Source organism: Pseudomonas maumuensis (genome assembly GCF_019139675.1).
Classification (GTDB): domain Bacteria; phylum Pseudomonadota; class Gammaproteobacteria; order Pseudomonadales; family Pseudomonadaceae; genus Aquipseudomonas; species Aquipseudomonas maumuensis.
The window spans coordinates 2,661,265-2,717,432 of record NZ_CP077077.1; the positions used below are offsets into that span (position 1 = coordinate 2,661,265).

Here is a 56,168-nt window from a genome sequence, read left to right on the forward strand (position 1 = left end):
ATCCTGCGCTACGCGGGCGCGGCCTACCTGTTGTACCTGGCCTGGAAGATCGCCACCTCCGGACCGATGTCCGCTGATACCAATGGCAGCCGCAAGCCGCTGGGGTTCTGGGGTGCGGCCGCGTTCCAGTGGGTCAATCCCAAGGCCTGGGTGATGGCGATCGGGGCGATCACCACCTATACCCCGGCCCAGGGCTACGTGTTCAACGTGATCGTCATCGCCACGGTGTTCGCCCTGGTGAACCTGCCCAGCGTCGGCATCTGGGTGATGTTCGGCAGTGCCTTGCGCAACCTGCTGCGCAATCCGCGCGCGGTGGTGCTGTTCAATGTCCTGATGGCCGTGCTGCTGGTGATTTCACTGTATCCGCTGCTGTTTGTAGAATCGGCGTTTTCCTAGAGCCGATGAGTGCAGTCGATGGAGTTGATTCCCTGGTCCCATGAATGCGCCGAAGGCTTCACCCTGCGCGGATGGCGAACCCCCGCCAGCGGTAGGCCGCTGCTGCATTTTTTGCATGGCAACGGCTTCTGCAGCCTGGCCTATCAGCCCATGCTGATGCGCCTGGGCGAACATTTCGACCTGTGGCTGAGCGATGTCCAGGGCCATGGTGACAGCGACCATGGTGGCGTGTTCCTTGGCTGGAACCGCACCGCAGCATTGGCGGTGGAGGCCTTCGAGGCTGGGCGTGGCGAATACTGCGACGTGCCGCGCTTTGCCCTGGGCCACAGTTTCGGCGGCGTGCTTACCGGCTTGATCCTGGCCGCCGAGCCGCAGCTGTTCCAGCGTGCGGTGTTGCTCGATCCGGTCCTGTTCAGCCGGCGCATGATCGGCGTGATGGGCGCCGCTGCCATGGTCGGCCTGCACCGGCGTCATGCCTTGGCGCGCAAGGCGGCTACCCGGCGCAGCCATTGGCCCGACCGCGAAGCGGCCCAGGCCTCGCTGCAGGGGCGCGGCATCTTCAAGGGTTGGAGCGACGCGGCGTTGCAGGCCTATGTGGAGCATGCCATCGGCGATTGCGGGGAGGGGGTGGTGCTCAAGTGCCGGCCCAGCCGCGAGGTGGAAATCTTCAGCTCGTTCCCCGAACGCATGTGGCAGCAGCTGGGCCGTATCCAGACGCCGACGCGGATTCTGTACGGCGAGCAGACCTATCCGTTCGTGCCGCACTCGGTGCAGCGCCTGGTAGCGCTCAATGGCCGGGTGAGCGCGCAGCAAGTGGCAGGTGGGCACTGTTTCATGCAGGAGGATCCGATAACGGCTACCGAACAGGTCGTGGCGTATTTGCAGCACTGAAACGTGATTCCTCGCGGGACTTATTCGTTGTCCATTTCACGACGATTGGCTACCTATTCGCGAGCGAACGACAAGTCCGGATTCCGTACTCTGGCGCTCCCCCCACCGGATGGAGCCCAGCATGAACCAGGCGGTCAGCCCAGATTCCCAATACACCCTCGAGCAAATCCGCGCCCGGCGCCGCCAGCGTCTACTGCGTTTCGGCCTGGCCGGGGGGGTGGGATTGCTGGTGGCGGCCTATGCCGCTTACTGGTGGCTCGACGGCCGTTTTCTGGAGCAGACCGACGATGCCTACGTGCGCGCCGATTGGGCGCCGATCAGCGCGCGGGTCAGCGGCTATGTGGCCGAGGTGGCGGTGGCGGACAACGCCACGGTCAAGGCTGGCGACCTGTTGGTACGCCTGGACGGGCGGGACTTTCGTGACCGCCTGCGCAAGGCCGAGGCGCACCTGGCGGTGAGCGAGGCGGCGTTGCAGGTGCAGCGTATGCGCCTGCGCGCTTTCGTCGCCGAGCAAGATGAACAGACTCACGCTATCGCCCGCGCCGATGCCGAACGCGGCGGTAGCCGAGGCGAGGCGCAACGGGCCGAAGCCGACTGGCAGCGTTACCAGCACCTGGCGCAATGGCAAGCGGTCAGTGTGCAGCGGATGGAGCAGGCCCGCGCCACCCGCATCCAGTCTCAGGCGCTGCAGCGCGCCGCCGATGCCGAACTGGCCCGCCAGCATGCGCGCAAGGCGATGCTGGAGCAGCAGGGCAAGCAACTGGAAGCCGAACTGCTGCAGCGCCAGGCCGACCTCGACCAGGCCCGTGCCGACGCCGACCTGGCCCGCAGTGCCCTGGCCGACACCGAGATCCGCGCGCCCTTCGATGGCGTGGTCGGCCAGCGCAAGGTGCGCCAACAGCAGTACGTCACCCCCGGCCTGCCGTTGTTGGCGGTAGTGCCGGTGACGCAAGCGTATGTGGTCGCCAATTTCAAGGAAACCCAGCTCGCGCACATGCGTCCCGGCCAGGCGGTGACGCTGGAGGTTGACACTTTCGGCCAACACTGGCGCGGCACGGTGGACAGCGTCTCGCCAGGCTCCGGCGCCGTGTTCGCCTTGCTGCCGCCGGACAACGCCACCGGCAACTTCACCAAGATCGTTCAGCGTTTCCCGGTGCGTATCCAACTCGATCCGGAGGGCGAAGACAGCCCACGGCTGCTGCCCGGCATGTCGGTGATCGCCACCGTCGACACCCGGCAGGCCCGCCATGAGCGCTGAGGACAAAGTCTCCCTGCGCGCCTGGGTGGCGGTGATCGGCGGCTTGTTCGGCTGCTTCATGGCTGGCATGAACGTGCATGTCACCAGCGCTGCCCTGCCTGAGATCGAGGGCGCGCTGGGGGCCAGCTTCGAGGAGGGATCCTGGATTTCCACCGCCTACCTGGTGGCCGAGATCAGCATGATCCCGCTGACCGCCTGGCTGGTGCAGGTGTTCTCGCTGCGCCGGGTGATGCTGGTGGGTTCGGCGGTGTTCCTGGTCAGCTCGGTGAGCTGCGCCATGGCTGGCAGCCTGGAGGCGATGATCGCCTTGCGGGTGATCCAGGGCGCTTCGGGCGCGGTGCTGATCCCGTTGTCGATGCAACTGATCATTACCGAGTTGCCGGCCAGCCGCCTGGCGCTGGGGATGGCGCTGTTCAGCCTGTCCAACAGCGTGGCCCAGGCCGCCGGCCCGTCGATCGGCGGCTGGCTCACCGACATGTATTCCTGGCGCTGGATCTTCCTCCTGCAGTTGCCGCCGGGTGTGGCGCTGCTGGCAGCAGTGGCTTGGTCGATCAAAGGTCAGGCCGGTGATCGCGCTGCCCTGCGTCGGGCCGACTGGCTGGGCATCGCGGCCATGGCACTGGGGCTGGGGGCGTTGCAAGTGGTGCTGGAGGAGGGCGGGCGCAAGGACTGGTTCGAGTCCCGCTTCATCGTCGGTTTCAGCATCGTCGCGGTGATCGCCCTGGCCCTGTTCATCCAGCGCCAATTGTGGGGGGAACGGCCGTTCATCAACCTGCGGTTGCTGGGCAGCTACAACTTCGGCGTGTCGAGCCTGGCCATGGCGGTGTTCGGCGCGGCCACTTTCGGTCTGGTGTTCCTGGTACCCAACTACCTGTCGCTGGTCCAGGGCTACAGCGCCAGCGAGATCGGCAAGAGCCTGATCGCCTACGGCATGGTGCAACTGCTGCTGGCGCCGTTGCTGCCACGGCTGATGCGCTGGCTCAACGCCAAGCTGCTGGTGGCCAGCGGCTTCGCCATCATGGCCCTGGGCTGTTGGCTGGGATCGACGCTGACAGTGGACTCGGGCAGCAACGTTATCATTCCCTCGACCGTGGTGCGTGGCATCGGCCAGCCGTTGATCATGGTGGCGCTGTCGGTGCTGGCGGTGAAGGGCCTGGACAAGGCCCAGGCCGGCTCGGCCTCGGCGCTGATCTCGATGCTGCGCAACCTCGGTGGCGCGCTGGGCACGGCGCTGCTGACACAGCTGGTGTCGCAGCGCGAGCGTTTTCATTCGGTGCGGGTCGGCGAAGGGCTGACGCTGTTCGACGGCGCGCTGCAACAGCGCCTGCCGGGCGGCATGGTCGACCCGCAGTCGCCGCAGGTCATGCAGACGCTGGCGTTGATCGACCAGAGCGTGCGCGAGCAGGCGTACCTGATGGCCTATTCGGATGCGTTCTACCTGTCGTGCGTGGCGCTGCTGGCCTGCGCCGCGGCGTCGCTGCTGCTGCGCAGCCGATGAGTTTTACGGCTGGCGTTCGGCCACGGCGCGCAGGGTGCGCAGGGTGACCATCGGTGCATCCACCACGAAGCGGTTGGCCAGCCAGCCCGGCACATCACCGGCCGGGTCGGCACGCAGCTGGTAGGTGACCTCGGTCTCGCGCTCGCCCAAGGGGCGCATGATCCATTCGCCGCTGAGCCGGCGCACGCGGATCAGCCCGGGTTCGGCCGGCACCCGCCCGGGCTCGGCGCTCAGGTGGCGCACCAGCGAGTCGTCGTCCAGGCGCTCGGTACGCACCTTGAGCACCATGTCCCTGGGCTTGGCCGGCCAGGGCAGGGCGGTTGTCAGGTAGACCCAGGTGATATCGCCGTCCACTTCCAGCAGGCGCATGTCGGCGCAGGCGTACAGCCATTTGCAGGCCACGCGCAGGTTTTCCTGCAGGTCGCTCAGGGTACGGACGCTGGCCTTGATCCGGGTGACGCCGCGAAATTGCTGGTAGGCCGAACCGTCGACGCTGGCCAGGTAGACATCGATGCCGTCTTCCTGATGCGCGAGTTGCCAGTCGTCTGCCCACGGCAACGCGCCCGGCAGCAGGAGCAGCAGGACAAGTAGAAGGCGATGGAGGGGCATGGCGGGACGCCGGGAAAGGGCTGTCCGCTCAGTATGGCTCAAGACTGCAGGAGCGGCGGGCTGCCGCTCCTGCAAAATCATCAACGCTGCGGGTTGAGCGTCAGATGCACGTGACGGTTGACGTCCTTGTACAGCAGGTAGCTGAACGGGCCTGGGCCGCCGGAGTAGCAAGCTTGCGGGCAGAAGGCGCGCAGCCACATGAAGTCACCGGCTTCCACCTCGACCCAGTCCTGGTTCAGGCGGTACACCGCCTTGCCTTCCAGGACGTACAGGCCGTGTTCCATGACGTGGGTCTCGGCGAACGGGATCACGCCGCCCGGCTGGAAGGTCACGATGTTCACGTGCATGTCGTGGCGCATGTCGGCCATGTCGACGAAGCGAGTGGTCTTCCAAGCGCCTTCGGTGCCCGGCATCTCGATGACCGTGGCGTTGTCGCGGTGAGTGACGAACGACTCGGGAACCGGCAGGCCTTCGACCTTCTGGTAGTGCTTGCGCAGCCAGTGGAAGGTGACGTTGGCCTTGCTGTTGTTGCGCAGGCTCCAGTCGGCGCCGGGGGCGAGGAAGGCATAGCCGCCCGGCACGAGGGTGTGGTGCTTGCCTTCGACGGTGACGTCGATCTCGCCTTCGACCACGAACAGCACCGCTTCGGCGTTCGGGTCCAGTTCAGGGCGCTCGCTGCCGCCCTCTGGAGCGACTTCGACGATGTACTGCGAGAAGGTCTCGGCGAAACCGGTCAGCGGGCGGGCGATGACCCACATGCGCATCTTGTCCCAGAACGGCAGGTGGCTGGTGACGATGTCACGCATCACGCCCTTGGGGATCACGGCATAGGCTTCGGTGAACATGGCACGGTCAGTCAGCAGCTCGGTCTGAGCCGGGTGCCCACCGTGGGGGGCGAAGTAGGAAGGTTTCGACATGAACGGTCTCGACTTTGTTGTTCTCTCCCCATGCCTTGGACCACACCGGCCGGTGCGTGCAGGGGATGCCGGGACAGCATAGGGGGCAGGGCGTGGCATCCACAAATTAAATGTTGAAATACTCGGTATTCAATTATTGAATCCAGAAGCGTCTGCACAATCTTGCGCGAGTAGGAAAGTTCTCTGGCTTCTTGGTCATGACATATTTTTCACATCACCTTGCTAGCATCGCCGGCACTTTCTAGGAGCCGATTCGATGATCCATGTGCTGCGCAAACGCGGTTTCCGCCTCGCCCTGGCGACTACCGCGGGCCTGATGTCCTGCACCCTGGGCTTCTTCGCTTGGCAGACGTTCTATCCGGTGCAGGCCGCCGAAGGCTGGGGCGTACAGGTATTGCACAACTCGGTGACCCGGGCCGCCTCTCTGCTGCCCCAGGCCGACGGCAGCCTGCTGGTCAGCCGCGAGCTCAACGGCGGCAAAGGCAGCATCCTGCGCATTACCGCGGAGGGGGATCGGGTGGTGGTGCTCGAGGGCCTGTCCAAGCCGGACGGCATGGTTGCCGTCGACGGTGGCTGGGCGTTCAGCCAGGAGGTCGGTGGGGCGCCGGTCAGCGTGTCGCGCGATGGCCAGGTCAGCCAGCTGTTCGAAGGTAATAATGTGCAGGGGTTGTACAACGATGGCCAGCACCTCTACGCCATCGAGGATCGCAAGGGTGATGGCCGGTTGATGCGTTACGACTGGCAGAGTGGTGAGCTTGATGTGTTGCGCTCGGGCCTGACTGAAACCGAGGGCTTGGCTCGTTGCGCCGATGGGCGCCTGCTGTATACCGAGAAAGCCACTGGCAAGATCCGTGCGCTGGGCGATGACGGGGATGATCCGGTGGTGGTCGAAGGTTTGCGCAATCCGACCTTCCTGCTTTGCGACCAGCGTGGTTTGTGGATCAGTGAAGATTCGACCCACCGCGCGCGGCTGCTGCGTATCGATGGCGATGGTACGCGCCACACTGTTCTGAGCTACCTGAAGGCGCCTCAGGCCATCGTTCCGGACGGTAACGGCGGGTACTTGCTCGCTGAGGGGGGACGGGATCGGGTGTTGCGCCTGACGCCGCCGGTCGCGGCGAGTACTGCGCAGACTGAAGCGGCGCCACGGGTGCCGAAGGCTTGAGCCGAGCACACGAGGCAATGTGCATGCTTGCAGTGGGCCCTAAATCAACGCTCAAGATATAGCGGATTGGTAGTTTGTTTCACTTTGTTGTTGGGTGTTTTTGGACGTTAGTTGCGCACTCATTGACGATGCCGTCGTAATGTAGGCATCGTCTATGAATGCGCATACAAAGTAGTCAAGCAGTGCTCTCGCTCCCCGCATCCCGTCCCAAGACATTTCAGCTGGAAGGCATTTCCTGGTTGCCTCGCACTTCCCGGCCAACCTGCTGCTGAGCAGGTGAAGCATCGTCACCCTTGACAACCTGTTCAGCCTGCTGACGCTGCAGCGCCCACTGAGCGCTACGCTCCTTGAGACGATCGGCACCGCCTTCGGCAAACGCCGAGGTGGCCGAAATCGTTGCCAGCAGGGTGAGTACAACCGCTACGGTTTTCATCACTGGAGTCTCCATCGATTGACTTGAAAGCCGGCTGCTTGGCAGTCGGGTTGAGGCAAGGATGGCGTCCGGGAATTTTCTCAACGTTAAGGAGCCTGCACTCGCTACAGCGTCAACCTAGAACCTGTGAAGGTTGCATGCTCGTTGGGCTGTATGATTCGTTGCGGCAGTGGCATATTGATAGCAAGGTCAGGCTGCTGGTAGGTAAGTCACATGCTTCGGTTCCTCACCATATAAGTGATGATGCTGCCTATGAAAGCGGGAAAATAGAGTGCGAGAGATCACGTGAAAATATATTCCTTAGACAAGAAGTCATTGGTTTCAATTGCTGACTATCCATTCATTAATCTTGATTCCCAGCATTGGGATGACTACGGGCGCAAAACGCTGTTCACCATGTGGGTGCATGAATCAGCATCAAAAAGCGTCAGGCTCGGTAAGATAAAAGTCATATCGTCTAACCCTGAAGATTATGGTGGGGCGGGGTACATCAATGTGCCGTCAGGTGATCCCCAGTTACCAGATAATTTTGCATCGCTTGGCCAGGATCTAGATTTTTATCGCACTGTGGCGAGCTATTTCTCATCGGAGGACGCGGCCAATCTCCTTGAACGAATAAATGACTTGGCGACGAGTGTCGGCCTGAGGGAGCAGTTTGAACGGCTGGATGAGTATAAGGGCTCACTGATTCGCTTCAGTGAAGCCGAGCAGGCGCTTCATCGTGGAAGGAACGTTCTCGAAGGGGCTGAATATGAAGACGCTTTCGAGTTTACGTTCAGTTGCAAGGTTGGCAACGCGCCTGGTGAGCACGCAGCGAGTTTCAACTTTAAAGAACATTCGGGCTTGCCGAACCGCATCATTGCTGTGATTGGAGAGAATGGTGCGGGAAAAACACAGTATTTATCCAAGATGGCATTGGCGTTAAGTGGTGAAGAGTCGGATGGAGTGTTTTCTGGGTCGCGGCCTTTGTTCAGTAAAATTATCGCGATCTCCTACAGCGCGTTTGATAATTTTCGTCGGCCCAAGTCGAAAAAAACGTTCAGTTATAAGTACTGTGGGCTGAGGGATGAAAGTGGTTTTTTGACGCCGAAAAAAATGGACGCGATCTATGCTAGTGCGTGTGATCGGATTCAGAAGCAGAACAGGGTGGGCGAATGGTACAGCGCTTTAAAGCTTATCATGGCTCGGGATATAGTTGACGCTATTTATCTGGATTTGTTCGAGAATGAAGCATTTGGAAGGGTGTCGAGAAATAGTGATGGGCACCTAAGCTCGGGGCAAAGCGTATTGCTGTATGTGATTACGGAGATAGTGGCAAGTATTCAGAAAGATTCGCTGATACTGTTTGATGAGCCTGAGGTTCACTTGCACCCTCGAGCGATTTCGAACATGGTGACAATGTTTCGTTTTGTGCTCGAGAAATTTGGTTCCTATGCGATCATGGCGACCCATTCGCCAGTCATTCTTCAAGAAATCCCTTCGCGGTATGTGAACGTATTCGAGCGTGTCGGCTCCGTGCCAAACGTACGAAGTGTTGAGCTGGAAACGTTTGGGGAAAATATTTCAAATATTACGAAGAATGTTTTTTCTTTGGCTGGAGTGGAGAACGATTATAGAGGTGTACTGAAAAGATTATCGGAAAAACACAGCCTTGATGAAGTGCAGGGTTTATTCGATGGGCGTCTTAGCTTGAACGCTATGGTGTTCCTCAAAGGGTGCTATGAAAAATGAAGAACTTTCAAGCGCTGCAACGCCCTGGGTATGAGTATTTTAGGCAAATTGTCGATTCGAAAAACAATACCGTAAAAGGTCAGCCTAATACAAAGAAGGAGACGCTGGTCAGGTTGCAGGATCAAGTGAGATTGAAGTACTTACATTATCAAGGCTGTTTTGATCGGCAAGCACTTCACTCGATAGATAGCTCTAGCTTCGTAGGCGTGGAGAAGGAATCGTTGTTGTGGGCTTATAGTTCAGGCGGGAGCGTGCTTGACGGACTAAAGGCGGAAATAAAGAATTCACAGTCGCAAGACTGGCAAAACCTATGCCCCTATTGTGGTATTTCGGGGGTTGATGAGACGGACCACTATCTGCCCAAGGACGATTACGCGGAATATGCGGTTTTTAGCCTTAACCTAATTCCCTCCTGTGGGCGTTGCAATAAGAAAAAGGGTAATTACTGGAAGGTAGATGGTGAGCGAAAGATTTTAAATTTTTACTTGGATCAATTGCCGGATCGGCAATTTCTTCACTGCCGCTTTAGTTATGATAATAATTTGCCTGGCGTGGAGTATCGCCTGGAGCAGGATGGTGCTATTTCTGATGGCTTGTTCAGCGTGATTTCTGCTCATTATGAACGACTGGAGTTGCTTGGTCGCTACAAGGAGAATTCAAATGATTTCATCACCACAACGATCGACTCAATCCTCTCTTACTCCAAGGACTTAACCACCCAGCGGCTCAAAATCTCGATGCTTGAACAGTATGGCCGAATGGTGGAGCGCTATGGCGTAAACCATTGGCAATGCGTACTACTTAAAGAAATGGCGGGGGCAGAGCTTTTTGTCGAGCACATGGTGAGGTGTATCAAAGGCCATACGCTTCAGGACGAATTAGGCCTTTGAGATAGAAGCAACTTAAAGTGCGGCGCCCCTCAATCGATCGCCCATCCTATGCTGGTCATTACCATAACCCGGGTCTCATTCAGGGGTTTGCCGACGCTGGTGGCCACTTGGCCGAGCCCGACGATGTCGGACTGAACCGCGGCATCGCCCGCCCAGACTGGTAGCTCGGTGATCTGGTAACTGTAGGTCAGCTCGGATTGTCGGCGCCCATTGTGTTCGACTGGCGTGCTGAAGCTTTTGATAGCGGTGACCTGAGCCTTGCCGAAGCACAGCCCGCCAGTGCTCGCGCCGTTCGCCTTGCGCCCCGCATCGGCCTTGTAGTAGCGGCGGCCCTCGTCGGTCAGGTCGTAGGCGTAGTAGATGTCGGTGCGCGCCGGTTGCCAGAGACGCTCCGGCACTTCGGTGCGGGCAACTTCACGTTCGCTGACCACCCCGACCTGGGCCAGGGCGTGCAAGGCTTTATTGGTGCCTTCCACATCGAAGTCACGGGTGCGGGTGGGAAAGGCGCTGATCACGAAACAGCGTGGGTATTGAGTATCGAGGTAGGCTTGGGCGGTCTGGCGCAGCTCGGTTTCACTGGGCTGCTGGCCGTCCGAGCAGCCGACCAGTGCTGCCAGCAGAGCCAGTGGGATGATCTTCCTGTCCATCGTGAGACTTCCTTGAGTTGCCAATTGCAGGCCAGGATTAGAACCCGCGCGCCAGAGCGGCCGCAATCGTGGCAAGTCGACATATCGCCCGTGCTGTGCGCTGTTTGGCAAAGCCTGCTGCTGGCAACGACCGGCGGCCAACCGGCAAAGGGTGGGCGTTCAGCCATACTCCTCTGATTGCGCCCCGGCACTGTCGGGGCGACCTGAAGCGGGCAAAGAGGAGCAAGCGATGGCCAAGGGCAAGCGCAAGGTTGAGGGCGACGAGAAACTCGGACGCAAGACCTACGAGGCGGAACTCAGGCGGCTGCACGTGGAGCTGGTCAAGCTTCAGCAATGGGTGGTGGAGAAGGGCCTGAAAGTATGCATCGTCTTCGAAGGCCGGGATGGCGCGGGCAAGGGCGGCACCATCAAGGCCATCACCGAGCGCGTCAGCCCACGGGTGTTCCGCGTGGTGGCGCTGCCGGCGCCGACCGAGCGCGAGAAGACCCAGATGTACGCCCAGCGCTACCTGACCCACCTGCCGGCGGCGGGCGAGGTGGTGATCTTCGATCGCAGCTGGTACAACCGCGCCGGGGTGGAGCGGGTGATGGGCTTCTGCAGCGACGAGCAGGCCCACAAGTTCCTCAGCGTGGTGCCGATGTTCGAGCGGATGATGGTCGAGTCGGGGATCATCCTCATCAAGTATTGGCTCGAGGTCAGTGCCGAGGAGCAGACCCGTCGCCTGCAGGACCGCATCAGTGACGGGCGCAAGTTGTGGAAGCTGTCGCCGATGGACGTCAAGTCCTACAACCGCTGGGACGACTACACCCGCGCCCGCGACGACATGTTCGCCGCCTCCGACTCCTCCTGGGCACCCTGGTACATGGCGCGCTCGGAGGACAAACGCAAGGCGCGGCTGAACATCATCAGCCACCTGTTGCAGCAGATCCCGTACAAGAACCTCAGTCCAGAGCACAAGGTGTCGCTACCCAAGCGCGGCAAGATCGGCAAGTACAAGGCACAGCCTTATCCTTTCAAGATGGTGGCGCAGCGGTTCTGAACCCGCCGCCGTTTACTGCGCCTTGCGGGTATCGATGCTCACCACCACCGACATTCCTGGCCGCAGGTGCCTGGCTTCGGGCTGATCGCCATCGACGGTGATCCGCACCGGAATGCGCTGGGCGATCTTGACGAAGTTGCCAGTGGCGTTGTCGGCCTGCAGCAGGGCGAACTCAGAACCGGTGGCCGGAGAGATCTGCTGCACGTGGCCGTGCAGCTTCAGATGGTTGAGGGCATCGACGGTGAAGGTGGCGGGTTGGCCGATGCGCACGTTGGCCATCTGCGTTTCCTTCAGGTTGGCGATCACCCACAGGGTATCCGGCACCAGCGCCATCAACTGCGCGCCGGGGTTGACGTAGGCGCCCAGGCGGGTGCCGATCTGCCCCAGCTGGCCGTCGCGCGGGGCCTTGACCCGAGTGTTGTCCAGGTCGATGCGAGCCAGTTCCACCGCGGCCTTGGCGTTTTCTACCGAGGCCTCCAGCGCGGCGCGGTTGACGATCACCGTCTCGCGGTCCTGGCGGGCGATTTCCAGTGCGGCCCTGGCCTGGGCCAGGCTGGCGACGGCGGCGGCCTGGCTGGCGCGACTCAGGTCCAGTTCGCGGCGCGACACCGAGCCGTCGCTTACCAGCGCCTGGTTACGTTGCAGGTCGGCGCGGGCCTTGTCGGCCTGGGCGGCGGCGTCGGCGATCGCGGCCTGGCGCTGGGCAATGGTGGCCTCGGCGCTGTTGCGCTGCTGCAGGTTGTTGGCCAGCGCCGCCTGTTGCTGCTTGAGCTGGGCAACGGCCTGGGCAAGGCGCTGGGTGTAGATGCGGTCGTCCAGGCGCACCAGCAGGTCGCCCTGTTTGACGAACTGGAAGTCATGCACCGGCACCTCGACGATGTAGCCGCCCAGCTGAGGGCCGATGATCGTCACCTGGCCGCGCACCAGCGCGTTCTCGGTGCTTTCGATGGCGCTGCTGAACGGCGGCAGGCGCCAGGCGTAGAGCACCAGCAGGATGCCGGCCAGGGCCACGGCGGCGAAGCTCAGCGACGACAGCAGGCGTACCCGCCGGGTACGCGCCGGGCTGGTCGGCTCGCTCGGGGGCGCGCTGCCTTCCGGAGTTTCGGCGATGGCGGTGGTGGTGGTCGTTGGCGTTTCCTGGGTCATCGGTTGGAGGCACCGCTGGTGGAGTGGGTATAGCGCAGGTACAGGCTGCGGATGAAGATCCAGATCATGGTCAGGATAGCGATGGCGCCGATCAGCATGAACACATCGTTGTAGGCCAGCACATTGGCCTCGCGGGTCGCGGCGTTGGCCAGCAGGCGCATGCCGGCTTCGTTGCGCAGCGCAGGGTCGGCCAGCACCCCGGCATAACCGGCGCCGCCTCCCTGGACCCGGGCGCTGACCAGGGGGTCCAGGGCACCCAGGCGGTCCATCAGCTGGCTGGAGTGGAATTTCTCCCGCACCGTCTGGAAGGTGCCCAGCAGCGCCGAGCCGATCAGCCCGCCGAGGTTGTTGCAGATACCGAACAGCACCGAGAAGCTCACCAGGTTGCGCGGGTTGGCGCGCACATGGCTGATGCCCAGCGCCATCGACGGGCCGACGAAGAAGGTGCTGCCGAAGGCCAGCAGGAACTGGCTCAGGTACATCTGCGCGGGGCGGGTCAGGTTGCTCGAGCCACTGTCCATGAACGCGCCGGTGGCCATCGCGGCCAGGGAGATGAACAGCGGCAGTACCAGGTGCGTGGGGTTGATGGTCAACGCGCTGGTGGCAAGGCCAGTGATCGCGCCCAGCAGCATCACCGCGTACAGCGCGCGCATCTGCTCGTTGCCCATGTTCAGCGCCTGGAGGAAGCCCACCGCGCCGGTGGACTGCTCGGAAATCACCATGCGGATCAGGATCACGCACAGTGCCAGGCGAATGATCGCGCCGCTGCCCAGCCACCGGGTCATCAGCAAAGGGTTGCTGCGGTTGTGCTCGATGGCCAGGCCCGAGAGGATCAGGGCAATGGCGCCGGCCAGGGCGACGCCGATCCACGGCGCGTCCAGCCACCAGTCTATGCGCCCCAGCGACAGCGCCGCGCAGAGCAGGGCAGTGCCGCTGGCCATCAGGGTGAAGGTGAGGAAATCCAGTGGCTCGAAGGTTTTGAAACGGTCGCCGGGCGGTAGCTTGAGCAACAGCACGCAGCCCAGCGCGGTCAGGGCCAGGCCCAGCTCGAACAGATACAGCCCGCGCCATTCGGCGATCTGCAGCAGGTCTTCGGAAAACACCCGGGCCAAGGGTACGGCCAACTGCGAGGCGCCCAGTCCAAGGACCATCGCCTTGAGCCGCCATTGTGCGGGGAAAGCCTGGATCATGTAGTACAGGCCCAGAGAACTCAGCGCGGCGCCGACCATGCCATGGGCGGCGCGCACGGCGATGGCCGAGTTGAGGTCGTTGACGAACAGGTGGGCGAGGGTGACCAGCGCGTAGAGCACCAGGAACACTTCGGTGAAGGCGCGCAGGCCGAACTCCTGGCGAAACTTCACCAGCAGCAGGTTCATCGACACGTTGGTCATCACGTAGGCCGCCGGCAGCCAGGCCATCTCCGCGCTGGTGGCACCGAGGGCGCCCTGCAGAAATGGCAGGTTGGCCACCACCAGGGCGTTGCCCAGGCCGCCGGTGATTGCCACCAGCAGGCCGACTACGCCGAAGGCCAGGCGCTTGGCCGGGGCGTGCAGCGGCGTCGAGGGCGAACCGGGCAGGCTGGGCTTTTCGTGTGGCAGCCACTGGCGGGGGGCGTACTTGTCCATCAGGTTGTCCGTTACCGCGGGTGTTCAGACTCTACGTGAATGGCCGGGGGGATGAAAATACGGCTCAGGCGTCGATCGGCAGGCGCATGGCGCAACGGTGCTCCAGGCCGTGGGCCAGCTCGCTGGCGAGGATAGCGCGCAGGCGGGCGTCCAAGCGTGCCGCAGGGATGGGCTTGAAGCCGTAGCGCGCATAGAACGGGGCATTCCAGGGGACATCGTCGAAGGTGGTCAGGGTCAGCCAGGCCAGGCCCTTGAGGCGAGCGGTATCCCGTGCCTGGTCCAGCAGGCCCCGGCCCAGGCCGTGGCCCTGGGCCTCTTGCCGCACGGACAGCTCATGGATATGCAAGGCGTCGTCGGCGATGCTGGCGCAGAGAAAACCCAGTGCCTGGTCCTGGTCATCCACGGCGACCCAGCTGCAACCTTCGCTCACGAATGCCAGGTGTTCGGCTTCATTCATCACCTCGCTGTCGGCCAGCCAGGCGAGGTGCGGCAATTGCCGGAAAGCCTGGGCGGCGGAGCGTTCCAGGGCCGGGAGCAAGGGGGCATCCTCGATGCGGGTGGGGCGGACAAGCATGGTGGAGACAAGACCTGTGGGCGGGGCGTCGTTGCGCAAGAAGACGGAGTTTGCCAGATCGACACGGGAAGTTGTTGCAATGTAATTGTTATAACGTAACATTTGCATTCTTCCTCCCAGGCAGGACCCTCACCGTGATCCGCAGAAACCCCTCCGGCCATCTCCCGCAAATCGCCGAATCGGCCTATATCGACCACACCGCCATCATCTGCGGCAAGGTGATCATCCACGACAACGTGTTCGTCGGCCCTTATGCGGTAATCCGCGCCGACGAGGTGGACGCCAGCGGCGACATGCAGCCAATCGTCATCGGCGCCAATTCCAATATCCAGGATGGCGTGGTGATCCATTCCAAATCCGGCGCGGCGGTGCGCATCGGCCAGTACAGCTCGATCGCCCATCGCTCCATCGTCCATGGCCCGTGCGAAGTCGGCGACCGGGTGTTCATCGGCTTCAACAGCGTGCTGTTCAATTGCAAGGTCGGTGATGGCAGCGTGGTGCGGCACAACTCGGTGGTCGACGGTCGCGACTTGCCGCCGCGCTTCTACGTGCCGCCTACCGAGCACATCGGCCCGCATACCGACCTGGAGCGCTACCCGCCGGTCAGCGTGTCGGCCTCGGAGTTCTCCGAGGACGTGGCGCGCACCAATATCGACCTGGTCCAGGGCTACAAGGCCTTGCAGAACGAGTTCTGAGCATGGACACGCTATTGGTGCGCAATGCGCGGCTGGTCAACGAGGGGCGTGAATTCGAAGCCGACCTGCTGGTGCGCCATGGGCGCATCGAACGGATAGCCGGCAGCCTAGACAACGCCCGCGCGGCACTGGAGATCGATGCCAAGGGCGCCTGGCTGCTGCCGGGGATGATCGACGACCAAGTGCATTTTCGCGAGCCGGGGGCGCCGCACAAGGGCAGCATTGCCAGCGAGTCGCGGGCGGCGGTGGCCGGGGGCATCACCAGCTACATGGACATGCCCAACACCAACCCGCCGACGTTGACCCTGGAGGCGCTGGCCGACAAGAAGCGCCGGGCGGCGGCGGGTTCACGGGCCAACTATGGCTTTCACTTCGGCGTTAGCCGCGACAACCTCGACACCATTGCCGCCCTGGACCCTCGCGAAGTGGCCGGGATCAAGGTGTTCATGGGCGCGTCCACCGGCGACATGCTGGTGGACGATCCGCAGGTGCTGGAAAAGCTCTTCGTCTATGCGCCGACCATCGTCCTGGCCCATTGCGAGCACACCCCGAGCATCCTCGAGAACGAGGGCTGGTGGCGGGCGCGCCACGGCGAGTTCATCCCCCCGGCCGCGCACCCGCTGATCCGCGATGCCGATGCCTGCTACCGCTCCTCGAGCCTGGCGGTGCAGTTGGCCCGGCGCTTCGGCACGCGCTTGCATGTGCTGCACCTGACCACGGTGCGCGAGCTGGCGTTGTTCACGCCTGGCCCGGTGAGCGGCAAGCACATCACCGCCGAGGTGTGCCTGCACCACTTGCTGTTCGACGACAGCGATTACGCCAGCCTCGGTCATCTGATCAAGTGCAACCCGGCGATCAAGACCGGCACCGACCGCGACGCCTTGCGCAATGCCCTGGCCCGCGACCGTATCGATGTGATCGGCACCGACCATGCGCCGCACACCCTGGAGGAGAAGCGCCGCGTGTATACCCGTGCGCCGTCTGGCCTGCCGCTGGTGCAGCATGCCTTGCCGGCGGCGCTGGAACTGGTCAGCGAAGGGGTGCTGAGCATGGCCCAGGTGGTGACCAAGACCAGCCACGCGGTGGCCGAGCTGTTCGCCATCCGCGAGCGCGGTTTCCTGCGCGAGGGGTACTGGGCGGACTTCGCCATCGTCGAGCGCTTGGCCAGGCCACGGGCGGTGGCGGACGACCCGATCCTGGCGCGCTGCGGCTGGACGCCGTTCCAGCAGCGCGCCTTCCACCATGTGGTGCGTAGCACCGTGGTCTCGGGGCAACTGGCCTGGCACCAGGGCCAGGTGCGCGACCCGTGCCAGGGGTTGCCGCTGATGTTCGACCGTTGATTCGAGCCAGGGGCCGCTGCGCAGCCCCTGTGGGAGCTGGCTTGCCAGCGAAAGGGGCGCGGCGCGCCCCCAGCATTTCGGAACTTTGCCATGACTGAAGAGCAATTGTTGCAACAACCTGCCGCCGCCTACATGAACGAACCCCAGCGGCAATTCTTCCGCAACCTGCTGCTGGCCCAGCGCGGCGAGCTGCAAACGCGGATCGAGCAGGAGTTTCGCGCCCTGCGCGAGCAGGAGATACACAGCGACCCCGCCGACATCGGCAGCGCCGAGGAGGAACGTCACTGGCAACTGCGCTCGCTGGAGCGGGAAAAGAAGCTGCTGGACAAGATCGACCAGGCGCTGGAACGCCTGGCCCGGGGCGACTACGGCTGGTGCGAGGAAACCGGCGAGCCGATCGGCCTGCGCCGCCTGCTGCTGCGGCCCACCGCTACCCTGTGCGTCGAGGCCAAGGAGCGCCAGGAACTGCGCGAGCGGCATGTGCGCGACAGCGTCTAGTCGATGTTCAGGCCCTGAGCCTGCAACTGCCAGCGCACCGAGCTGACGCCTTTCTCCAGGCTCACGCGGCCGACCAGGCGCTCGAGCTGGGTCGGTGCCTGGGGCGTGCCGAGCAGTTCGGCGCGTACCTCCAGGCGTGCCGGGTCGGCCAGGTCCTCGCTGTGCAGCGACTGCAGGCGCAGGCCCGGATCGCTGAGGCTGTGCAACATCAGGCTGCGCACCTGGATCTCGTCCTCGGCGCGGCAGACGATGCGTACTTCGTAGCGCTGCTCGACCTCGCTGGCCGGGACCATGTCCTGGCGGTCCAGGCGTTGGGCGAGGTCACGCAGCAGGATATTGGCGCATAACACCACCAGGCTGCCCAGCGACGCCTCCAGCAGCAGCCCAAGGCTGCACAGCACGCCGACCGCGGCGGTGCACCAGAGGGTGGCAGCGGTGTTCAGGCCACGCACGTTGAAGCCGTCGCGCATTATCACGCCACCGCCGAGAAAACCGATGCCCGACACTACGTAGGCGGCGATGCGCGAGGCATCGGTGGGCGCCATGCCCGGCACGGCCTGGGTCATCAGCACGAACAGGCAGGCGCCGGTGCTGACCAGGGCGTTGGTGCGCAGGCCCGTCAGGCGCTGGCGCAGTTGGCGCTCGGCACCGATCAAGGCGCCGAGCAGCAGGGCCACGCTGACGCGCAGCAGAAAGATTTTCCAATCCATAGCGAACTCCGTTCCGCGGGCGATGGCCCGCATGGGCGCCGACTTGAGACGGCGCGATTGCAAACAAGGAATGCGCAGGACCACGCCCATGCCGGATGGCAGGGCTGGGAAGCAAGGAGGAATGTTCAGCCAGGGAGGGCCGAAGGAAACCACCGTCTACCGAGTACGGCGAGACAGTGGCAGGAACGCTGCCCGGACTAGCTCGCCGTGTGGGCCTGTCGCAATCGACTGGGGCTACTGTCCAATGCAGGGTCTCCTGGGTGAGGGATGCTTTAGTGCGCGGCGGACCATACGCCTCGACCCGCGCAGGGTCAAGGCGTGGATCATGACAATTGTGTTACGCCAAGCACTGGCAGATGCTGGCCTGGGTACATCCTTCATGGAAAATCCCTCCGAATGACCTGACGGCAATGGTACCCTTGCGCCTTTCGTTGCCACCCCCCCCGGACCGATCCATGTTGTTCAATCTCGCCGTGCTGTTCGGCACCCTGGTGGCCATGGAGGGCGTCGGCACGCTGGCCCATAAGTACGTCATGCACGGCTGGGGCTGGTGGCTGCACCGCTCGCACCACGAGCCGCAATTGGGCATGCTGGAAACCAATGACCTCTACCTGCTGGCGCTCGGGCTGATCGCCGCTGCCCTGGTGATGCTGGGCAAGGCCGGGCATGCGCCGCTGCAGTGGGTCGGCGGCGGGGTGGCGGGGTATGGGCTGGCCTACGTGCTGGCCCACGACGGCTTGTTCCACCGTCACTGGCCGCGTGCGCCGAAGCCGGTCAACCGCTACCTCAAGCGCCTGTACCGGGCGCACCGCCTGCACCATGCGGTGAAGGGACGCCAAGGCAGCGTGTCGTTCGGGTTCTTCTACGCACCGCCGTTGCGGGTGTTGAAGCAACAGCTGAAGCGCCGGCGGGGTTGAGATGTTGCCGGGGGCGCGATGCGCCCCTATCGCCGGCTCAGTTCGCGACTTTGCGCTCGATGGTGTTTTCAACCGTTTGCCCGCGGCTCACCCACCAGCCGAACCCCGCCGCGGTGAAGAACATGATCAGGCTGTAGATCGCCGCCGGCACCGCCATGGTCGCGTTGTTCAGCAGCGACGGGCTCAGGGCCAGGGCGATGGCCAGGGTGCCGTTGTGGATGCCGATTTCCATGCCGATGGCGATCGCCTGGCGCTTGGGGATGCTCAGCAGACGTGGCACCCAGTAGCCCACCGCAAGGCTGAGCAGGTTGAACAGCAGTGCGGCGCCGCCAACGATCGGCGCGTACTCGACCACGGTCTGCCAATCCTTGGCCAGGGCCAGGACGATGGTGAAGGCCAGGAACAGCGCCGCGACGATCTTCATCGGTTTTTCCATGCGCGCGGCGAAGCGCGGCGCCCAGTGACGGATCAGCATGCCCAGCGCCACCGGCAGCAGGACGATGGCGAACACCTGCATGACCTTGGCGAATTGCAGCGGGATGGCCTGGTCCGATTCCATGAACCAGGCCAACGACAGATTCACCAGCAGCGGCATGGTGAGTATCGCGATCAGCGAGTTGACCGCGGTCAGGGTGATGTTCAGCGCCACGTCGCCGTGGGCCAGGTGGCTGAACAGGTTGGCGGTGGTGCCACCCGGGGAGGCCGCCAGCAGCATCAGGCCTACCGCCAGCGCCGCCTCCAGGCCGAAACCGTTGGCGATCAGGAAGCACACCAGCGGTAGCAGCAGAATCTGACAGGTCAGGCCGATCACCACGGGCTTGGGGTACTTCACCACGCGGGCGAAGTCGGCCAGGGTCAGTGACAGGCCCAGGCCGAGCATGATGATGCCCAGGGCCAGCGGCAGGAGGGCGGTGAGCAAGGGGGAGGCGGTCATGGTGGTCTCTCGGGCGAAGGATCCCGAGGAGTGTAGAAGGGGGCGCAATGATAGCTAATCGTGTCTGGGCGATCTTGGTAACCGTTTGTTACTGGCCTGGCGACCCCATGTCGCGTTGCGATGCCGCGCCCGGGGCAGTAGCATTCGCGCTTTTGCCGAGGATTCGCCCGTCATGCCGTTCCAGCAAGGTCTGCTTGCCACCCCGGTGCCGGCCCATGCCCGCCACCTGTTCTTCGCCCTCGATTCCCTGGAGGCGCTGCCGGCCGTACTCGACCAGTTGTTGCCACAGGTCGATGGACAAAACCTGATCCTGGGCGTCGGCGCGCCGTTGGCCAAGGCCCTGGGTCGCCAGGTGCCGGGCCTGCGCAGTTTCCCGCAACTGGACGCGGTGGTGGAGAATCCGGCGACCCAGCACGCCCTGTGGCTGTGGCTGCGCGGTGCCGAGCGCGGCGAGCTGTTCCTGCGCGCCCAGGCCTTGCAGCAGGCGCTGGCGCCGGCCCTGCGCCTGGTCGACAGCGTCGACGGCTTCCTGCACCGCGGCGGCCATGACCTGACCGGCTACGAAGACGGCACCGAGAACCCGGTGGACGCAGACGCCGTTGCCGCCGCCATCGTGCCGGGCGACATCCCCGGCCTGTCGGGTTCGAGCTTTGCCGCCTTCCAGCTGTGGAAGCACGACCTGGGCTACTTCAAGTCGCTGCCCCAGGCCGAGCAGGACAACATCATCGGTCGCCGCCTGAGCGACAACGAAGAGCTCGACGACGCGCCCGAGTCGGCCCACGTCAAGCGCACTGCCCAGGAGAGCTTCGCGCCCGAGGCGTTCGTGGTGCGGCGCTCGGTGGCCTGGACCGATGAGCGCGGCGCGGGCCTGGCGTTCGTCGCCCTGGGCTTCTCGCTGGACGCCTTCGAGGTGCAGCTGCGGCGCATGAGCGGGCTGGAGGATGGCGTGGTCGATGGCCTGTACCGCTTCAGCCGGCCGTTGAGCGGCGGCTATTACTGGTGCCCGCCGCTGGGTGAGCAGGGCGCCGACCTGAGCCTGTTGCTGGGCTGATGGATCCTGGGGTGCGACCAGGTGTCCACCGCAAACCCTGCAGCGCCTATGCGACCGAGCGCCGCCCGTGCGGCGCATCGCGGATGAATCCGCTCCTACATCTGTTGCAACGTGGCCATGCCTGATAGGCCATGGTTGTCAGCCTTGTGCGCTCGACGCGATTTTTCGGCGGGCATTGCAGCCGCCCCACCTGCCTCAAGCCCTGCGCCAAGGCAGGCAACCATGGCCTGACAGGTTCGGTACGTTGCAACGAATGTAGGAGCGGATTCATCCGCGATGCGCCGCGCGGGCGGCGCTGGATCTGATAGGCGCTGCAACACCAACGTTGTACACCTCGAAAGGGCTGCCCTTCAGAACGGCACCGCCACCGTCAGCTGGCTGTAAACGTTGGTCCCGCTGCCCACCTGGTTGCCGCCATTGCTTGCATCCTTGCGCGGCTTGAACAGCCCCAGCAGCGGGGTGACGATCAGGTGCTCGCTGACCGCCCATTCCACATACAGGTCCAGCTCCTGCGCATCGAGGTTCAATGTGTCGCGGCTACGCACCGTGTCGAAGTCGAAGAACAGCGCGCCGAGGGTCAGATTGTCCCGTGGCGTGGCCTTCAGGCCGACATGGTGGATGCCGCTATTGGTGTTGAACGGCCCAGCGTAGTTACCGGCGACCTCGCCCTGGATCCAGGTGCCGTAGCCGCTGGAAAGCCCCGTGAACAGCAGGTCCCAGCCTGCGGAGTAGCGGGTGTAGCGGTAGCTCAGCTGCGGCGCCCAAGGGGTGTCGGCGAAGGTGTAGGCCGCTTCGCCGTACCAGGCGGTCTCATGCCCGCCGCGCTTGTCCTGCCAGGCGTATTCGAAGGCCAGGCGGGTGTTTGCCAGGCCCGCACTGCCTTCGCCCCGCACGCTGTAGACATCCATGCCTTCGCGGGCCTTCTGGAATTCGCTGGCCCACTGGTCGGTCACGTCGATGCCGTGGATATAGGTCAGGCCCAGGGTACCCAGGTCATGGGTGTAGTCCAGGGTGCCGGCCGCCAGCTCGGTTTCGGCCTGGGCACGGTTGTCGGACTTGAGCCACAGCACACTGCCATGCAGCCCCTCCTTGCCGCCCAGGCGCAGCACCGCAGTGCGGTCGAAGGCGTGGCGCGCGCCTAGGTAGAAACCGCCGCCACGGTTGAGCTGGCCGTCGGCCGGGCCCTTGCCCAGGTTGGGGCCGTCGTCGTTGATCAGGAAGCCGTTGCCCAGGCGGATCACCTGGCGGCCGCCGGACAGGTCGACGCCATCCTTGCCCAGCAACGGGAACAGGTCGCCCGAGCGCCAGCCCAGGTAGGCGTCCTCGATCTTGGTGGTGCGTTCCGAGCCGTCCTGGTTGCCACCAGCGTCGCCGTCGCCCCAGGCGCCTGAGCTGACCCAGTTGAGGGCGCCGTACAAGCTGCCGTTGCCGCCCAGACCCTGGTCGCCGCTGAGGCCGTACTTGATGAAACCCTCGCGCCAGGTCGAGCCACCGGGGGTGCCATCGTAGTTGTGGCGGCTGTTGAACATGCCCCAGACCGCGAGCAGATCTGCGTTCAGGTGGCTGTCTTCGTCGGCGTACAGCTCGTAGGCCGGGCTGGCCTGGCCATGGATCAGCAGGGTCAGTGCCGTGGCCATTGCGGTGCGACGTGGAGTGAGACGCATGGATCGATCCTCGTTTGTTGTGTGCGGTCTTGAGTGCCGCGTCGTTGTGGAGGCAGTGTCGAAGGGCGACGGGCTATTAGCGCGTGGAACGCTGGCGGTGGTCTTGCCCGTGGCTGCCAGCGCTCTTGCATGTCGCCGCCATCACAGGCGCGCGGCGGTCTCCGGCAGGGTGGCGCCGCCGTCGACCACCAGGGTCTGGCCGGTGATGTAGCGGGCGGCGTCGGAGGCCAGGAACAGCATCGCGGCAGCGATATCGATGGGCTCGCCCAGCCGCCCCAGGGGCACGCCGGCAGCGATCCGGGTGTTCAGGGCCGTATCGCCGAGGTTGTCCATGGCCGGTGTGCGCACCATCCCTGGTTCCACGCCGTTGACCCGCACATTCAGCGCCGCCAGTTCCAGTGCGGCATTGCGAATGAAGCCATTGATCCCGGCCTTGGACGCGGCGTAGTGGCTCAGACCCGGGTAAGCCACCCTGGGCCCGGTCACCGACGAGGTGGCCAGCACGCATCCGCCACCCTGGCGGCGGAACAGGGGCAGGGCGCCCTGGGCAAGCCAGAACAACGCCCCCAGGTTCACCGCCAGGGTGCGCTGCAACATTTGCGGATCGATCTCGGCGAATGGGGTGAGTGGAAAGTACGCAGCGTTGTGTACCAGCACATCCAAGCGTTCCAGCCCGGCCAGCATGGCGCCGATCGCGCCGGGGTCGGCCAGGTCGAGAATCTCCCCACGAACCTCGTGCCCCAACGCCATCTGGGTTTCGACCAGGTGTTGCAACGCCGGCGAATCGAGGTCCACCGCGAGCACCCGGGCGCCGCCTCGGGCGAACCCCTCGACGATGGCCTGGCCGATGCCGCCCGCCGCGCCGGTGACCAGCACCGTGCGGCCTGCGAAGTCGTAACGCGCATTCATGCCGACGGCTCCAGGCGGGTAAAGGGCAGGGTTGGCACGTCGACCACGCTGGAGCCGCCGTCGGCGGTGATCACCGTGCCGGTGACGATGCTGGCCTCGGCACTGATGAGAAACTGGCACACGGCGGCGATCTCGACGCTGCTGGCCGGGCGGCGCAGCGGCACGTCGGTGGTGACCCGGCGGTAGGCGGCATCGAGGTCTTCCTGGTAATGCGCCATCAACGTCTGCAGCTCCTGGTCCGCCATGGGTGTGCGTACCCAGCCCGGGCAGACACAGTTGACCCGCACGCCGAACGGTCCGTAGTCGCGGGCCAGCGAGCGGCTCAGACCCACCAGGGCGTGCTTGGCGGTGGTGTAGCCGCAGACCTCGGGGCCGGCGGCCAGCGAGGCGATGGAGCCCAGCAGTACCAGGCTGCCACGCCGTTCGCGCAGCAACGGCAGGCACGCCCGGGCGGTGTGGAAAGCGCTGTCGAGGTTGCTGCGCAGCGCCTCGCCCCAGGCACCGTCGCTGGTCTGCTCGGCGGCTCCCAGGCCATGGCCGCCGGCGCAGGCGATCACCGCGTCGAGGCCGCCGAAGCGGGTGCGCACTCGTTCGATAAAGCCGGCCCAGGTGGCGCTGTCGGCGGCATCGCCGGCCAGCACCAGGCCATCGCAGCGTTGCGCGACCCGCTCCAGCGCCGCGCGGCGACGGCCCACCAGCGCCACCTGCCAGCCCTGGCTGGCCAGGCGCAGGGCGCAGGCTTCACCGATGCCACTGCCGGCCCCGGTGACCAGCACGCTGCGGCTCACTGCCCATGCTCCGTGCGGTTGAGCACCCGGCAGTGGGACGCCACCGGGAAATTGGCCAGCGCATCGAAGCCGCCGCCCTGGTAGCCGAAGATCTTGCCGTCGCTGCGGTGCCGCGCCAGGTCGATCATCACCAGGCCCAGAGTGGGCACGATCTTTTCGCACCAGACGAACAGGTACAGCTGCTCGGCGATCTTGTAGTAGTACGCCCGGTCGGTGTCGCACAGACCCTGTTCGACGCCCTTGAGGCACTGCCAGCTGTAGTAGTTGGCGTTGAGGTAGATGTGCTCGTATTCCTCGGTGGGGCTGTAGCGGTAGTGGTTGCGCAGGCCGACCAGCTCGGTGCTCGGCGCGTGGGGGCAGGCGCCGGCCTGCCAGGGGCGGTCGAGGCTGCCGTGCAGGAAGCTGGCTTCGACGCCGGTCAGTGCCTCGCCGGCCAGGGCCAGGGCGTACAGGCCGCGCTGGACGCGGGCCTGGTCGGGCAGGCGGCCGAGCACGGCGGTGAAGGCCTGCGCCAGGGTGTCGAGCACCAGCGACACCGACCAGGCCTGGCCGGCCTCGTGCTTGATGAAGTCGACCAGATAGATACCGGGGCGTACCGAAGTGGCCCGGTAGCCGGCGCTGCCGCTGCTGTGGCCGTCCGCCGCGTGCCAGTGAAGGCGCTCGCTGTCGAAGCGGTGCTCGATGATCCAGCCATTGGCGAAGTGCAGGTTGAGTGTGCGCCCGGACAGATCGGCCAGTTGCGGCAGGATGAAGGCCTCGGGGGCAAAGCCGTCGGCGAGTGCGCCCACGGTTATCCAGTCGGCGGTATTGGGCATGGCGGTGACTCCTGTGGTTGGGGTGGCCACAGGGTGCAATGGCGCGGCGGGCGGCGGTATCAACCGGAAGGTTGAGTCACAGGTAGAGGGCAGCCACCAGCTCTGTGCGGTTGCGCACGCCGAGCTTGCGGAACAGGTTGATTAGATGGGTCTTCACCGTCGGCAGGCCGACACCCAGGACGCGGGCGATCAGTTTGTTGCTGGTGCCCTGGCGTAGCAGTTCGGCGATCTGCCGTTCGCGCGGAGTCAGTTCGACGGGCGCGGGCGCGCTCGCCAGCGGCTGGCTGGCCACGGCGAGCTGCATCAGGCCTTGCAGGGGCAGCAGGCGTTCGAGCTCGTCGCTACGAAACTCACCGAGGCTGGCGCAGCGCAACAGCGAGACGCCGGCCACGGGGCGGCCATCGGCCTGGGCGATGATCTCGACCACGTCCACCACCTGATGCTGCGTGAGGAAACGCCGGTAGGTCTGGCCCTGGGCTTCGGGCAGGCGGGCCAGGCCCTGGCGCAGCGACACCACCGGTCGACCGATGGCCAGGCAGTGCCCGGGCTGCAGCGGGTCGAACGCCCGATAATGCTCGAGGTAGCGGGCATGCATCGGCGCCTGCAGGTCCTGCAACAGGAAGTCGCAGGCCTGCTGCCCGGCATCGATGCGGTAGAACGCCGCCAGCGAGGCCGGCACCTGCTGGCTGAAGGCCTGCAGGCAGTAGCGGCCCAGGTCGTGGTTGGCGCTGGTCATGGTCAGTAGCGGATCATCACCGACTTCAGCTCGGTGAAGTCGTCGATGAACGCCGAGCCGAACTCGCGACCGATGCCGGAAGCCTTGATGCCGCCGAACGGCACCGCCGGGTCGAGCAGGGTGTGCATGTTGACCCACAGCGTCCCGGCCTGGATTTCCGGGATCAGGCGCATGGCCTTGCCCAGGTCGTTGGTCCACAGGCTCGCGCTCAGACCGTAGGGCGAGGCGTTCATCAGATGGATCAGTTCGTCCTCGTGGTCATAGGGCAGGAAGGTCGCCACTGGGCCGAAGGTTTCCTGGTTGAGCAGGGTGTCGCCCGCGCTGTTGGCGAGAATGACAGTGGGCTCGACGAAGCAGCCCGGGCCATCGCCGAGGCGCCCGCCATGGACGATGCGGTTGCCCTCGGCGCGGGCGGTGGCGAACAGCTCGCCGAGCTTTTGCTGGTGCGGCTTGTTGGCCACCGGGCCGAACTGGGTGGTTTCGTCCAGGGGCGAGCCGATCTTCAGTTGGCCCAGGCGCTGGGACAGGGCCTCGAGCAGCGGTTCGAGGCGCGAGCGATGGACGTAGAAACGCTCACCGGCGGCGCAGATCTGCCCGGAATGCAGGAAACCGGCCTCGATGATGCCGTCCACCGCCTTGTCGACAGCGACATCCGCCAGGAACGCCACGGCGTTCTTACCGCCCAGCTCGAGGGTCGCCCGGGTCAGCTTGGCGCCCATGGCCGCCTGGCCGACGGCGATGCCGGTGGGTACCGAGCCGGTGAACGACACCTTGTCGGTGTCGGGGTGCTCGACCAGCGCCTTGCCTACCTGGCCGCCGCCGGTCAGCACGTTGAGGGCGCCCGGAGGCAGGCCGGCCTGGCTGGCCAGTTCGGCGATGCGCAGCAGGGTCAGCGGGGTGAACTCGCTGGGCTTGAGCACGATGCTGCAGCCGGTGGTCAAGGCCGAGGCCAGCTTCCACAGGGCGATCATGGTGGCGAAGTTCCACGGCACGATGCCCACCACCACGCCCACCGGCTCGCGCAGGGTAAAGGCGCTGTAGCGCTCGCCGGCGAAGGAGGGCAGCGACGGGGTGATGGTCTGGCCGGTGATCTTGGTGGCCCAACCGGCGTAGTAGCGCAGGAAGTGCGCGGCCTGCTCCACCTCGAAGGCGCGGGCGATGCCGATCAGTTTGCCCGACTGCAGGGTTTCCAGTTGCGCCAGTTCCTCGCGATTGGCCTCCAGCAAGTCAGCCAGGCGCAACAGCACCGCGGCGCGGGCGGCGGGGCTGGTGCGCGACCAGCTGGCAAACCCCTGACGGGACGATGCGACGGCGCGCTCGACATCGGCCAGGTTGGCGTCGACGACCTGGGCGATGGCTTCGCCGTTGGCCGGGTTGTACACATTGATGCGGGCGCTGGACTGGCTGGCCACCGTTTCGCCGTGGATGTACAGGCCGTGCTCACGGGCGAGGAAGGCGCTGACGCTCGGAAGGAGGGGGATATCGCTCATGACAGGGCTCCGGGTGGGCTTCGTGGCGGCGGGCTTGCCCCGCGATGGGCCGCAGCGGCCCGATTTGCGCAGGTTAGAGCGCGGCAAACCGGCGTTCTTGTCTGCCCATGCCAGCCACCATGACTCAGCCTGCCAGGCCCATGAAAAGTGCAATCCGAGGTGCGGAAGTTGCATTTTCGGCCTCGACCACGGCTCCCATACTGACCTGGCATTCATAAGCGAGTCGCGCATTCCAGGCGGCGCTCGCCAGGGTCCAATAACAATGAGCCAGACCATGAAAAAGCCAAACCCCCTGCTCGAAGACCTCAAACCCCTGCTGCCGGCCATTGCCGCCCGCGCCGACCAGGCCGAGCGCGAGCGCTGCGTACCCGCCGAGAACATCGCCACGCTCAAGGCCATAGGCCTGCACAAGGCCTTCCTGCCCAGGCACTACGGCGGCTTGGAAATCAGCCTGCCGCTGTTCGCCGAGTGCATCGCCGCTCTGGCCGGTGCCTGTGCCAGCACTGCCTGGGCCATGAGCCTGCTGTGTACCCACAGCCATCAGTTGGCGATGTTCCCGGCACGCTTGCAGGACGAGATCTGGGGCCACGACCCGGACGCCACCGCCAGTAGCAGCATTGCCCCGTTCGGTCGTACCGAAGAAGTCGAGGGCGGTGTGCTGTTCAGTGGCGAGATGGGCTGGAGCAGCGGCTGTGACCACGCCGAGTGGGCGATCATGGGCTTTCGCCGGGCCAACCCTGAGGGCGGCCAGGACTACTGCTTCGCCGTGCTGCCGCGCAGCGACTACCAGATCCGCGACGACTGGTTCGCCGCTGGCATGCGCGCCAGTGGTAGCCGCACACTGATCGTCGAGCGCGCCTTCGTGCCCGAACACCGCATTCAGAAGGCCAGGGACATGATGGAGGGCCAGTCGGCGGGCTTCGGGTTGTACCCGGACAGCGCAATCTACTTCAACCCGTACCGACCCTATTTCGCCAGCGGATTCTCCACGGTCAGCCTGGGTATCGCCGAGCGCATGCTCGAAGTGTTCAGGGACAAGACCCGCAACCGCGTGCGCGCCTATACCGGCGCCGCCGTCGGCGCTGCCACCCCGGCGCTGATGCGCCTGGCCGAGTCCACCCACCAGGTTGCTGCGGCGCGGGCGCTGCTGGAAAAGAGTTGGCAGCAGATCGCCGAGTACAGTACCCGCCACCAGTACCCGACCCGCACGGAGCTGGCCTACTGGCGCACCAACCAGGGCTACGCGGTCAAGCTGTGCATCCAGGCCGTGGATCGGCTGATGGAGGCAGCCGGCGGTGGTGCCTGGTTCGATGGCAGCGAGCTGCAGCGGCTGTTCCGCGATGCGCACATGACCGGGGCGCACGCCTACACCGACTATGACGTCTGCGCGCAGATCCTCGGGCGCGAGTTGATGGGGCTGGAGCCGGATCCGGCGATGACCTGAGCTTCAACCGATGAACATGGCTGGAGCAACGTGGGAGCGACTCAGCCCAGCCCAACAACAATGATGGAGCCTTGCATGTCCACTACCTTCGATAACCGCGCTTTCCGCCGCGCCCTGGGCAACTTCGCCACCGGCGTCACCGTGATCACCGCAGCAGATGCCTCGGGGCGCAAGGCCGGCGTCACCGCCAACAGCTTCAACTCGGTGTCTCTCGAGCCACCGCTGGTGCTCTGGAGCATCGACAAGCGCTCCAGCAGCCATGCGGTATTCGAGGCTGCCGGGCACTTTGCCGTGAACGTGCTGGGCGCCGACCAGATCGACCTGTCCAACACCTTCGCCCGTCCCAGCGAAGACCGCTTCGCCGGCATCGAGCACGAGACCGGCGAGGGTGGCGCACCCTTGTTGCCAGGCTGCTCGGCGCGTTTTCGCTGCGAAAAGTTCCAGCAGATCGATGGCGGTGACCACTGGATTCTCATTGGCCGGGTGCTAGCCTTCGACGACCTCGGGGGGCCGCCGCTGCTCTATCACCAAGGCGCCTATTCCAGGGTTCTGCCGTATGAGCTGATGGGTCGCTGCGCGCAGGGGTAGGTGTTCGACGCCAGTGTTGCAGTGCCTGTGAAATCGAGCGCCGCCCGCGCGGCGCATCGCTGGCAAGCCAGCTCCCACATCTGTTTCGGGCCAGTTATGCCTGCGCCGCCGCGGCTGTACGCCTTGTTGGTCCGACGCGGTTTCAGCGTGGGCATCACTGCCGCCCCGCAGGCCTCAAGGCATGCACCAGGGCGGACAGCGATGACCTCACAGGATTGATTGGCCCGAAACAGATGTGGGAGCTGGCTTGCCAGCGATGCGCCGCGCGGGCGGCGCTCGATCTCAAGAGCGATGCAAGGCTATCGCCTGGCATCTGGCAACACGGATCAAGGTCGGCGGCAGGCAGTGGCAAGACCCGTCTGGGTGGAGGCCGCAAAGTGACGGGGAACACCCGGCGTACGCCAGCACTTGCGGCGCGCCGGGCAAGCGGTCATCTTTCCCTCGTCCACCCAGGGCCTACCCATGACAACCAATAATAAGCTCACCGAGCACCTGAACCGCGGCAGCGTCGGTTTCCCCACCGCGCTGGCCAGCACCGTCGGCCTGATTATGGCCAGCCCGGTGATCCTCACCGCGACCATGGGCTTCGGCATCGGCGGTAGCGCCTTCGCCGTGGCCATGCTGATCGCCGCGGTGATGATGCTGGCGCAATCGACCACCTTCGCCGAAGCGGCGGCGATCCTGCCCACCACCGGCTCCGTGTACGACTACATCAACTGCGGCCTGGGCCGCTTCTTCGCCATTACCGGCACCCTGTCGGCGTACCTGATCGTGCATGTGTTCGCGGGCACCGCCGAGACCATCTTGTCCGGGGTCATGGCCCTGGTGAACTTCGAGCACCTCAATACCCTGGCCGAGTCGGCCGGCGGCTCCTGGCTGCTGGGGGTGGGCTTCGTGTTGGTGTTCGGCGTGCTCAACGCTTTTGGCGTGAGCGCCTTCGGCCGCGCCGAAGTGGTACTGACCTTCGGCATGTGGACCACGCTGATGGTGTTCGGCGTGCTCGGCCTGATCGCCGCGCCCGCCGTCGAGCTGCAGGGGCCGTTCGGTGTGTCGCTGGTCGGCACCGACCTGATGACCATCCTGTCGCTGGTGGGCATGGCCATGTTCATGTTCGTCGGTTGCGAATTCGTCACCCCGCTGGCGCCGGAGCTGCGCCGCTCGGCCTGGGTCATGCCCAAGGCCATGGCCCTGGGTTTGTTCGGCGTGGCCAGCTGCATGTTCATCTACGGCGCGGCGATGAAACGCCAGGTGGAAAACGTGGTGCTCGACGCCGCCAGCGGCGTGCATCTGCTGGACACGCCCATGGCCATCCCGCGTTTCGCCGAGCAGGTGATGGGTGATATCGGCCCGGTATGGCTGGGCATCGGCTTCCTGTTCGCCGGCGCCGCCACCATCAATACGCTGATGGCCGGGGTGCCGCGGATTCTCTACGGCATGGCGGTGGATGGCGCGTTACCGAAGGTGTTCACCTACCTGCACCCGCGCTTCAAGACCCCGCTGCTGTGCATCCTGGTGGTGGCGCTGATCCCCTGTCTGCACGCCTGGTACCTGGGCGGCAACACCGACAACATCCTGCACTTGGTGCTGGCGGCGGTGTGCGCTTGGAGCACGGCGTACCTGCTGGTAACCCTGTCGGTGGTGATCCTGCGCATCCGCCGCCCGGACCTGCCGCGCGCCTACCGTTCGCCATTGTTCCCGCTGCCGCAGATCGTCTCCAGCATCGGCATCCTGCTGGGCATGTGGTTCATCACCCCGCCGGGCATGAGCCCGAGCGAGGTGTATGTGCCTTTCGCCGTGATGCTTGGTGCCACCGCGGCCTATGCACTGTTCTGGACCCTGTGCGTGCAGAAGGTCAATCCGTTCCGGCCGGCGCGGGTCGAGGATGTGCTGGAGAAGGAGTTCGCCGCCGAGCCTGGCCAACCCCACAGCGAGCAGGTGCGCCATGTCGGCAAGCTGGCTTGAGCGTCTGACCGGGCCACGCGCTCCGGCCGGGTATCGGCCCGGGGCGACCCTGGCGCGTCTGGGGCGGAACCTCGGATTACCGGATTTGCAATCCGCAGCATCCTTTACCTACCGAGAGGATGGCCCGCGTATCGAGGTGCGTGAACGCACCGAAAGCCACCTGCTGATGCACCTGGTGATGTGCGAGTTCATCCTGCGTGTGCCAGCCAGTGGCCAGGGTACGCTGCGCGCCGAACTGCACCACACCGGCATGCTGCGGCGCAGCGGTCTGGGCTGCCGCCTGCGCAGCGGTGATCCGCTATTGTTCGAAGCGCTCGAGGCGCGCCTGGCAGCAGTGCAGGCCGCCCTGATGCCCCTGGACTTCAAGCGCCTGGCCATCGACTGTTGCGACGGTCAATGGCAGGTGACCCTGGAGCATATGGGCGCTAGCGAAGTGGTCAACCGGATGCCCGCCTTGCGTCGCTACATCCCCCTCACAACCGAACAGCGCCACCATCTCTGGCTGGCGTTCGACGGGTTGGCGTACGCCCTGCACGACCTCTGAATCCTGTAGGAGCGGCTTTAGCCGCGATCACCCGCAAAGCGGGTGCCAGGCACTGCGATACCTGCATCGCGGCTAAAGCCGCTCCCACAAGAGATGACAGTTGTACGTTCATTGATAACATGTTAACAATTGCCCCATAACAACAACCGTTGCTGTGGAGGTCGCCATGCCCATGCCCCAGCCCGCTTCAGCGCACAGCGCAAGCCCGGCCCACGACGGCCTGGAGCGCTGGACCGCGGCCATGCAGAAAGTCTGCGGCCAGTTCCATACCGAACTTGCCTTCAACCGTTCGCTATTCATCGGCGAGATCGCCACCTTCAACCGCGCCGGCCTGGCCCTGGCCAACCTGCGCACCAATGCCGGCAATATCCGCCGCCTGGGCGACAACCCCGACCGCGACGATGACCAGCACTGCTTCCTGGTCAGCCAGCGCATGGGCTACTCGCAGATCACCCAGGGTGGTGCGAGCATCCAGCTGTCGCCAGGCGAGCTGCTGCTGATGGACTCGGTGGGGCCTTGCGAGATCACCCCGTTCGGCCTGATCGAGCATGTCTCGCTGTCGCTGTCCCGCGGACAGGTGCGCAAGCACCTGACGGGGCAGGGCGCGACCTTCGGCAAGATCTCCTCGACCAACGCCTGCGGGCGCATGCTGCACTTGCTGATGGACCAGCTATGCCGTGAAGGCGACGAGGCCGGGGCAACCCAGGGCGAGGCACTGCAGGCGGCGTTCATAGCCCTGCTGGAGCCGGGTTTCCAGCGCAGTGATGACAACCCCGGCTCGCTGGCCGGGCTCGGCGGCGTCAGCCTGCGCGGCTATGTGCAGAAGGTCATCGACGAGTCGCTGGGCCAGCCCGGGTTGACCCCGGCGAACCTGGCCGAGCGCCTGAGCATTTCGGTACGCCACCTGTACCGGTTGTTCGAAGAGGAGGGCGACAGCGTGTGTCGGTACATCCAGCGCTCGCGGCTCAAGCGCAGCGCTGACGATCTGTCCAACCCGCTCCTCAAGCGCGAGTCGATCACCTCGATCGCCTACAAGTGGGGCTTCACCGATTCGGCGCATTTCAGCCGGGCGTTCAAGAAGCAGTTCGAGCAGTCGCCGAAGGATTTCAGGGCCATGGCGTTGACGGCAGGGCGCTAAAAGCATCGCCGGCAAGCCGGCTCCCACAGAGCTATGCGTCCTCTGTGGAAGCCGGCTTACCGGCGAAGCGGTCCCAAGGATGTAATCAGGCTAGCGCAAGGTAATGCTTCACAAAGGTCTCACTCAACACCTCCCACAGCACCGGCGTACCCTTGGTCACGAACCACGCATCACCCGCTTTGTAGCGCGTCACCTGCCCGGTGGATTCGTCGGTCAGCTGAATCTCGCCGGTGACGATCACCGCCTGCTCGCTGAACGGGTAGACCATGCGGAACTTGCCTTGGGTGGTGCCGAAATAGGCGCTGCTGACCGGGTCGGTCGGGGCGCCGTGGGTCATCTTGCCGTAGCACTTGACCTCGCCTTCGAGGATGGTCGAGCCGAGATCGGCAACGGTGCCCCAGGCGTCGAGTTCGGACAGCTGCACACCCTGGCGGACGGCGGTGAGGGTCATGGTGGTTCTCCTGGTCTTGTTCAAAAGGAATCAACGGCGGCCGTTGAAGAAGCCCGACAGCTGATGCACGGTCTTGCCGGCGGTCAGCAGCAGTGGGCGGATATGGTCCTTGCCGAGGATGCGCGCGTGCTTGACCGAACTGATCAGGTCGTAGCGGGCCGAGCCTTCGCTCATGCCCTCGGCGAGGATCTTGCAGATGATGTGGCTGGGGGTGACGCCGAAGCCCGAGTAGCCCTGTACATAGAACGCGTTGGGGCGGTTGCTGAGGGTGCCGATCTGCGGGAACAGGTTGGCGCTGGTGGCCATCGGTCCGCCCCAGGCCAGGTCGATGCGCACATCCTTGAGGTAGGGGAAGATCTTCAGCATCAGGTTGCGGTTCCAGGCCTTCAGGTCCCTCGGGATATGCTCCACGAACGGCGTGGCGGCACCGAACAGCAGGCGGTTCTCGCGGGTGACGCGGTAGTAGTCGATCACCGGGCGGATATCGCTGTAGGCGCCGCGGATCGGGCTGATGCGCTGGATGAGCTCGTCCGAAAGTGGCTCGGTCATCAGCTGGAAGGCATAAGTGTTGACGGTGCGCGCATGTAGTTCGGGTTCGAGCTTGTTGAGGAAGCTGTCGCAGGCCCACAGCAGCTTGCTGGCCTTGACCGAACCGCGCCCGGTGCGCACGGTGATGCGCTCGCCGTAATGTACTTCCAGGGCTGGGCTGTGCTCGAAGATCCGCGCACCGTGGCCGACCAGGGCCTGGGCCTCGCCGAGCAGCAGGTTCAGAGAATGCACGTGGCCGCCGCCCATGTGCAGCAGGGCGCTGCTGTAGGCGTCGGAACCGATGATCTGCCTGACCTCCGAACCGCCGAGGAAGCGGATTTCGTCCTTGCCGTTGATGGCCTTGAAGTCCTTCTCCCAGGCGCGCAGGGTCTTTGCCTGGCGGGCGTTGAAGCCCATGTAGCCGTAGCCGTGGCAGAAGTCGGCGTCGATCTGGTAGCGGGCGATGCGCGCCTTGATGATGCCGGCGCCCAGCTCGCTGATCTCGAAGATCTCGCGCAGGCCTTGGTCGCCCACGCTGCTCTTGATCTTCTCCAGGTCGTGGCCGATGCCGGCCATGATCTGCCCGCCGTTGCGGCCGGTGCCGCCGAAGCCCAGGTAGCGGGCCTCGAGCACGACGACATTGGTGATGCCTTGCTCGGCCAGTTCCAGGGCGGTGTTGATGCCCGAGAAGCCGCCGCCGATCACCACGACATCGGCTTCGATGTCGCTTTCCAGGGTGGGGAAGCTGAGGTTGTACTTCTTGGTGGCGGTGTAGTAAGTGGGCGTTTCGATGTTGATCATGGCGCAGCCTGGACAGTTGGAATTGTTGGACAGCAGGGCTTGCACAAGCGCTGGCGGTTGCAGGCATTGAGCACCTAACGACAGGTAGGTGTCTTGCCTGGGACTGCCAGGGGTTTGCTTCAGGCTGCCAAGTTGTCCATCTAGTCCAACACCGTAGGCATACGGTGGCAGCATGACCTCCACGGGAGGAGTGGGGATCATGCACCTCATGAATATGTTAAGTAAATCTCCCTCTGTGGCTAACGCCAGTCAGTTTAGCGATAGGGGCCGCTTTGCGGCCCATCGCCGGCAAGCCGGCTCCCACAGATACAGCGCAGGCCTCACTAATTGCGCGGTCCCTGTGGGAGCCGGCTTGCCGGCGATAGGCTGCGTAGCAGCCCCAGTGACGCTTATTACTTAAAATCCCACTGCATCTGCGTGGCGATGCTCACACCGCTGGACGACCTGACGCAGACGTCCAGGTAGTCGGTGAAGCGTGGCGGCACCGCAATGCCTTCTTCCAGCAGCCGGCTGTTGTCGAACAGGTAGTTGAGGTCGGCAAAGCCGCTGTACAGGCGCAGTGCGCGCAGCACCAGGCGTGGGTTGGCCGGGCCGATACGGGTTTCGAAATGGCTGGCCAGTGATTTCAGGTCGTCCGCCTCGACCTTGCGATAGCGCTCGCCCACCGGCTCCGCGCCATTGGCCAAGGCGAAGGCCTGGTCGATCTCGGCGAAGGTGCAGGCCGAATGATGGCCGGCGGAGATATGGTAGAGGTCATGAACCAGGCGTGGCTTGAGCGCCAGGCCGATCAACGCCTCGGCGCAATAGTCCACAGGGATCACGTCGATCTGCTCGTCCAGGCCGCAGGTGAAGCTTTCCAGGGCGAAGCCCATGCGGAACACCCAGAAGATGCTGCCCGAGGCCTGGCAGCCGAGGCTGCGGTGGCCGACCACGATGGATGGCCGCGCCACCACCAGCGGCAGGCTGGGCAGCTCTTCACGCATGCGCCGTTCGATCTCCGCCTTCGAGGCGGTGTAGTCCACCAGTTGCTGCGCGGCCTCGGGGAACTCCCACGATTCGCTGATCGGCGACTCGCGCTGCGGGCCACAGCACATGGCGGTGCCGACGTGGAGGAAACGCTTGAGGCGGCTGGAGCGGCTCAGCACCTGGGCAAAGGCGTAGGTGCCCTCGACGTTCACCGGCCAGATATTGGGGTTTTTCGAGAACGAGGCCACGGCGGCGCAGTTGATCACCCGGTCGACCTGCATCAGGCGCGGGGTCTCGCGAGCCAGCCAGGCGGTGTCGAGGAAGTCGCCGCAGAGGATCTGCGCTTCGCTCAGGGCCTGGCTCTGGCTGTCGTCGACACCGTGCTGGCGCAAGTTGTCGCGTAGGCGTTGCAGGCCCTGCGCCGGGTTCTCGGCGCGAACGAGGAAGCACAGGGCCTCGGCATGCCCCTCGGCGATCATCTGGGCGGCGACGGCGCCACCGAGAAAACCTGTGGCACCAGTCAGCAGAATACGCTCCTGGGCTGGACACGGGAGGGTGGGCGTATGAATGGCGGGGGTGTTCATAGATTTCCTCGGCAAGTAATTTGCCAGTGCTTCATTCGTTGGTATAGGTGTGAAAGTTGCGTGAAAGTTTGCTGTTGCGACTGGTCTAAGTTCGTGGCTATTGGACTTTTTGATGAACAGGGCGCGAGCCGATGTCACGTAGATAAACGCGCCATAAGGAAGTCATGTCCGCGCGCCCTGCAGGCAAATAGCGGCGAGGGGCAGGGCGGCGAGTCATTGTCTGGCGGGTGGAGGGTTATTTCAATTAACTGTTGGCGCAGTTATGCAGGTTTTTGGTGAAACAATTTTAATGGACTATGAGCAGATGTAAGCGACTGTAGGGTATGTGTAAATATATTTAAATTTGCACGCGGCTTATTGTTCGTTTCACTTCAATTGTTCGGGCACTTCCCAGATCCCTCCATCACCGATGACATAGACCCGCTGACCCGCTCGCGGCTGCAGCGTCATCGCGCCGGTGAAACTACCGAACGATGGCAGCAAGGTCAGGTGCTCGCCGACCAGGAAACAGGGCAGGCGCACCTGCTGGCGGCCACGACCGCGCAGGCGGTACGCCGGATGCACATGGCCCGCCAGTACATGCCGGCCCGGATGCGCGCAGGGCTCGTGGTGCAAGGCGAACGGGCCGAGCGGCAGCGGCTCGGCCACCACCTCGAAACCCAGCTCGACCGGCGGATCGCCGGCTTGTCGGTCATGGTTGCCGCGCACCAGGGTGATGGGCAGCGCCGCATGGCGGGCGCGCCACTCGGCAAGGGCCGCCAGGGTTTGCGGGGTTCTGCCTTTGGCGCTGTGCAGGAAATCGCCGAGAAATACCAGGTGCTGGCAGGCAAAGCGCTGCAGCAGGGCATCCAGGCGTTGCAGGTTGCAGGCGGTGGTGCCACTGGGCACCGGCTGGCCCAATGCCCGGTAGCCGGCCGCCTTGCCCAGATGCAGGTCGGCGATCAGCAGGGTCCGCTGCTCTGGCCACCACAGGGCTTTTTCCGCCAGCAGGCAAAGTTCGGTGCCGGCCACGTTTACGGTGATGTGCGAAGGAAGGGCGCTGGCCATGGCCTCAGGACCGCTGCCTGGCCGGGCGTGGCCGGCCGTCCTTGCTGCGCCTGCCCTTGCGCGCGCGGCCAGGTTCACGGGTGTCATCCTCGACCATCAGCGTGGTCAACGCCGTAGGATCCTGTGCCCCGGCACCTGCGGCCTGCTCCAGGTCGCTGACCATGCGCCGGATCCGGTCGGCGAGCTTTTCCGAACTGAGGCTCTCGCGAAAGCGCTCGACCATCAGCGGAAAGGCGAGCGGTGTGGCGCGCCTGATGCTCCGCAGTTGCAGCGGCAGAGGCTGCAAGCGCTGCAGGGTCTGGCGCAGGCGTTGCACATCCAGTTCCTGGCTCAGCACCTCCTGGTGGGCCTGGGTCAGCAGCAGGTTGTCCGGGTCGTGCTGCCTGAACACATCGAAGTACAGCCCGCTGGAAGCCTGCAACTGGCGCGTGCTCTTCGGTGCACCGGGGTAGCCGGTGAACACCAGTCCGGCGATCCGGGCGATCTCGCGAAAGCGCCGGCGCGCCAGTTCGCCGGCATTGAGGCTGGCAAGCACCTCGGGCAGCAGGTCTTGGCTGTCGAACAGCGCCGGGGTCAGGGCGCCGGCGTAGTCGATGGCGCTGGCGCACAGCAGCTCCAGGCCGTAGTCGTTGACCGCGATGGAGAAACTCCGCGGCGTATCCCTGGCCAGGCGCCAGGCCAGCAGGCTGGCCAGGCCCAGATGCACCGAGCGCCCGGCGAAGGGGTAGAGAAACAGGTGCCAGCCCTCGCGGGACTTCAGGGTCTCGGCCAGCAGGAGGTTTTTGCCGGGCAACGCCGACCAGGCTTTCTGCACCTCCAGTAACGGGCGTAGCAGGCGCATTTCCGGGCCTTGGTAGACCCCCTGGTCCGCCGCATCCAGCTCGGCCAGCATCGCCTCGGCCAGTTCGCCCGAGAGCGGCATGCGCCCGCCGTTCCAGCGCGGGATAGCGGCCTTGCGGTCGCTGGCGCGGCGCACGTAGACGGTCATGTCGCGCACTTCCACCAGCTCCAGGGTACGCCCGGCGAACAGGAAGTGGTCGCCCGGGCGCAGGCGGGCGATGAAGCCTTCTTCGACGCTGCCCAGCGATCCGCTGCCGCCGCGGGCCCAGAACTTCACGGTCAGGCTGGCATCGCTGACCAAGGTGCCGATGCTCATGCGGTGACGGCGTGCCAGGCGTGCATCGGGCACCCGCCAGCGGCCTTCGGCGTCCGGCTCGGCGCGGCGGAAATCGGGGTAGGCGGTGAGCGAGAGGCCGCCGTGGCGGATGAACGCCAGGGCCCATGCCCATTGCGTCTCGCTCAGGTCGCGGTACGACCAGGCGCTGCGCACTTCGGCGAGCATGTCCTGGGCGTCAAAGCCGTCGCCCAGGGCCATGCTCACCAGGTGCTGGACCAGCACATCCAGTGGCCGCCCGGGGGCCTGGCGCGCCTCGACCTTGCCTTGCGCCACCGCCCTGCGTGCCGCCGCCGCCTCCAGCAGCTCCAGGCTGTGGGTCGGTACCAGCGTGGCGCGCGAGGGCCGGCCCGGGGCGTGGCCGGAGCGCCCGGCGCGCTGCATCAGGCGCGCCACGCCCTTGGCCGAGCCGACCTGCAGCACGCGCTCCACGGGCAGGAAGTCCACGCCAAGGTCCAGGCTTGAAGTGCACACCATTGCCTTCAGCTGGCCTTTCTTCAAGGCCAGCTCCACCCAGTCGCGCACCTCACGCGACAGCGAGCCATGGTGCAGTGCCAGCAGCCCGGCCCAGTCGGGCCGCGCCTGCAGCAGTGCCTGGTACCAGGTCTCCGCCTGCGAGCGGGTGTTGGTGAACACCAGCGTGGTGGCGCTGCCCTCCAGTTGTTCGACGACTTGCCCGAGCATGCGCAGGCCCAGATGCCCGGCCCAGGGGAAGCGTTCGATGGCGGCCGGCAGCAAGGTGTCGATGCGCAGCTCCTTGGCGTCGTGCCCTTGCACCAGGCGGCCTGCCGGCATCAGCACTTGCCGCGCGTGCTCCAGGTTGCCCAGCGTGGCGGACAGTGCCCAGACCAGCAGCGATGGCTGCCAGCAGCGCAGGCGGGCGAGGGCCAGTTGCAACTGCACGCCCCGTTTGTTGCCGAGCAACTCGTGCCATTCGTCCACCACCAGCATGCGCAGGCCGGCGAACGCCTCGCGCGCATTGGCTTGGGTCAGCAACAGGGTCAGGCTTTCCGGGGTGGTGACCAGGGCGCTGGGCAGGCGCCGTGCCTGGCGGGCGCGTTCGGCGCTGCCGGTGTCACCAGTGCGCAGGCCGATGCTCCAGGCGATCTCCAGGTCATCCAGGGGGGCCTGCAGCGCCCTGGCCGTGTCGGTGGCCAGGGCGCGCATGGGGGTGATCCATAACAGGGTCAGCGGCGCCATGGCAGGCTTGCCGCGACGTGATGGTGCGGGCAGGGAGGCACACTGCCCGGCGAAACGATCCAGCGCGGCGAACCACACCGCATAGGTCTTGCCGGCGCCGGTGGCGGCGTGCAGCAGCCCCGATTCGCCCTCGGCCACGGCTTGCCAGACGGCCTTCTGGAAGGTGAACGGCTTCCAGCCGCGCTCGGCGAACCAGCGGCTGGAAGGCTGGCGGTGCTTGGCCATCACAGCAGCCCCTGCAAGGTGGCCAGCGTGTCGGCCTGTTCGATGGTCTTGTCGGTGCGCCAGCGCAGCATGCGTGGGAAACGCACCGCGATGCCGCTCTTGTGGCGCTTGGACAGGGCGATGCCTTCGAAGCCCAGTTCGAACACCAGGGTTGGGGTGACGCTGCGTACCGGACCGAACTTGTCCACCGTGGTCCTGCGCACGATGGCGTCGACCTTGCGCATCTCTTCGTCGGTGAGGCCGGAGTAGGCCTTGGCAAAGGGCACCAGCACCCGCTCGCCCGGGGCACTGTCGTCCCATACCGCGAAGGTGTAGTCGCTGTACAGGCTGGCGCGCCGGCCATGGCCGCGCTGGGCATAGATCAACACCGCGTCGATGCTGAACGGGTCGATCTTCCATTTCCACCACAGGCCCAGGTCACGGGTACGGCCCACGCCGTACAGCGAGTCACGGCGCTTGAGCATCATGCCCTCGACACCCAGCTGGCGCGAGGCTTCGCGCTGGCGGGCGAGCGCCTGCCAGTCGGCGCCGGTCACGCGCGGCGACAGGCGCAGGCGCGCATCGCCGATGCTATCGACCAGCACCTCTAGCTGCTCCCGACGCTGGTCCTGGCTGCGGCTGCGCCAGTCTTCGCCTTGCCATTCCAGCAGGTCGTAGGCCAGCAGCGCCGCCGGCAACTCGTCCAGCAGCTTCTTGCCCAAGGTCTTGCGCCCGATGCGTTGCTGCAGCAGGGCGAACGGCTGGACGCCAAATGCCTGTTCGCCGCTGTCGGGTGGCGCCTTCCAGATCACCAGCTCGCCATCGAGCACGGTGCCGTCGGGCAGCGCGGCGGCGAGTTGCGCAAGCTCGGGAAAACGCTCGGTGATCAGCTCCTCGCCCCGCGACCACAGCCAGGCACGCCCATCGCGTTTCACCAGCTGGGCACGGATGCCGTCCCACTTCCATTCCACCAGCCACTCCTGGGGCGGGCCGAGCACCGCGTCGAAGCGCTCGAGCGGCTCCTGTAGCGGGTGCGCCAGGAAGAACGGATAGGGCTGGCCGCCGCGCTGGGCATGTTCCTCGGCCGACTCCTGGGCGATCAACGCCAGGTAGCGCTGGGGCGTCGGCTGGTGCGCGAGGTCGGTGTAGCCGACCATGCGCTGCGCCACGCGCTTGGCGTCGACTCCGGCCAGCGCAGCCAGGGCGCGGGTCACCAGCAGCTTCGAGACGCCGACGCGAAAACCACCGGTGAGCAGCTTGAGGCTAACCATTAGGCTTTGCCGGTCGAGTCGCGTCCACAGCGCCTGCAAGCGCGGCGCCAGCTCCTCGGGGGGCAGGCCGCGCAACGGCAGCAGTTGCTCCAGCCACCACTGCAAACTTTCATCCGCGACCTGGGTGGACTCTGGCAGCAACAGCGAAACGGTTTCGGCGAAATCGCCGACCGCCTGGTAGCTCTCCTCGAACAACCACTCGGGCAGGTCGCACAGGCGAATTGCCAGGTCGCGCAGCACACGGGTCGGCACCACCTGGCGGGGGCGCCCGCCGGCGAGGAAGTACACCGCCCAGGCGGCATCGGCCGGTGGCGCGGCGGCCAGATAGTCCTGCAGCGCGGCAAGCTTGGCATTGCTCGAGGTGGTGGCATCGAGCCGGGCGTAGAGTTCGGCGAAGGCTCTCATCAGGCGCTTGGCTCCAGGCTGTCGTCTTCCTCGCCGTACTCGGTCTGGAAGGCTCGGGCATCCAGGCCGCGCTCGGTCAGGTAGCGAACCAGCACGTTGACCTGGCCGTGAGTGACCATCACCCGCTCGGCGCCGCTCTGCTCGATGGCCCAGAGCAGGCCGGGCCAGTCGGCGTGGTCGGAGAGCACGAAGCCCCGGTCGACGCCGCGCCGGCGCCGTGCCCCGCGCAGCAGCATCCAGCCGCTGGCGAAGGCGTCACTGTAGTCGCCGAAGCGGCGCATCCAGGTGCTGCCGCCCGCCGAGGGCGGGGCGAGGACCAGCGCCTGGCGCAGCAATGGGTCGCCCTTGCTGGTCGCCGTTGCGGGCAGGGTTTCCGGCAGGCGTACACCGGCGGCGCGGTAGACCTGGTTCAGCGGCTCCACCGCACCATGCACCAGCACCGGGCCGATGCTGGCGTCGATGCCGTGGAGAATACGCTGGGCCTTGCCGAAGGCGTAGGCGAACAGCACGCTCGGACGCCCGGCGGCGGCATTGGCGCGCCACCAGGCGTCGATGTCGGCGAAGATGCAGGCCTGGGCTTGCCAGCGGTAGATCGGCAGGCCGAAGGTCGATTCGCTGATGAAGGTGTGGCAGCGTACCGGTTCGAAGGCTGCGCAGGTGCCGTCCGGCTCGACCTTGTAGTCGCCGGAGGCGACCCACACCTCGCCGCGGTATGCCAGGCGCACCTGGGCCGAGCCGAGCACATGGCCGGCGGGATGAAAGCTCAGGGTCACGCCGTGGTGCGCAAGCGGCGTGCCGTAGGGCAGGGTCTGCAGGTCGATGTCCTCGCCCAGCCGGGCGCGCAGTATCCCGGCGCCGGGCGCCGCTGCGAGGTAGTGGCGATTGCCGCGCCGGGCATGGTCGCCGTGGGCGTGGGTGATCACCGCCCGGTCGACCGGCCGCCAGGGGTCGATGTAGAAATCACCGGGTGGGCAGTACAGCCCTTCGGGGCGCGCGACGATCAGCTCCATGGCTCACCTTGGCCTGGGGGTTAACAGCTCAGAGCGTCGGCAGGCGCGTCAGGTTCATAGTTCGTTGCAGGCACGGCGCCCGTTCATCCCAGGCGCAGGTTCCGCGCTGAACTTTGCGGACATTCGTGGCTTCCTCTGTTCAAGGCGGTCGTGTCCATCTCGGGCAGGCGCCTGGAAGAGGAGGATGGGTCATGAGCGACCCCGTGACGTACTTCTGGATCGCCGTGGTGGCGATCATCCTGCTGGTCGACTTGTGGGCGATCGTCAGCGTGTTTCGCAGCGACAAGTCCGATGGCGTGAAGGTCTTGTGGTCGCTGCTGCTGGTGGTGTTCCCCGTAATCGGGCTGGCCATCTGGGGTGTCGCCGGGCCGCGAGGCATCAAGCGTGGCAGCGGACCGACTTCGCCGGAACACAGCAAAGGCTAGGAGATGTGTATGAAACAGCAGCAGCCAGATCGTCGCCAGCCGCGCCCGGCGGGCGAGGCCGAGCGCGACAACGACGCCCATCGACCCGATGGCTCCAGCGGCACGCAACATGACTCGACCGCGCAGAAGGCCGCGCGCGGCAAGGGGCGGCGCCAGGGGTGACGCCGCCCGGGCCTGTCAGCTGCGGAAGAACGCCAGCAGGTCCTGGTTGATCACGTCGGCGTGGGTAGTGGGCATGCCATGGGGATAGCCCTTGTAGGTCTTCAGAGTGCCTTTGGGCAGCAGCTTGGCCGACAGTGGCCCCGAATTGTCGTAGGGCACGATCTGGTCGTCGTCGCCATGCATGACTAGCACCGGCACCGTCACCTTCTTCAGCGATTCGGTGAAATCGGTCTGGGAGAACGCGACGATGCCGTCGTAGTGTGCCTGGGCGCCGCCCATCATGCCCTGGCGCCACCAATTGAGGATCACCCCCTGGTCCGCCTTGGCGCCGGGACGGTTGTAACCGTAGAACGGCCCCGCCGGGATATCGTGGTAGAACTGCGCGCGGTTGGCCTTGAGCTGGGCCTGGAGGTCGTCGAACACTGACTTGGGCAGCCCGCCGGGGTTGCTGGCGGTCTGGACCATCAGCGGCGGCACGGCGGCGATGATGGCGGCCTTGGGTACCTTGTCCTCGGGATGGCGGGCCATGTAGTGGATCACCTCGCCACCGCCGGTGGAGTGCCCGACATGGAACGCCCCCGCGACACCCAGGTGCTTGACCACCGCAGCCACGTCATCGGCGTAGTGGTCCATGTCGTGGCCGTCCCAGACCTGGCTCGAACGGCCATGGCCGCGACGGTCATGGGCGACCACGCGGTAGCCTTCGGCGACGAAGAACAGCAGTTGCGCGTCCCAGTCGTCGGCGCTGAGCGGCCAGCCGTGATGGAAGAAGATCACCTGGGCGTCCCGTGGGCCCCAGTCCTTGTAGAAGATCTCGAGTCCTTCCGGGGTTGTGACGTATGCCATTTCGCGTCTCCTGATTCTAGGGTGTGGAGCTAGTGAAGGCGGGCAAGTGAGGGTCCACTGGCCACCGGACAACTCTAGGATTAAAGTGCGCTTCAAGGTCAATGCAATTGCAAAGGTGCCGCATGAGAATAGGAGAGCTGGCCAAGCTCACGGGCCTGGCCCCGTCGCGTATCCGCTTCTACGAGGCCAGTGGGCTGATCAGCTCGGTCGAGCGCAAGGCCAATGGCTACCGCGACTACGACGCCGATGCCGTGTGGGTGCTGGAGATGATCACCAACGCCCAGGCCGCCGGGTTCTCGCTGGAGGAGATCCGCCGGTTGCTGCCGGCCAAGGCCAAGGGCTGGCAGCACGATGAACTGCTGGGCGGGCTCAGGCGCAAGGTCGAGGAGATCGAACGCCTTCAGGAGCGCCTGGCACGCAACAAGGCGCAGTTGTTGCTGGTGATCGAAAGCATAGAAAGCAAGCCCGAAGGCATGCAGTGCGCGGACAACTCACAGCGGGTGCTGGAGCGGCTGCGTGAGGAAATGGCCCAGGAAAAGGCGCGGCGCGGAGCGGACCTGTAGCAGCGCCGCTGCCACAGGGTGCCTGCGTCGTTTCAGTCAAGCGCCGCCAATGGTTTGGGCGCATACAGCGCGCTCTGGAACTCGGGCACATACTCGTACTTGACCATCCGTCCCAGCTGCAGATCATGGATATAGCGCGACAGTTCGCCATCCCCCAGCACCAGTTCCGCCGAATCGGCCTTCATGCTCGAGGCATGGCTGACCTGCCGCGAGGTGGCGTAGCCAAAGGCCAGGCGGCCCTGGTGATCGAGGTTGGTGAAGCTGTTGGTGACAAGGCCTGGCTCGTCGGACAACCCGTCGAGCTTCCTGGCCCTGAACACCACGTCCACCTTGCCGGACCGCGCATCGACGATATCGTAGGTTACCGCCTGGGCGTCCTCGCGCCGGTCGATCCCGGTCAGCCACTTGGGCAGGTTGTAGCCCACCACGCCGCGCACCCGTGCCAGCTCGGTGTTGACCGGCAGTTTGAGCACATAGCCCCAGAAATCCTTGGCCATCGACTGCCCGACCAGAGAGACGGGCCCAAGGTTCGCCTTGCCGGGCTTGTTGGTGATGATCGACAGGGCAACCTCGTTGTAGCTGTCGTTGTCGCAGTAGTCGTAGGTGTAGGCAGTGAACGCCACCAGGCCGCGCCCAGGCCAGACCTGCAGGGGTTGCACCTGCTCCAGCACGGCGGCGGGCATCAGTGCCCGCAGGCGTTCGAGATCGGCGGTGTAGACGGCGGTGACACGGCTGTTGCGGTAGTAGAAGTTCGGTGAGTACGACTCGAAACCCATGTCGACCCGGGTCTTCTCCAGGCCCTTGAACCAGCTCAGGTCGATATCCGGCGCCTCGGCCTGGATCACCGCCAGCGGCGGGTTGGAGCGGTAACGGTCGTACAGCCCGCCCTTGAGCACGGGCACCGGGTGCCCGGCGATGTCGATCTGGGTGGTAGCGGCATGCTCAGGGAGGCCGTTGGCGGCGTGGGTGACGGGCATCAGCAGGGCGCCGGCCAAGGCGGTGGCGGTTCCGAGTTTCACGGTGCTGTATCTCCAGGATGGATGATGTCGGGGCTGCGTAATCACCCTAACGTTCAACCCAACTTGAGAGTCAATGCTGAATTTTTCCCCGCATCAGGGCTTGACCTTAAAGTTGACTTTAAAGCTAACGTCTGCGGCACGAACTTTGTTGAGGTAACGCCGATGGACGTGTTCTCCCCCCTGACCCTGCCCAATGGCGCGGTCATCCCCAACCGCATCGCCAAGGCTGCCATGGAAGAAAACATGGCCGATGCCGACCATGCGCCCTCCGACCGACTGATGCGCTTGTACCAGGCCTGGGCGCAGGGCGGGGCCGGCTTGCTGATCAGCGGCAACGTCATGGTCGACAACCGCGCCATGACCGGCCCCGGCGGCGTTGTGCTGGAAGATGACCGGCACCTGGAGCGTTTTCGCCAGTGGGCCGCCATCGGTCGTTCGAAGGGCGCGCAGTTCTGGTTGCAGATCAATCACCCCGGCCGGCAGATGCCCGCGAGCCTGGGCCAGGAGACCTGGGGCCCGTCGGCCGTGGCGCTGGAGCTGGGCAGCATGTCCAGGCATTTTTCCACCCCGCGGGCGATGACCCACGAAGTGATCGAAGATGTGATCCGCCGTTTTGCCAACACCGCGCGGCTGGGGGAGCAGGCAGGCTTTAGTGGGGTGGAAATCCACGCGGCCCATGGCTACCTGCTCAGCCAGTTCCTTTCGCCCCTGAGCAACCAACGCACCGACCAGTGGGGTGGCACCTTGGAAAATCGTGCGCGACTGCTGCTGGAGGTGGTCAAGGCGGTGCGTGCGGTGGTGTCGCCCGGCTTCGCCGTGGCCGTCAAGCTCAACTCGGCGGACTTCCAGCGTGGCGGCTTCAGTGCAGACGATGCGCGGCAGGTGGTGGCCTTGCTCAATGAGCTGGCGGTCGACCTGGTGGAATTGTCCGGTGGCAGCTACGAAGCCCCGGCGATGCAGGGCCAGGCCCGGGATGGCCGCACGCTGGCGCGCGAGGCGTATTTCCTGGAGTTCGCCCGGGACATCCGCACGGTGGCGAAGATGCCGGTGATGGTCACCGGCGGCATCCGCCGCCGACCAGTGGCCGAGCAAGTGGTGCAAAGCGGCGTCGAGATGGTCGGTATCGGCACCGCGCTGGCCATCGCGCCGGCCTTGCCCCGTGACTGGCAGGCGGGGGAGGAGGCAGTGCCGGAACTGCGCCCGATTACCTGGAAGAACAAGGCGCTGGCCTCGCTGGGCAACATGGCCATGGTCAAGTTCCAGCTGCGCAGGCTGAGCGAAGCCAAGGCGCCGGATCCCCAGGTGGCGCCCTGGTGGGCGCTGCTGCGCCAGCAATGGACCGACGCCGCCCGTGCCAGGCAATACCGGCGGCACATGGCGCGGCAATGACGCCGAGGAGATGTGATAATGGCCGGGCTATCACAAGAGGCACACCATGCTGACCATCTCCAACAACGTGCAGGTGCCGGACGCCGAGATCGAGCTGAGCCATATTCGCGCGCAGGGCGCCGGTGGCCAGAACGTCAACAAGGTTTCCAGCGCCGTGCATCTGCGCTTCGACATTGCAGCCTCATCGCTGCCCGCCTTCTACAAGGAGCGGCTGCTGGCATTGCGTGACAGCCGCATCACCGCCGACGGCGTGCTAATCATCAAGGCCCAGCAGTACCGCACCCAGGAGCAGAACCGCGCGGACGCCTTGGCGCGCCTGGCCGAGTTGATCATCGGCGCGGCCAAGGTCGAGAAAAAGCGCCGGCCGACCAAGCCGACCCTGGGTTCGAAGACCCGCCGTCTCGACACGAAATCCAGGCGCGGCTCGATCAAGGCAGGTCGCGGCAAGGTGGATTTCTAGGCGCCTACACAAAAGGTTCAATCGAGCCGACGGACGGCTACCAATTGTCCTACAGAAAATTCGACAGGGTGATAGCGCTTTGCTAGTGTCATTGGCACTTCGCCTATCAGCCCGCTCACCGGGTGATCAGCTGTCACGAATCGCAAGGGAGCCCGGCCATCACCGGGTGTTCGGACCACCGATCCAGGCCATGGAGGCCGAAGATGCGCTCTTCAACGACTCGCCCAATCCTCTTTTTCCCCACTTGCAGCACCTGTCGGACCGTGCGCTTCGACAGCCGTTGACCCGTTGCAAGTCCCCACTGTGATGTTGCACGGCGGCGCCTCCCCGGCGGCGTCTTCCTGACAGTTGTCATCACTTCGATTTTTCACCGTTTCGATGTGAGGCTTCCCCATGGCTGTGAAAAACGATTTTCTGATTCGCAACAACCTCGGTGATACCGGCAAGCTGCCGCGCGCCGGGAGCTGGACCGGCAGTCCCGACATCCTAGTGGCCGGGCAGACCGCCCTGACCACCCAGGAGATGGTCTCGAAGTACAACCAGGCCTTCGATGAACAGGTCAAGGAGTACTACACCAACAACTTCTATGTGCGAGCGAAGAACGTCAGCGACCACAACGTCACTCAGAATCTGTATCTGTTCCAGGTGCCGCAGAGCGTGTTCCTGGCGCCGAACGTCTGGTACAACCAGGACAGCCTGATGACCTACGTCTCGGTCGTGCCTGACCCGGACAACCCCGGCAAGACCAAAGAGGTCACCCAGAGATTTCAGACGATCTCGGCAGGCCCGGGCGACATCGTCGCGTCCAACGCCTTCACCTGGAAACCGCTGACCACCGAGCACCATTGCCTGGTGGCGATCGTTGCCGACAGTTTCGACGCCGTCCAGGCCCAGTTCCCATCCGGAGTGAACTCCAGCGTCGATCAGTACGCCGCCTGGATCTACGCCAACCGCAACCTGGGCTGGCACAACGTGAACATCCAGGCGACCAGCGCTGCGGATGTCTATGAGCAGCAGGTTCCGATGAACCAGACCTGGGACGATGCGCTGCTCAGCTGCACCTTGCACGTGACCAATGTACCGGTCGGCGCCGAGGTAGGTTTCTTCGCCAACAACAACACCAAGTGGGGCGACAGCATCGCTGTGGGGGACACCCCGGTGCCGAACAAACCGGGTGCGCCGAATCCCAATATCAATCCCAAGTTCATCGTCGGCACTACCGTCAAGATCCAGGGCGGGTACATGGGCCTCGTGACCTTCTACATCAACTTCAAGGGCAAACCCAAGCCTGACAACTTCAGCATGCAGTTCGTGGTGACCAATGCCCCGGAACTGTCGCCCGCGATGAAGGAAAGTCTGGAACCCTTGTTGCGCCAGGACGGCAACCTGGTAGATCACTACGAACGCTGCAACTTCGACGAGCACAGCGTCTTCGTCCATCCGCGCAACGGCCGGCGGTATGTCGGCTACCGGGGCTACCGCGAGTTGCTGAACCAAATCTCGGACCAGTTGAGCGTCGAGCCGACCCTGGTGACGATCATCGGTTCCAACGCCACCATCCCCAACGGCGGTTTCCGTTGAAGCCAACGCTCATTCAAGGAGGATCGCGACATGTCTCATGACTACGATTGGCTGTTCATCCGCAACAACCTGGCCCAGACCTCGCCCGGCAAGACACCGCCCACCGATGCCTCGCCCGATATCATCACGCGTCTCGCGCCTGCCACTGCCGCAGAGCTGAGCAGCTTCGCCGAGTGCTACGACCAGCCCTTCTCGCAGGACGTCGACTACCACGGCACCAACTACGTGTATGTGCGCGCCCGCAACCTGGGCAAGGACAGCGGCAAGACCGCAGTCGGCACTGTGCAGCTGTGGTACTGCAGCGCCGACACCCTCGACACCAAACCGTTCTGGAAGCGCTTGAGCACCCAGGACCAGAACAATGCCGTCAGCATCAGCGCGCCAGGGCAGGCGGTGGCCGTCACCGACATCCCGTTCCTGTTCGGCAATGTCGCGGCCCCGGTGCAGGGCGCGCCCTACAGCCTGATCGCCTTCATCACCGACGCCAATCACCCGGCGCCGACGGGCAGTGCCTTCACCCCGTTACACGAGGCGATCGTCGAGGCGGGCAACGCTGCCTATGACACCCTCGCGGTACCACCTAAACCGCCGACTCCGGCCACCGGCTTCGGCTGGTCGAGCAAGGTGGCCCTTAACAATGCCAAGCCGGTGGATGTCACGGTCACGCTGTCGGCTTCGCGGTTCGACCCCGACGCCGAGATGTACTTCGTCTTCGAGACCCCGGATGCCAACGGCGACATCATCTCCATCGGCAAGTCGGCACTGGCCAACGGCAAGTTCTACGGCACCCCGGCGACCTTGCCGGCCAACTATGTCAGCCAGGTCACGGCCTACTATGTCGCGCCGGTGCCGCCCAGTGGCCAGCTCAGCGCCGACTTCACCTTGCAGATCGTCCAGGACCCGCCGAGCGGCCAGGGCGGGCAGGCCAAGCTGCTCGAGAAGTTCAACGTGTCGTTGACCCAGGTGGTCGCGGTCGCCAAGGCCGGCGCCTAGCCCACTGGCGCAGGGCCGCGCGCGCGGCCCTGCGCTCCCCAACTCCTCGCAAGGTCAGGACTGCCCATGGCGATTACCCTGCGCGTGAAGAACAATTACGGCGGCAACCTGGTCAGCCAGAAGTACCAGCCGGTCGAGACCCCGGCCCTGGCGAGCGGTGACAAGGACGATTGCCAGGCACTGGTCAATGGCCGCATCGATGTGCTCCGCGATACCGGCAAGGTGCCCAGGGCACTGGACTTTTCCACCGGGGGCGGCTGGGGGGCGATCTGCGCCGCCGAGAACAACGCTGCCTCGTTGCCGCCATTGCTGGTCATCTCCAGCAACCGCAGCGCGTGGATCGCTTCAGGCTTCGCGCGCGGCCAGGCGCTGCTGGAACAGCTGGAGATCGGTCATTTCAGCAACATCTCCGACCCGCAGGCGTTCGCCCGGCCGAACGTCGAATCCAAGGACAACGAGCGGCCAGTGCCGGCCTGGTACTTTCCCCCGCGGGTCAACGATGTCAATCGGCGGGTATACGTCATCGTCCATGAGCTGGAGTACGGCAAATACCGGGACGCCCTGAACAGTGTGACCAACCTGCATGTGATCGGTTGGTCGTTTCGCAACGACGCCGGTTGGCAGGACGGCGGCGATTACCCCTATGTCGGCTTCGGCGCCAGCCGTTACGCCGCCATCGAGTTCGCCAAGCGGCTGCGCCGCGATTGCGCCAATCGCTGGAATCGCGCCTGGCTGGTGGACGACAACGTGTACCACCTCAACAGTTTCAAGGGCCTGCAGGCGGCGGAAGCGGCGAGTGCGGCCCTCGGTCTTGTCGGCCTGGGCTTTGGCAGCGAAACGGCCACCGACACCAGCGACGGCATCGCCGCGAAATTCAAGGGTAAAAAGTTGCTGGGCCAGCAGCCCGGCACATACGCGGCAGCGGCGTTTCGCAAGGACCGCGTGCTGCAGCAGGCGGTGTTGTGGGACATCGACTGGCTGGACCGCAACAACCTCAACTTCAGCCCCTATTTCATCGCCTCGGCAGAAGACACCAGCATCACCAACTACCTGCTCGCCAACAAGTTCGCCTTTGGCATCGCCACCGAGACGACCATCCTCAAGCAGACCACCACCGGTTATGACAATGACGAAGGTGCCGAGCTGCTTGGCCGCATCCGTTACAACTACGAGCGCTGGTACGCAATCACCGAAGGGCTGCAGCAGGTGGTCGACCAGAATGGCGCGGCCACGCCCCAGGCGTTGAAGACCTTCATCGTCGACAAGGTGTTCCCGGCCTCGGTCATGGCCGCGCAGGTAGGTAATGCCGAGGTGCGCAATCGCGCGATCTGCCAGGCGGTGGAGTCGATCATGGCCGTCGGCGTCAAGCTCGCGGGTGCCACTCCCAGCCGCTTGTTCAAGCCCAATGACAACGCTCAGCAAGTGACCAATGTCACGTGAGCAGGAGCCGACCGTGAATATCGACCAACTGGCAAGTGAGCTGCGCAAGCAGGTAGCCGGAACCGGCAAGCTGGTACTCGACACACGCCTGCTCGAGGCGGACGAGGTTGCCAGCATCGGTACCGCCTTCGGGCTCGACGGCGGCGCCGCGCTTTCGGTCGAAGGGCTTCGCCCCAGCGGCGTCAGCGGGCCCGAGCAGGGCGTGGTAAGCGTGAGCGGAGGGCGGTCGGCACTGCTCGGTGTCACCGAGGTGAGCGTCCAGCTGAGTTTCAACATCAGCCAGGGGGTGGTGGCGGTGATCGTCGAAGCGCTCATGCCGTCGGGGTGGACGCTGGCCACTAGTTTCCCGGCCATGACGTTCTTTCCCTTCAGCCTGCTCCAGCCGACCACGCCGCGCTTCATCTATACCAGCGTTGCGCAGCCTGCATTTCGCTGGTCGGCCGACGATGGCGGCACGGTCGGCCTGGCCGCGGGGCAAAACTTCCTGTCGATGCTGGATCTGCGTGAGATCAGCGGTGTGGGGGCCATCCTCGGCGACCTGGTGGGCAGTGCATCCTATCGTTTCTACGGGCCTTTTGCCCCGGATGCCAAGGCGCATTACCCGATCCTGCGGCTGCGGGCGCCGGTGTCGGACAGCGTGTTCGCCGTTGGTGTGGGCGACTGGAAACTCAGCCTGTCCGCACCGGCGGTCAGTGTCAGCATCAGCGAACCGAGCAACCAGATCCAGGCGTTCGGCTTCGCGGTGTCGTCAGTGTTCGACGGCAAGCTCGACTGTGGCATCGAAATCCCGCAGACGCTCGACACGCTGCTGCTCTTTGCGCAACCAGTGCCGGGAGCCCAGTTCAATGCCGGCGACCTCATCCGCAGTCTGCCCGGCGGCCAGCACTACGAAGACTACATTCCGCGATCCTTGAGCCAAGTGTTCGAAGATGTCGGCTTGAGCGCGTATCGCATGGTGCTGGCGAACAGGGCGGCGCCGGTCAGCTCGGTGTCGCTGGCCATCCATACGCAGACGCCCTGGACGCTGATCCCCAGCGTACTGTCGCTGCAGGCACTGACCCTGTCGGTGAGGTTGAACGAGCCCAGCGGGCCGAAAGCCAGCACCCAGGTCGAGATCCAGGCCTCTGCGCGCTTCCTGCCACAGCTGTTCGATACCACGTTCGCATTCACGGTGTCGCTGGCCAGGCAGGCGGGCGCCTGGAATATCGACCTGATCAGTGGCCGGATGACCGAGAGCGTCACGCTGGGCGATATCGTCAAGGGCGTGGTTGGTGGCACGGTACCGGTGCCGGCGGCATTGAGCGAGATCGTCTTCGAACAGTTCGGCGTGTCCGTGCAAGAAAGCGAAGCAAGCTACAGCTATACCGTGCTGGGTGCCGTACGCACGCAGTTCCTGCTCCTGGATACCCAGGTCGATGCGCAACTGTCGGTGGTCTTCAGCAAGACCGGTGCCGGCGCCTCGGTAGCGCTCAGCGGCAGTTTCCTGGTGGGGCGGCAGAACTTCACGTTTGACCTGACGTTCGACGCCGGCACCCAGCCGGACCTGAAGCTGCGGGCGCACTGGGAGGCCCGCGACAACGACTACCTGCAGTTCGCCGACATCACCGAGGCACTGGGTTTCAGCGTGCCGGCCATTCCTCCTGAGCTCGACCTGGCATTGTCCCAGGCCAGTTTCGTCTATGACATGGGCGTACACACCGTGCTGCTTTCGGCGACCTCGGCCAACTATGGCACCGGGACCTTCGTCGCCCTCAAGTCGCAAGACCCGAAGACCGGCACCAGCAACTCGAACTATGTGTTCCAGATGCTGCTGGGGTTCGAGCTGTCGTTGGCCGACCTGCCGCTGGTGGGCAAGGTTTTCACCGACGATCGCCTGGGCAGCATCCGCAATGTCCAGGCACTGTTCTGCGCCGAGGCCTTGAGTGCCGATCAGGTGGAGCAGCTCAATGCACTGCTCGCCCAGGCCAAAGTGCCGGCGCAATTGCCCTTGCCCAAGGATGCCAAGGGCACTGCGCAGGCGTTTGCCAGCGGTTTCAACTTTGCCGCCGACATCGAACTCGGCGGCACGGCGTTACCGATGAGCGCAGGTGGCGACACCGCGCCAGTGAAGGCCGAGGTCGATGCCACGGCAGCGGCCAGGCCACCGGCCGGCAATGCCGCCTGGCTTACCGTGGGCAAGTCGATCGGGCCGGTGTCGCTGGCGCGCATCGGTGTGCGCTACGAAGACGGCAGGGTGTGGCTGTTGCTGGATGCCGGCTTCAGCCTGGCGATGCTGTCGTTCGACCTGCAAGGCCTGGGGCTGGGGTTCCGCCTGCCGAGCAGCAAGAGCGGTGATCTGGATATCAGCGCGCAACTGGATGGCATGAGCCTCGGCCTGCAGGCCGGGCCATTGAGCATTGCCGGTGGTTTTCTGCGCCTTGGCCGCGACTTCCTGGGGCAGGCGCGGGTCAGCGTGGCGACCTTCTCGCTGTCGGCGATCGGCGGCTATGCGCCCGACGAGAGTTCGTTCTTCATCTTCGTGCGCCTGCAGCAGCCGTTGGGTGGCCCGCCGTTCTTCTTCGTGACCGGGTTGGCCGGCGGCTTCGGCATCAATCGCAGCCTGACGCTGCCCAGTATCGATCAGTTGACCAGCTACCCGCTGCTGCCGCAGAACAACAAACGGCCGGAAAACAGCTTCCCGACCACCCTGGGTACCCAGGCGCCAGGCGAGGTGCTGCAACAGACGCTGGCCAAGACGGCCTCGTACATCCACCCGCAGGCAGGGGAGTACTGGGTCGCCGCCGGCATCGACTTCACCTCGTTCGAGATGGTCGACGCCACCGCGCTGCTGACCGTGTCCTTCGGGGTATCCCTGGAAGTCGCGCTGCTGGGGATTGCCCGGGTGACGGTACCCAAAGGCGCGCCGCAACCGATCGCCTACCTCGAAGTAGCGCTGGAGGCGCGTTTCGAGTCGAGCAGTGGCCTGATCGCGGTGGATGGCCGACTGACCCCGGCTTCATTCATTTATGCCGGGCTCTGCCATGTGAGCGGTGGATTCGCCTTCTACACCTGGTACGCCGGCGAGCACGCCGGCGAGTTCCTGGTTTCCCTCGGCGGCTACAGCCCGCGCTTCGTCAAACCCAAGCATTTCCCCAGCGTGCCGCGCCTGCAGATGGTGTACGAGACCGGGCCGCTGGTGCTCAAGGGCGAATGCTACTTCGCCTTGCTGTCACATACATTGATGGCCGGCTTCAACGTCCAGGCCACCTGGGAGTCTGGACCGATCAGCGCCTGGTTCAGCGTGGGTATCGACTTCCTGCTGGGGTGGCGGCCTTTCCATTACGCTGCCGATGCCTATATCCACCTGGGTGCCTCGTTCAAGGCGAACCTGCTGTTCGTCACGGTGAAGATCACCATTCACGTCGGCGTCGAACTGGGCGTCTGGGGCCCCGAGTTCGGCGGCGTGGCCACGGTGGACCTGGACATCATCAGCTTCAGCGTGCGCTTCGGCAGCAGCCGGTCCAAGCCCGACCCGGTCAGCTGGGAGGACTTCAAGACGTCCTTCCTGCCTGCGGCCAACGGCCAGGAGCGCCACGAAGCGCTGCTCGGAAGACGGGATGCGGCGCCAGCCGCCGAGCCGGTCCAACTGGTCAAGGGCATGGTCCAGCAGGGGTTGGTCAGCGACCTCAAGGCCCAGGACAGCGGCGCTTTCTTCGACTGGGTGCTGGACCCCAACCATTTCGCCCTTGCCTCGAATCTGGTCATCCCCAGCAAGACCGCACAGTTCAACGACTTCCGCGTCAATACGCCGTTCACCGCGCAGGGTGCGTTCACCTACCTGGGCACAGGCACGCCTGCGAGCACGCCCGTTGCGCGCAGCAGCAGCGCCTGGACCACCGACTTCGGCGTGTTGCCGATGGCGCTGGAGCCCGGTCAGTTCAATGTCGACCATCAACTGCAACTGACCCGGTTGCCCGCCGGCAAGGACTACGCGAAGCCAGAGAACTACAGCGTGCCGGTCGATGAAGTGGCCATCGACCTGCTCCTGCAGAATGCCCAGGCCGCGCTGTGGGCGGGGCGTGACCCAGGGCTGAACGGCGAACGGATGATCGGCGCGACCCTGTGCGGGCTGCAGCTGTCGCCGATGATCCGTCATCCGGCGGTCACCGCGGACGCCGATCTCTGGGCGCTGCTGTTCAACACCACGCAGCAGGTCGCATGGTGCCTGGACAGCCCACGCGTACCCGATTCCGACACCTTTGCCGCAACCCTCAGCGATGACGGCACGGTGCTCAGCTATGTGCGCGACACCACCCAGGTACGCAACAGCGACTACCAGCTGAGCGACCTGGTTGCGCCGGCGGTCGTCACCCAGCGCAAGGCCATGCTCGCCAGCCTGAACACCCTCGGTTTCGATTTCGATGCCGAGGCGCTGGACGTCGCCCGCCTGGCCCGTTACCCGCTGTGGGACTGGCCGACCATCGGCCTGCTCGGCGAGGAAGCCGATGTTCGACAATCCCTGAGTGCTGGAGGCAGACAGTGACTGACAATCGCGAACATCCCATCGAAGGGAAGGTCAAGTTCATCCAGCACAACCTGCCAGGCCTGGAGGCCGGCGAGTACCAGTT

At 64.9% G+C, this 56,168-nt stretch carries 51 protein-coding genes and 1 pseudogene (2 of these 52 only partly in view); 28 read left to right on the top strand and 24 right to left on the bottom strand.

The features are described 5' to 3' along the window. The 4 genes from KSS90_RS11950 to KSS90_RS11965 all read left to right on the top strand — a co-directional run. Positions 1-396, top strand: the 3' portion of a protein-coding gene (locus KSS90_RS11950; RefSeq protein WP_217869555.1) for a LysE family translocator. 225 nt of this gene lie to the left of the window's left edge; only the last 396 of its 621 coding nucleotides appear in the window; its start codon lies off the left edge, out of view; it ends in the stop codon at positions 394-396. 18 nt (positions 397-414) lie between these two features. Continuing rightward, on the top strand, positions 415-1,287 hold the full coding sequence (locus KSS90_RS11955; protein WP_217869556.1) for an alpha/beta fold hydrolase: 873 nt from the start codon (positions 415-417) through the stop codon (positions 1,285-1,287). Positions 1,288-1,408: 121 nt separating this feature from the next. Beyond that, complete coding sequence (locus KSS90_RS11960; protein ID WP_217869557.1) at positions 1,409-2,545, top strand: HlyD family secretion protein; 1,137 nt, start codon at positions 1,409-1,411, stop codon at positions 2,543-2,545. After that, positions 2,535-4,043 carry an MDR family MFS transporter gene (locus KSS90_RS11965; protein WP_217869558.1) on the top strand — a complete coding sequence of 503 codons (1,509 nt, stop codon included), beginning with the start codon at positions 2,535-2,537 and terminating at the stop codon, positions 4,041-4,043. Before KSS90_RS11960 ends, KSS90_RS11965 begins: the two co-directional genes overlap by 11 nt. Positions 4,044-4,046: 3 nt before the next feature. On the opposite strand, the gene KSS90_RS11970 is transcribed toward KSS90_RS11965, so the two are convergent. Together KSS90_RS11970 and KSS90_RS11975 are read right to left on the bottom strand one after the other, a co-directional pair. Then, entirely contained in the window at positions 4,047-4,652 is a 606-nt protein-coding gene (locus KSS90_RS11970) for an START domain-containing protein (RefSeq protein ID WP_217869559.1), read from the bottom strand. 80 nt (positions 4,653-4,732) lie between these two features. Then, the gene (locus tag KSS90_RS11975) at positions 4,733-5,569 is read right to left on the bottom strand and encodes a bifunctional allantoicase/(S)-ureidoglycine aminohydrolase (RefSeq protein WP_023630973.1); all 837 of its coding nucleotides are present in this window, start codon (positions 5,567-5,569) and stop codon (positions 4,733-4,735) included. Between the two features lie 256 nt (positions 5,570-5,825). On the opposite strand from KSS90_RS11975, the gene KSS90_RS11980 reads away from it, so the two are divergent. Further along, the gene (locus KSS90_RS11980; protein WP_217869560.1) at positions 5,826-6,734 is read left to right on the top strand and encodes an NHL repeat-containing protein; all 909 of its coding nucleotides are present in this window, start codon (positions 5,826-5,828) and stop codon (positions 6,732-6,734) included. Positions 6,735-6,951: 217 nt separating this feature from the next. Here KSS90_RS11980 and KSS90_RS11985 read toward each other — a convergent pair whose 3' ends face one another. Continuing rightward, a complete protein-coding gene (locus KSS90_RS11985) occupies positions 6,952-7,167 on the bottom strand; it encodes a DUF2790 domain-containing protein (protein WP_217869561.1) in 216 nt (71 codons plus the stop codon). 285 nt (positions 7,168-7,452) lie between these two features. Here KSS90_RS11985 and KSS90_RS11990 point away from each other — a divergent pair, with 285 nt between their 5' ends. Further along, a complete protein-coding gene (locus KSS90_RS11990; protein WP_217869562.1) occupies positions 7,453-8,898 on the top strand; it encodes an AAA family ATPase in 1,446 nt (481 codons plus the stop codon). Then, entirely contained in the window at positions 8,895-9,788 is an 894-nt protein-coding gene (locus KSS90_RS11995) for an HNH endonuclease (protein ID WP_217869563.1), read from the top strand. Before KSS90_RS11990 ends, KSS90_RS11995 begins: the two co-directional genes overlap by 4 nt. 29 nt (positions 9,789-9,817) lie before the next feature. On the opposite strand, the gene KSS90_RS12000 is transcribed toward KSS90_RS11995, so the two are convergent. Beyond that, positions 9,818-10,435: an SEN1982 family lipoprotein gene (locus KSS90_RS12000; protein ID WP_217869564.1), complete on the bottom strand. Its 618-nt coding sequence runs from the start codon at positions 10,433-10,435 to the stop codon at positions 9,818-9,820. Positions 10,436-10,664: 229 nt separating this feature from the next. Between KSS90_RS12000 and ppk2 the strand changes: the two genes are divergently transcribed. Further along, the gene (gene ppk2, locus KSS90_RS12005) at positions 10,665-11,474 is read left to right on the top strand and encodes a polyphosphate kinase 2 (RefSeq protein ID WP_217869565.1); all 810 of its coding nucleotides are present in this window, start codon (positions 10,665-10,667) and stop codon (positions 11,472-11,474) included. Positions 11,475-11,486: 12 nt separating this feature from the next. On the opposite strand, the gene KSS90_RS12010 is transcribed toward ppk2, so the two are convergent. The 3 genes from KSS90_RS12010 to KSS90_RS12020 all read right to left on the bottom strand — a co-directional run bounded on the left by KSS90_RS12010 (position 11,487) and on the right by KSS90_RS12020 (position 14,819). Continuing rightward, positions 11,487-12,620 carry an HlyD family secretion protein gene (locus KSS90_RS12010; RefSeq protein WP_217869566.1) on the bottom strand — a complete coding sequence of 378 codons (1,134 nt, stop codon included), beginning with the start codon at positions 12,618-12,620 and terminating at the stop codon, positions 11,487-11,489. Then, complete coding sequence (locus KSS90_RS12015) at positions 12,617-14,245, bottom strand: MFS transporter (RefSeq protein ID WP_217869567.1); 1,629 nt, start codon at positions 14,243-14,245, stop codon at positions 12,617-12,619. The genes KSS90_RS12010 and KSS90_RS12015 overlap by 4 nt, the downstream gene beginning before the upstream one ends. 64 nt (positions 14,246-14,309) lie before the next feature. After that, complete coding sequence (locus KSS90_RS12020; protein ID WP_217869568.1) at positions 14,310-14,819, bottom strand: GNAT family N-acetyltransferase; 510 nt, start codon at positions 14,817-14,819, stop codon at positions 14,310-14,312. Between the two features lie 134 nt (positions 14,820-14,953). Here KSS90_RS12020 and KSS90_RS12025 point away from each other — a divergent pair, with 134 nt between their 5' ends. The 3 genes from KSS90_RS12025 (at position 14,954) to dksA (ending at position 17,352) form a co-directional block, all read left to right on the top strand. After that, the gene (locus tag KSS90_RS12025; protein WP_046855480.1) at positions 14,954-15,514 is read left to right on the top strand and encodes a gamma carbonic anhydrase family protein; all 561 of its coding nucleotides are present in this window, start codon (positions 14,954-14,956) and stop codon (positions 15,512-15,514) included. Between the two features lie 2 nt (positions 15,515-15,516). After that, positions 15,517-16,854, top strand: coding sequence for a dihydroorotase (locus tag KSS90_RS12030; RefSeq protein WP_217869569.1), 1,338 nt, complete (start codon positions 15,517-15,519; stop codon positions 16,852-16,854). Between the two features lie 90 nt (positions 16,855-16,944). After that, positions 16,945-17,352 carry an RNA polymerase-binding protein DksA gene (gene dksA / locus KSS90_RS12035; protein ID WP_217869570.1) on the top strand — a complete coding sequence of 136 codons (408 nt, stop codon included), beginning with the start codon at positions 16,945-16,947 and terminating at the stop codon, positions 17,350-17,352. Here the strand turns inward: dksA and KSS90_RS12040 are convergent. Beyond that, complete coding sequence (locus KSS90_RS12040; protein WP_217869571.1) at positions 17,349-18,062, bottom strand: MgtC/SapB family protein; 714 nt, start codon at positions 18,060-18,062, stop codon at positions 17,349-17,351. The genes dksA and KSS90_RS12040 overlap by 4 nt on opposite strands. A 455-nt stretch (positions 18,063-18,517) precedes the next feature. Between KSS90_RS12040 and KSS90_RS12045 the strand changes: the two genes are divergently transcribed. Further along, positions 18,518-18,979 carry a sterol desaturase family protein gene (locus KSS90_RS12045; RefSeq protein ID WP_217869572.1) on the top strand — a complete coding sequence of 154 codons (462 nt, stop codon included), beginning with the start codon at positions 18,518-18,520 and terminating at the stop codon, positions 18,977-18,979. Positions 18,980-19,016: 37 nt separating this feature from the next. On the opposite strand, the gene KSS90_RS12050 is transcribed toward KSS90_RS12045, so the two are convergent. Then, positions 19,017-19,913: a bile acid:sodium symporter family protein gene (locus KSS90_RS12050; protein ID WP_217869573.1), complete on the bottom strand. Its 897-nt coding sequence runs from the start codon at positions 19,911-19,913 to the stop codon at positions 19,017-19,019. Between the two features lie 172 nt (positions 19,914-20,085). On the opposite strand from KSS90_RS12050, the gene KSS90_RS12055 reads away from it, so the two are divergent. Next, positions 20,086-20,964, top strand: a complete 879-nt coding sequence (locus KSS90_RS12055; RefSeq protein ID WP_217869574.1) for a Dyp-type peroxidase — start codon at positions 20,086-20,088, stop codon at positions 20,962-20,964. A 350-nt stretch (positions 20,965-21,314) separates the two neighbouring features. Here the strand turns inward: KSS90_RS12055 and KSS90_RS12060 are convergent, their stop codons facing one another. From KSS90_RS12060 to KSS90_RS12085, 6 genes are all read right to left on the bottom strand, one after another. Next, positions 21,315-22,601, bottom strand: a complete 1,287-nt coding sequence (locus tag KSS90_RS12060; protein ID WP_225933183.1) for an alginate export family protein — start codon at positions 22,599-22,601, stop codon at positions 21,315-21,317. Positions 22,602-22,769: 168 nt separating this feature from the next. Further along, on the bottom strand, positions 22,770-23,537 hold the full coding sequence (locus tag KSS90_RS12065) for an SDR family oxidoreductase (protein WP_217869576.1): 768 nt from the start codon (positions 23,535-23,537) through the stop codon (positions 22,770-22,772). Next, positions 23,534-24,325 carry an SDR family NAD(P)-dependent oxidoreductase gene (locus tag KSS90_RS12070; RefSeq protein ID WP_225933159.1) on the bottom strand — a complete coding sequence of 264 codons (792 nt, stop codon included), beginning with the start codon at positions 24,323-24,325 and terminating at the stop codon, positions 23,534-23,536. The genes KSS90_RS12065 and KSS90_RS12070 overlap by 4 nt, the downstream gene beginning before the upstream one ends. After that, positions 24,322-25,140, bottom strand: coding sequence for a molybdenum cofactor biosynthesis F family protein (locus KSS90_RS12075; RefSeq protein WP_217869577.1), 819 nt, complete (start codon positions 25,138-25,140; stop codon positions 24,322-24,324). The genes KSS90_RS12070 and KSS90_RS12075 overlap by 4 nt, the downstream gene beginning before the upstream one ends. 76 nt (positions 25,141-25,216) lie before the next feature. Continuing rightward, positions 25,217-25,876 (bottom strand): helix-turn-helix transcriptional regulator, encoded by a 660-nt coding sequence (locus tag KSS90_RS12080; RefSeq protein ID WP_217869578.1) that lies wholly within the window; start codon positions 25,874-25,876, stop codon positions 25,217-25,219. Between the two features lie 2 nt (positions 25,877-25,878). Beyond that, positions 25,879-27,366 carry an aldehyde dehydrogenase family protein gene (locus tag KSS90_RS12085; RefSeq protein WP_217869579.1) on the bottom strand — a complete coding sequence of 496 codons (1,488 nt, stop codon included), beginning with the start codon at positions 27,364-27,366 and terminating at the stop codon, positions 25,879-25,881. A 274-nt stretch (positions 27,367-27,640) separates the two neighbouring features. Between KSS90_RS12085 and KSS90_RS12090 the strand changes: the two genes are divergently transcribed. From KSS90_RS12090 to feaR, 5 genes and pseudogenes are all read left to right on the top strand, one after another. Then, positions 27,641-28,810 carry a p-hydroxyphenylacetate 3-hydroxylase oxygenase component gene (locus KSS90_RS12090; protein WP_217869580.1) on the top strand — a complete coding sequence of 390 codons (1,170 nt, stop codon included), beginning with the start codon at positions 27,641-27,643 and terminating at the stop codon, positions 28,808-28,810. Between the two features lie 75 nt (positions 28,811-28,885). Beyond that, positions 28,886-29,395, top strand: a pseudogene (locus KSS90_RS12095) (flavin reductase family protein); the annotation flags it as partial. 465 nt (positions 29,396-29,860) lie between these two features. Then, complete coding sequence (locus tag KSS90_RS12100) at positions 29,861-31,360, top strand: APC family permease (RefSeq protein ID WP_217869581.1); 1,500 nt, start codon at positions 29,861-29,863, stop codon at positions 31,358-31,360. Next, positions 31,341-31,904 (top strand): DUF3156 family protein, encoded by a 564-nt coding sequence (locus KSS90_RS12105; RefSeq protein WP_217869582.1) that lies wholly within the window; start codon positions 31,341-31,343, stop codon positions 31,902-31,904. Before KSS90_RS12100 ends, KSS90_RS12105 begins: the two co-directional genes overlap by 20 nt. 172 nt (positions 31,905-32,076) lie before the next feature. Beyond that, positions 32,077-33,042 (top strand): transcriptional regulator FeaR, encoded by a 966-nt coding sequence (feaR, locus tag KSS90_RS12110; RefSeq protein WP_217869771.1) that lies wholly within the window; start codon positions 32,077-32,079, stop codon positions 33,040-33,042. 85 nt (positions 33,043-33,127) lie between these two features. Here feaR and KSS90_RS12115 read toward each other — a convergent pair whose 3' ends face one another. The 7 genes from KSS90_RS12115 to KSS90_RS12145 form a co-directional block, all read right to left on the bottom strand. After that, a complete protein-coding gene (locus KSS90_RS12115) occupies positions 33,128-33,493 on the bottom strand; it encodes a cupin domain-containing protein (protein WP_023631207.1) in 366 nt (121 codons plus the stop codon). A gap of 30 nt (positions 33,494-33,523) precedes the next feature. Continuing rightward, positions 33,524-34,822: an NAD(P)/FAD-dependent oxidoreductase gene (locus KSS90_RS12120; protein WP_217869583.1), complete on the bottom strand. Its 1,299-nt coding sequence runs from the start codon at positions 34,820-34,822 to the stop codon at positions 33,524-33,526. 392 nt (positions 34,823-35,214) lie between these two features. After that, on the bottom strand, positions 35,215-36,372 hold the full coding sequence (cprA, locus tag KSS90_RS12125) for a cationic peptide resistance protein CprA (protein ID WP_217869584.1): 1,158 nt from the start codon (positions 36,370-36,372) through the stop codon (positions 35,215-35,217). 366 nt (positions 36,373-36,738) lie between these two features. Beyond that, positions 36,739-37,419, bottom strand: coding sequence for a ligase-associated DNA damage response endonuclease PdeM (gene pdeM, locus KSS90_RS12130; protein WP_217869585.1), 681 nt, complete (start codon positions 37,417-37,419; stop codon positions 36,739-36,741). Between the two features lie 4 nt (positions 37,420-37,423). Then, positions 37,424-40,018, bottom strand: coding sequence for a ligase-associated DNA damage response DEXH box helicase (locus KSS90_RS12135; RefSeq protein ID WP_217869586.1), 2,595 nt, complete (start codon positions 40,016-40,018; stop codon positions 37,424-37,426). Continuing rightward, positions 40,018-41,673 (bottom strand): ATP-dependent DNA ligase, encoded by a 1,656-nt coding sequence (locus tag KSS90_RS12140; protein ID WP_217869587.1) that lies wholly within the window; start codon positions 41,671-41,673, stop codon positions 40,018-40,020. The genes KSS90_RS12135 and KSS90_RS12140 overlap by 1 nt, the downstream gene beginning before the upstream one ends. Further along, a complete protein-coding gene (locus KSS90_RS12145; RefSeq protein WP_217869588.1) occupies positions 41,673-42,683 on the bottom strand; it encodes a ligase-associated DNA damage response exonuclease in 1,011 nt (336 codons plus the stop codon). The genes KSS90_RS12140 and KSS90_RS12145 overlap by 1 nt, the downstream gene beginning before the upstream one ends. 191 nt (positions 42,684-42,874) lie before the next feature. Here KSS90_RS12145 and KSS90_RS12150 point away from each other — a divergent pair, with 191 nt between their 5' ends. Together KSS90_RS12150 and KSS90_RS12155 are read left to right on the top strand one after the other, a co-directional pair. Next, positions 42,875-43,108, top strand: coding sequence for a PLD nuclease N-terminal domain-containing protein (locus KSS90_RS12150; RefSeq protein ID WP_217869589.1), 234 nt, complete (start codon positions 42,875-42,877; stop codon positions 43,106-43,108). Between the two features lie 9 nt (positions 43,109-43,117). Then, positions 43,118-43,270, top strand: a complete 153-nt coding sequence (locus tag KSS90_RS12155) for a hypothetical protein (protein WP_217869590.1) — start codon at positions 43,118-43,120, stop codon at positions 43,268-43,270. Positions 43,271-43,285: 15 nt separating this feature from the next. On the opposite strand, the gene KSS90_RS12160 is transcribed toward KSS90_RS12155, so the two are convergent. Then, positions 43,286-44,116 (bottom strand): alpha/beta fold hydrolase, encoded by an 831-nt coding sequence (locus KSS90_RS12160; protein ID WP_217869591.1) that lies wholly within the window; start codon positions 44,114-44,116, stop codon positions 43,286-43,288. Between the two features lie 122 nt (positions 44,117-44,238). Between KSS90_RS12160 and KSS90_RS12165 the strand changes: the two genes are divergently transcribed. Beyond that, positions 44,239-44,679, top strand: coding sequence for a MerR family transcriptional regulator (locus tag KSS90_RS12165; protein WP_217869592.1), 441 nt, complete (start codon positions 44,239-44,241; stop codon positions 44,677-44,679). A gap of 32 nt (positions 44,680-44,711) precedes the next feature. Here KSS90_RS12165 and KSS90_RS12170 read toward each other — a convergent pair whose 3' ends face one another. Then, entirely contained in the window at positions 44,712-45,656 is a 945-nt protein-coding gene (locus tag KSS90_RS12170) for an acetoacetate decarboxylase (ADC) (RefSeq protein WP_217869772.1), read from the bottom strand. Between the two features lie 204 nt (positions 45,657-45,860). Here KSS90_RS12170 and KSS90_RS12175 point away from each other — a divergent pair, with 204 nt between their 5' ends. The 7 genes from KSS90_RS12175 to KSS90_RS12205 all read left to right on the top strand — a co-directional run. Then, positions 45,861-47,087, top strand: a complete 1,227-nt coding sequence (locus KSS90_RS12175; protein WP_217869593.1) for an NADH:flavin oxidoreductase/NADH oxidase family protein — start codon at positions 45,861-45,863, stop codon at positions 47,085-47,087. Positions 47,088-47,133: 46 nt separating this feature from the next. Then, on the top strand, positions 47,134-47,547 hold the full coding sequence (gene arfB, locus KSS90_RS12180) for an alternative ribosome rescue aminoacyl-tRNA hydrolase ArfB (protein WP_217869594.1): 414 nt from the start codon (positions 47,134-47,136) through the stop codon (positions 47,545-47,547). A gap of 393 nt (positions 47,548-47,940) precedes the next feature. Continuing rightward, a complete protein-coding gene (locus tag KSS90_RS12185) occupies positions 47,941-49,128 on the top strand; it encodes a hypothetical protein (RefSeq protein WP_217869595.1) in 1,188 nt (395 codons plus the stop codon). Between the two features lie 30 nt (positions 49,129-49,158). Beyond that, on the top strand, positions 49,159-50,121 hold the full coding sequence (locus KSS90_RS12190) for a hypothetical protein (protein WP_217869596.1): 963 nt from the start codon (positions 49,159-49,161) through the stop codon (positions 50,119-50,121). 66 nt (positions 50,122-50,187) lie between these two features. Next, positions 50,188-51,561, top strand: a complete 1,374-nt coding sequence (locus KSS90_RS12195) for a hypothetical protein (protein WP_217869597.1) — start codon at positions 50,188-50,190, stop codon at positions 51,559-51,561. Positions 51,562-51,574: 13 nt separating this feature from the next. After that, positions 51,575-56,083, top strand: coding sequence for a DUF6603 domain-containing protein (locus tag KSS90_RS12200; protein ID WP_217869598.1), 4,509 nt, complete (start codon positions 51,575-51,577; stop codon positions 56,081-56,083). Further along, positions 56,080-56,168, top strand: the 5' end (the start) of a protein-coding gene (locus KSS90_RS12205; RefSeq protein ID WP_217869599.1) for a hypothetical protein. It continues 2,365 nt past the right edge of the window; only the first 89 of its 2,454 coding nucleotides appear in the window; the start codon lies at positions 56,080-56,082; its stop codon lies off the right edge, out of view. The genes KSS90_RS12200 and KSS90_RS12205 overlap by 4 nt, the downstream gene beginning before the upstream one ends.

What these genes read in the sequence shown, in the direction of transcription:
- KSS90_RS11955 (WP_217869556.1), top strand. Translation starts at nt 415, where the DNA reads ATGGAGTTGATTCCCTGGTCCCATGAATGCGCCGAAGGCTTCACCCTG.
- KSS90_RS11960 (WP_217869557.1), top strand. Translation starts at nt 1,409, where the DNA reads ATGAACCAGGCGGTCAGCCCAGATTCCCAATACACCCTCGAGCAAATC.
- KSS90_RS11965 (WP_217869558.1), top strand. Translation starts at nt 2,535, where the DNA reads ATGAGCGCTGAGGACAAAGTCTCCCTGCGCGCCTGGGTGGCGGTGATC.
- KSS90_RS11970 (WP_217869559.1), bottom strand. Translation starts at nt 4,652, where the DNA reads ATGCCCCTCCATCGCCTTCTACTTGTCCTGCTGCTCCTGCTGCCGGGC.
- KSS90_RS11975 (WP_023630973.1), bottom strand. Translation starts at nt 5,569, where the DNA reads ATGTCGAAACCTTCCTACTTCGCCCCCCACGGTGGGCACCCGGCTCAG.
- KSS90_RS11980 (WP_217869560.1), top strand. Translation starts at nt 5,826, where the DNA reads ATGATCCATGTGCTGCGCAAACGCGGTTTCCGCCTCGCCCTGGCGACT.
- KSS90_RS11985 (WP_217869561.1), bottom strand. Translation starts at nt 7,167, where the DNA reads ATGAAAACCGTAGCGGTTGTACTCACCCTGCTGGCAACGATTTCGGCC.
- KSS90_RS11995 (WP_217869563.1), top strand. Translation starts at nt 8,895, where the DNA reads ATGAAGAACTTTCAAGCGCTGCAACGCCCTGGGTATGAGTATTTTAGG.
- KSS90_RS12000 (WP_217869564.1), bottom strand. Translation starts at nt 10,435, where the DNA reads ATGGACAGGAAGATCATCCCACTGGCTCTGCTGGCAGCACTGGTCGGC.
- ppk2 (WP_217869565.1), top strand. Translation starts at nt 10,665, where the DNA reads ATGGCCAAGGGCAAGCGCAAGGTTGAGGGCGACGAGAAACTCGGACGC.
- KSS90_RS12010 (WP_217869566.1), bottom strand. Translation starts at nt 12,620, where the DNA reads ATGACCCAGGAAACGCCAACGACCACCACCACCGCCATCGCCGAAACT.
- KSS90_RS12015 (WP_217869567.1), bottom strand. Translation starts at nt 14,245, where the DNA reads ATGGACAAGTACGCCCCCCGCCAGTGGCTGCCACACGAAAAGCCCAGC.
- KSS90_RS12020 (WP_217869568.1), bottom strand. Translation starts at nt 14,819, where the DNA reads ATGCTTGTCCGCCCCACCCGCATCGAGGATGCCCCCTTGCTCCCGGCC.
- KSS90_RS12030 (WP_217869569.1), top strand. Translation starts at nt 15,517, where the DNA reads ATGGACACGCTATTGGTGCGCAATGCGCGGCTGGTCAACGAGGGGCGT.
- dksA (WP_217869570.1), top strand. Translation starts at nt 16,945, where the DNA reads ATGACTGAAGAGCAATTGTTGCAACAACCTGCCGCCGCCTACATGAAC.
- KSS90_RS12040 (WP_217869571.1), bottom strand. Translation starts at nt 18,062, where the DNA reads ATGGATTGGAAAATCTTTCTGCTGCGCGTCAGCGTGGCCCTGCTGCTC.
- KSS90_RS12045 (WP_217869572.1), top strand. Translation starts at nt 18,518, where the DNA reads ATGTTGTTCAATCTCGCCGTGCTGTTCGGCACCCTGGTGGCCATGGAG.
- KSS90_RS12050 (WP_217869573.1), bottom strand. Translation starts at nt 19,913, where the DNA reads ATGACCGCCTCCCCCTTGCTCACCGCCCTCCTGCCGCTGGCCCTGGGC.
- KSS90_RS12055 (WP_217869574.1), top strand. Translation starts at nt 20,086, where the DNA reads ATGCCGTTCCAGCAAGGTCTGCTTGCCACCCCGGTGCCGGCCCATGCC.
- KSS90_RS12060 (WP_225933183.1), bottom strand. Translation starts at nt 22,601, where the DNA reads ATGGCCACGGCACTGACCCTGCTGATCCATGGCCAGGCCAGCCCGGCC.
- KSS90_RS12065 (WP_217869576.1), bottom strand. Translation starts at nt 23,537, where the DNA reads ATGAATGCGCGTTACGACTTCGCAGGCCGCACGGTGCTGGTCACCGGC.
- KSS90_RS12075 (WP_217869577.1), bottom strand. Translation starts at nt 25,140, where the DNA reads ATGCCCAATACCGCCGACTGGATAACCGTGGGCGCACTCGCCGACGGC.
- KSS90_RS12080 (WP_217869578.1), bottom strand. Translation starts at nt 25,876, where the DNA reads ATGACCAGCGCCAACCACGACCTGGGCCGCTACTGCCTGCAGGCCTTC.
- KSS90_RS12085 (WP_217869579.1), bottom strand. Translation starts at nt 27,366, where the DNA reads ATGAGCGATATCCCCCTCCTTCCGAGCGTCAGCGCCTTCCTCGCCCGT.
- KSS90_RS12090 (WP_217869580.1), top strand. Translation starts at nt 27,641, where the DNA reads ATGAAAAAGCCAAACCCCCTGCTCGAAGACCTCAAACCCCTGCTGCCG.
- KSS90_RS12100 (WP_217869581.1), top strand. Translation starts at nt 29,861, where the DNA reads ATGACAACCAATAATAAGCTCACCGAGCACCTGAACCGCGGCAGCGTC.
- KSS90_RS12105 (WP_217869582.1), top strand. Translation starts at nt 31,341, where the DNA reads ATGTCGGCAAGCTGGCTTGAGCGTCTGACCGGGCCACGCGCTCCGGCC.
- feaR (WP_217869771.1), top strand. Translation starts at nt 32,077, where the DNA reads ATGCCCCAGCCCGCTTCAGCGCACAGCGCAAGCCCGGCCCACGACGGC.
- KSS90_RS12115 (WP_023631207.1), bottom strand. Translation starts at nt 33,493, where the DNA reads ATGACCCTCACCGCCGTCCGCCAGGGTGTGCAGCTGTCCGAACTCGAC.
- KSS90_RS12120 (WP_217869583.1), bottom strand. Translation starts at nt 34,822, where the DNA reads ATGATCAACATCGAAACGCCCACTTACTACACCGCCACCAAGAAGTAC.
- cprA (WP_217869584.1), bottom strand. Translation starts at nt 36,372, where the DNA reads ATGAACACCCCCGCCATTCATACGCCCACCCTCCCGTGTCCAGCCCAG.
- pdeM (WP_217869585.1), bottom strand. Translation starts at nt 37,419, where the DNA reads ATGGCCAGCGCCCTTCCTTCGCACATCACCGTAAACGTGGCCGGCACC.
- KSS90_RS12135 (WP_217869586.1), bottom strand. Translation starts at nt 40,018, where the DNA reads ATGGCCAAGCACCGCCAGCCTTCCAGCCGCTGGTTCGCCGAGCGCGGC.
- KSS90_RS12140 (WP_217869587.1), bottom strand. Translation starts at nt 41,673, where the DNA reads ATGAGAGCCTTCGCCGAACTCTACGCCCGGCTCGATGCCACCACCTCG.
- KSS90_RS12145 (WP_217869588.1), bottom strand. Translation starts at nt 42,683, where the DNA reads ATGGAGCTGATCGTCGCGCGCCCCGAAGGGCTGTACTGCCCACCCGGT.
- KSS90_RS12150 (WP_217869589.1), top strand. Translation starts at nt 42,875, where the DNA reads ATGAGCGACCCCGTGACGTACTTCTGGATCGCCGTGGTGGCGATCATC.
- KSS90_RS12155 (WP_217869590.1), top strand. Translation starts at nt 43,118, where the DNA reads ATGAAACAGCAGCAGCCAGATCGTCGCCAGCCGCGCCCGGCGGGCGAG.
- KSS90_RS12160 (WP_217869591.1), bottom strand. Translation starts at nt 44,116, where the DNA reads ATGGCATACGTCACAACCCCGGAAGGACTCGAGATCTTCTACAAGGAC.
- KSS90_RS12165 (WP_217869592.1), top strand. Translation starts at nt 44,239, where the DNA reads ATGAGAATAGGAGAGCTGGCCAAGCTCACGGGCCTGGCCCCGTCGCGT.
- KSS90_RS12170 (WP_217869772.1), bottom strand. Translation starts at nt 45,656, where the DNA reads ATGCCCGTCACCCACGCCGCCAACGGCCTCCCTGAGCATGCCGCTACC.
- KSS90_RS12175 (WP_217869593.1), top strand. Translation starts at nt 45,861, where the DNA reads ATGGACGTGTTCTCCCCCCTGACCCTGCCCAATGGCGCGGTCATCCCC.
- arfB (WP_217869594.1), top strand. Translation starts at nt 47,134, where the DNA reads ATGCTGACCATCTCCAACAACGTGCAGGTGCCGGACGCCGAGATCGAG.
- KSS90_RS12185 (WP_217869595.1), top strand. Translation starts at nt 47,941, where the DNA reads ATGGCTGTGAAAAACGATTTTCTGATTCGCAACAACCTCGGTGATACC.
- KSS90_RS12190 (WP_217869596.1), top strand. Translation starts at nt 49,159, where the DNA reads ATGTCTCATGACTACGATTGGCTGTTCATCCGCAACAACCTGGCCCAG.
- KSS90_RS12195 (WP_217869597.1), top strand. Translation starts at nt 50,188, where the DNA reads ATGGCGATTACCCTGCGCGTGAAGAACAATTACGGCGGCAACCTGGTC.